We start from the raw sequence: 57,671 nt of genomic DNA on the forward strand, positions 1-57,671 counted from the left end.
CGACCGTATTTTCTAAGGCCTCTGGCAGATCACTAAAAAGCTCCCACATCTCCTCAGGAGACTTGAGGTACTGTTGATCGCTATAGGTACGAGGACGCAACGGATCATCGAGTACCCGCCCCTCGCCAATGCAGACCCTCGTTTCATGGGCCTCGAAATCGTCCTGCTTGATAAAACGAACATCGTTGGTTGCTACAAGCGGTACGTTGCAACGATCCGCCAAGGCAACCGCGGCGTGAAGATGCTCTTCATCATTAACGCGCTGGGTACGCTGCACCTCCAGGTAAAAACGATCACCAAAGACGTCCAGCCATTCACCTAACAACCGCTCGGCGCGTAGATTGTCACCCGCTAGCAAGGCCAGCCCCACCTCACCCTCTTTAGAGCCGGAAAGCGCAATCAAGCCGTCGGCAGCCGCCTTGACCCACTCACGCTGGACAATGATCTGGCCTTCGTGCTGTCCTTCCTGATAACCGCGCGAAACCAGCTCAGTCAGATTTCTATAGCCTTGCTTGTTCATAACCAGCAAGGTGAGGCGGGTAAGCGGCCCCTCCTCGTCAGGATTGGCCAGCCACAGGTCGGCGCCACAGATGGGCTTGATACCCGCACCCATAGCAGCCTTGTAAAACTTTACCAGCGAGCACAAATTATTCTGGTCTGTCACAGCTACAGCAGGCATGCCTGCTCCCGCTACCGACTTGACCAAGGGCTTTACCCTGACCAGACCATCAACCAGCGAATATTCAGTATGCAAACGCAAGTGAACAAAGGATACGGTCATGGAAACCCCGACAATCATGCAAAAACGAACCGGAATTGTACTAACCGGGAGGACAAGCTAGAAGCTTGATAGGAATGAGCAGATATGCATGCTCAGGCAAATGAACGCGCCAACACTGTTCAGCCTAGAAAACACAGGCGTCGCCGTCCGTCGGCTCGCTTTTTATTAATCTTCGATTAGAGCGCCATAGCCCCTGTAACCTGCTTCACGCTGACTTCCAACGCAGCAAAAGCATCCCGCACGGGCGCGAATGAGCGTCGATGTATAGGCGTGGGGCCAAGCCGTTTAAGTGCATCCAGATGCTCAGCTGTGGGATACCCCTTGTGACCTGCCAAGCCATATCCTGGATAAAGCAGATCCATTTCTGCCATTTCCCGATCTCGAGTGACCTTAGCCAATATAGACGCTGCTGCGATAGCAGGCACCTGACTGTCACCCTTGATCACCGCAGCACTTGGAACCGACAGTACCGGGCAGCGATTACCATCGATCAAGGCCAGCTTGGGTAAAACAGCCAGTCCTTCAACCGCCCGCTTCATTGCCAGCATGGTTGCATGAAGGATATTGACCTCATCAATTTCATGAACATCGGCGCGAGCGATACAGCATGCCAATGCCTTTTCATGAATTTCTTCAAACAACGCCTCGCGGCGCGCCTTGGTAAGCTTTTTAGAGTCGTTGAGCCCATGGATAGGACGTGCTGGGTCCAGGATCACAGCAGCGGTAACGACAGGCCCACATAAGGGACCTCGTCCTACTTCATCGACACCTGCGACCAATTCCTGCACCAATGTGAAATCCAAACCCAATTGCATCAATCAGCCCCAATAAGCGTCAGTACTGCATCTGCGGCTTGTCGTGACGCGTCCTGACGTAATGCGTGATGAATAGCTTCAAATCCTTCTGTTTGCATAGAGGGATCATCCAAAAGAGGCAATATCGCGTTTACCAATCTTTCTGCCGTGGCATCGTCCTGAATCAACTCAGGAACAAGAGGCTTGCCTGCCAGCAAGTTCGGTAAAGAGATATAAGGACTCCTTACCATCCGTTTCAAGATGCAGTACGTCAATGGGGCGACCTTATAGGCAACCACCATTGGACGTTTAAATAGCATTGCTTCCAACGTGGCCGTTCCTGAAGCAATAAGCACAGCATTACAGCTGGCCAGCACTTCATGTGACTGCCCCTGAGTCAACATCACACGAACAGAGCGGCCTTCTAGTAAAGACTCTATCTGCTTACGCCGATGCTCATTGGCACAAGGCAATACAAATTGAATATCAGGCCTTAACGCACTCAACCGTTCTGCGGCATCGAAAAAAAGAGCACCCAGCCGTGAAACTTCACCACCACGACTTCCTGGGAGCAAAGCAACGACAGGCCCATCTGGCGGTAAGCCCAAAACTTTGCGGGCAAGCGTGCGATCAGGATCAAGCGGAATGGTATCGGCCAGCGGGTGGCCAACGAAACGTACGGGAACCTGCTTTTCCTCATAGAAGCGGGCTTCGAAAGGAAACAACGTCAACATGAGATCGCAGGCCTCACGAATCTTAAGAACACGCTTTTGCCGCCATGCCCAGACAGAGGGACTGACATAATGAACAGTCGGTATCCCTGCGGCACGAAGCTGCTGCTCCATTTCAAGTACGAAATCTGGCGCATCAATGCCAATAAAGACATCGGGGCGGGCCTGTATGAGTGTCTGGATAAGCTCTTTTCGACGTCGCAAAAGCTCTCGAAGCCGGCCTAGCACCTCTACCAGCCCCATGACGGAGAGTCGCTCCATGGGAAAGGCCGAGCTCATGCCCTCTGCCTCCATGCGCGGACCGCCAACACCAATGAACTCGACAGCCGAATGCCGTGCTTTAAGCGCTCTCATAAGGCCTGAGCCCAAAATATCCCCAGAAGCCTCACCGGCAACGAGAGCGATTCGCAAGGGTCGATTCAAGGCAGACATACCCAGCTCTTTAATAGCGCCAATATAAACTGAAGGCCGCATCTGCGGCCTTGAAAGGATTAACGTGTTATGCCGCGTGTGGAGCTGACTATAGAGTCCCTGAAGACTGCAACTTCGGGAAACTCAAGAGCAACCTGCTCCAATTCCTTCAATGCTTCGTCAACCGTCAAACCTTGGCGGTAGACAACCTTGTAAGCACGACGGAGGGCATGAATCGCTTCACTGGAAAAACCACGGCGGCGCAAGCCTTCAAAATTCATGCTGCGCGCTTCGGCCGGGTTGCCAAAGACCGTTACGTAGGCAGGCACATCCTTACCGATGGCAGTGCCCATACCTGAAAAGCTGTGTGCACCGATACGGCAGAACTGATGTACCAGTGTGTAACCGGACAAAATTGCCCAATCATCCACATGGACATGCCCTGCCAACGCCGTGTTATTGACCAGAATGCAGTTATTGCCTATCACACTGTCATGCCCGATGTGGACATATGCCATCAGCAGGTTATGGTCACCTATAGTGGTTTCGCTACGGTCCTGAACGGTCCCCCGATGGATCGTGACACCCTCGCGAATGACATTATGGTCACCAATAACAAGGCGCGTAGGTTCACCCTTGTACTTGAGGTCTGGGGTGTCCTCTCCAATCGTAGAAAACTGGTAGATGCGGTTGTGCTTACCGATGACCGTTGGTCCATGCAGTATAACGTGCGGGCCTATGACCGTGCCCTCACCCACTTCAACATCGGCGCCTACGATGGACCAAGGCCCAACCTTGACGTCGTCAGCCAGTTTGGCGCCTGGCTCAATGATCGCCCTAGGGTCGATCAAACTCATAGTTTGCGTTCCGCACAGATAATTTCAGCAGAGCATACCGCTTTCTCGTCAACTGTTGCCTGGCATTCGAACTTCCAAATGCCGCGCTTGCAACTAATGAAACGAGCTTCCAGCTGCAACTGATCGCCCGGCAAAACAGGCTGACGAAAGCGCATGTTATCCGAGCCGACAAAGTAATACAGGGTTCCCTCTGCCGGAGAAGAATTCATCATCTTGAAACCAAGAATCCCTGCCGCTTGCGCCATTGCTTCGATAATCAAAACACCCGGCATAATGGGATGCTGAGGGAAATGACCATTAAAAAAGGGTTCGTTGATGCTGACATTTTTGTAGGCACGAATACGCTTGCCTTCAATGTCCAGCTCCACTACCCGGTCCACCAACAGGAACGGGTAGCGGTGAGGCAAGTATTCGCGAATCTCGTTAATGTCCATCATATCTGGAGAGGCCTGTTCAAAAAAAAGGAAACGCCCGATGCGTTACTCTGCATCAGAAGCAGCGTCATCCTGTAAGGTCACGGCAGCTACTGTTTTTTCGAGAAGCTGCAGACGCCGAGCCATATCATCCAGGTGACGGATACGAGCCGCACTTTTTCTCCATTCGGCAGCAGGCTGCATTGCCGTGCCGGAAGAATAAGCGCCTGGCTCGGTAATCGAGCGGGTAACCATGGTCATGCCAGTAACGAAAACGTTATCGCAGACCTCAATATGTCCAACCATGCCGACACCGCCGGCAATCGTGCAATGGCGTCCGATCTTGGTACTGCCCGAGATCCCTACGCAAGCCGCCATCGCTGTGTGCTCACCAATTTGTACGTTGTGAGCAATCATTATCTGGTTGTCGAGCTTAACGCCATTACTGATGATCGTGTCGGCCAGCGCGCCTCGATCGATAGTAGTATTGGCGCCAATCTCGACATCATCGCCAATACTGACACCACCCAGCTGAGCAATTTTTTTCCATTGCCCCTGATGGTTCGCAAAACCAAATCCCTCGCCGCCGATAACGGCGCCAGACTGGATAACCACTCGCTTCCCAACTCGAACGTCGTGATACAGCGTAACTCGCGGTGCAAGCCATCCGTTTTCGCCGATCTGACTACGAGCACCGACGAAGCAATGCGCTCCAATGACAACACCTGCACCTATCGATACACCTGACTCGATAACTGCATACGCACCGACACTTGCCGTAGGGTCTACAAAAGCATCCTCAGCGACCAGAGCGGAAGGATGAATACCAGCTTTCGGCAGAGGTTTTCGATCAAACAGATGGGAAAGCTGCGCATAGGCAAGGTAGGGATTGGCGATTACCAGGCAATTGCCTGAAAAACCTTCCACCTCAGTCGGATGCAGGATCACAGCACCCGCTTTGGTGTCAGCCAAGTATTTCTTGTACTGGGCATTGGCAAGGAAACTCAATTGCTCGGGCTGGGCATCCTGCAATGTCGCAAGACCAGAAATGAGAAGCTCCGGGTTTCCCCGGAGCTCAGCTCCAAGGCGCTCTGCCAGCTGCCTTAGAGTGTAAGTGGTAGAGGTCATCATTAGCGGTTCTGGTTCATCCGCTCGATAACATCACGTGTAATATCATATTGAGGCTTGGCATCAACCACAGCGCCACGCTCGATGACGATGTCGTAATTGCCCTTCTTCAATACCTCTTCCACCGCTTTATCCAGCTTCGGCTTGAGCTGCTTCAACATATCGCGATCAGCTGCGGCCTTGGCTTCGTTCAGCTCTTTTGACTGAAACTGGAAGTCACGCGCTTTCTGCTTGAAGTCCGACTCAAGACGGTCACGCTCAGAATCTTTCATTTTATCGCCCCCGGCAGCAAGGCGACTTTGAATATTCTTTGCGTCACCTTCCAGTGCCTTCAGCTTGTTAAGCTGTGGGCCGAACTTTTTCTCAGCGTCTACAGCGTATTTTTTTGCCGCATCCGACTCCAGGAGTGCCATTTGATAATTGAGCACCGCAATCTTCATCTCGGCAAAAGCCGGGGTGGCAACAACAGCGGCGGCGATCAAGGCGAAACGGAAGAACTTACGCACAATGCACTCCTGCGTTTAAACGCGATATAGAGTTGGATCAATTAGAACGTCTGGCCCAGCGAGAACTGGAATACCTGCGTATCGGCATTATCAGGCTTCTTGACGGGCATACCCAGACTGAAGCTTAACGGACCCAACGCAGTTACCCAAGTCAAGCCAACACCCACAGAGCTTGCCATATTGGAAAAGCTGACCTTGTTACAGCTAGCACTATTTTTGTCGACTAGACGGCACTTGGTGTCGAAAACACTACCTACATCCCAGAACAGCACTGTTCGCAACTGACGCTGATCTTTCACAAAAGGCAAGGGGAACAGATATTCGGCCCCGCCTGTGATCAACACATTACCACCGAACGGTTCAGCGTCTTGGTCAGGATCTTTTTCCTGACCAAGAGCGGAATATCGCGCAGGGTCGTTCGCTGCCACTCCCGCTCCAGCAGGTGTACTACGAGGACCTAGACTACTGTCTTCAAAACCACGAACCGAGTTGAAGCCACCAGCATAATAGTTTTCGTAAAATGGCAACCCACTAGTAGAACCATAGCCATCGCCGTAACCGAGCTCTGTGTGGAAGCGAAGTGCAGTATTCTGCGTCAATCCCGCAAAGATTTGGCCACGGTAATCAAGCTTGTAATAGTTCAGGTCACTACCGGGAATGGTGGCCTCCAAAGACAGGCTTTGCGAGTGACCACGGGTAGCCAAGACGCCTTTATTGAGCGTGGACTCAGACCAGCCGATAGACGCCTTGAAGTTAGTAAAGCTATCGCCCTCTTGCTGAATGAACTTATACACCTCATCTACAGTGTATCTGTTCGGATCAAGCTCATCGCGCTGAACACCAAGCCCAAAGTTCAGTCGAGACGTTTCACTGATTGGATAGCCGAAATTCACTCCAAAGCCAAGGCTATTAATGGAGTAACTGGAAACATCAACATCCAGATCATCATAGTTGGTTGAACGATAGAACGCGTTATAGCCCAAGCTTACGCCATCATCAGTCCAATACGGATCGGTAAAGCTAAAGTTGTAACGAGTCTGGTACTGACTCCGCGTCAGTCCGATGCTCACCCGGTTACCAGTACCTAGGAAGTTGCTCTGGCTGATGGATCCACCCAGGATCAAACCCGCACTTTGAGCAAAGCCAACACTTGCGGTAATAGAGCCAGACGGTTGCTCTTCCACAGAGTAATTAACGTCGACCTGATCGTCAGTGCCAGGAACCTGCGGCGTCTCGACATTGACTTCCTTGAAATAGCCCAGACGTTCCAAACGGGTTTTGGACTGATCAATCAGGTAAGTGGAGGCCCAGCCACCTTCCATCTGGCGCATTTCGCGCCGAAGGACTTCATCTTCCGTCTTGGTATTGCCACGGAAATTGATACGATTTACATAGGCACGCTTGCCGGGATCGACTACAAAGGTCAACGAAACCGTATGGTCATCATCATGTGGTTCCGGTACACCGTTCACATTAGCGAACGTATAACCTTCATTCCCGAGGCGGCGGGTGATCAGATCTGAGGTGCCAGTCATCACCTTTCGAGAGAACACCTGTCCGGGCTGTACCAACATCAGCCTGCGAATTTCTTCTTCCGGCACTTTCAGGTCACCTGAAAGTTTTACATCCCGAACGGTGTATTTTTCACCTTCGTTGACGTTGACTGTAATATAGACGTGTTTCTTATCAGGCGTAATCGATACCTGAGTCGAGGTGATATCCATATTGATATAACCACGATCAAGGTAATAGGAGCGCAAGCGCTCAAGATCGCCAGAAAGTTTTTCACGGGAATATTTATCGTCGTTTTTGAAGAAAGAAAGCAGATGGCTTTTCTTCAATTCGAACAGATCAATTAGATCCTGCTCTGGAAACACATGATTTCCGACAATATTGACCTGAGAGATCGTTGCCACTTCACCTTCGTTGATTTTGATTTTCAACTGAACGCGGTTACGTGGCTGCGGAATAACCTCGGTTTCGATATTGGCAGAATAGCGACCTTGAGCAACATACTGACGAAGCAGCTCATTGCGCACACCTTCCAGCGTTGCCTGCTGGAAAATTTCACCTTCAGCCAAACCCGATTGTTGAAGACCTTTTTTAAGGTCGTCTTCTGAGATCGCCTTGTTGCCCTCAATAGTGATGCTTGAAATCGAGGGGCGCTCAACTACGCTCACAACCAGGACGTTACCGTCACGCCCTAATTGAATATCTTGGAAAAAACCCGTACGGAACAGGGAGCGAGTCGCATCGGAAAGGCGACGATCATCTACAGCATCGCCTACGTTAAGAGGTAATGCACCGAAAACGCTTCCGGCAGAAACCCTCTGCAAACCGTTTACACGAATATCGGAGATGGTGAAGGACTCGGCGTGAACCTCGCCGATCATCAGCGCGGCTATTACCGCAGGTAGCAGCAAGCGTTTCATGAGTCCCTTTTTTATTCCAACTGACAAATAAATAGCCTACCGCTTATACGGCAGACTAAGCGTTCAGCGGCGAGTTACAGACGCCCAAGGTCATTGACCAGAGCCAGTAACATGACACCAACAATTAGGCTTATACCAATCTGCATACCCCACGCCTGAATGCGCTCGGATACAGGTTTCCCTCTTGCCCACTCGACGAAGTAGAACAACAAATGTCCACCGTCCAGTACCGGCACAGGAAGCAGGTTTAAAACCCCAAGGCTTATGCTCAGGTAGGCCAGGAAGTTTAAGAAGTCACTGACACCTGACTGGGCAGAAGCGCCCGCCACTTTAGCAATGGTTATCGGCCCACTCAAGTTTTTTACCGAGAGTTCCCCAAGCAACATTTTCTTAAGCGAGTCGAGCGTCAGCAAACTCATGGTCCAAGTGCGCAAAAGTCCCTGACCTACGGCCTCCAGCGGGCCATAGCTGACTTCCCGAAGCATTTCAGAGGGCCATTCCACGCCCTTGACACCAGCGCCCAAGTAGCCAGAGGCACTTTTTGCATCACCTTTACTAGAAAGCATAACTGGGACAGAGCGCTCAATTCCGGAACGATTAAGCACTAGGTTTACTGTTTGATTCGGGTGGGCACGAACATAATCGACCACCTCTTGCCAGTCGTTAACCGATGAACCCTCAACCGAAACAATACGATCACCAGACTGAATACCTGCTCTGGAGGCAGGCCCTTCAGGATCTAGTTCAGCCACAACAGGTAGCAGTGCCGGACGCCATGGGTGTATGCCGAGAGATCCAATAGGGTCCGGGCTATCAGAGTCCTTGAGCCAACCATCAAGCCGAATGGAATGTACTTCTTGCTGACTGTTACCAGACTCGCGAGTTTCCACGACCAACGTACCCGTTTCACCGAGACGGCGAACCAGCTTGAGATTGACCTCACCCCATCCGGAAACGGCCTTCCCATCAACCGAGACAATTTCATCGTTTGCCTGCAAGCCTGCTTGTGCAGCAAGACTACCTTCATCGACTTTTCCGACGACAGGCTTGACCTGCTGAGTTCCAAGCATGGCCAGAGCCCAAAAGAACACGATAGCCAATAAGAAATTGGCCACCGGACCCGCCGCTACGATAGCGATACGCTGATATACAGACTTACGATTGAACGTCTGGTCGAGCTGGTCAGCAGAAACCTCCCCTTCTCGCTCGTCCAGCATTTTTACATAACCGCCAAGCGGTATTGCTGCTACTACGAACTCAGTTCCCTGCCTGTCATGCCAACGAAATAGCGCCTTACCAAATCCAACAGAGAAACGCAGGACCTTGACACCACATCGACGAGCAACCCAAAAGTGCCCAAACTCATGGAAAGTAACCAACACCCCTAATGCAATCAGGGTTCCAAGAATCATATATAGTGCACTCATGGCGTTCCTCCGCGCTTAGCGCCTGTGGCGCTCAAGCCAGACATTGGCTAAATCTCTGGCATGGCGATCCGCTTGCATGACACATTCAAGATCGGTTACGGCAGAGATTGTTTCCTGCTGGAGCACAGCCTCGATGATCTGCGGTATCTCATCAAAGCGTGCCCTGCCGTTTAGAAAGGCATCTACTGCCACTTCGTTCGCAGCGTTCAATATGGCAGGCGCGGTGCCACCTGCGCTAATAGCTTCTCTCGCCAACCTGAGGCAAGGAAAGCGTTGCTCATCAGGCTTTTGAAAATCAAGCCGTGCTACTGTAAACAGGTCAAGAGGGCTAACCCCGGACTCTATTCGCTCAGGCCATGCCAATGCATGAGCAATTGGCGTACGCATATCGGGATTGCCCAACTGCGCAAGAACCGAACCGTCAATGTAGTCCACTAACGAATGGATAACACTTTGAGGATGAACAACAACTTCAACCTGATCAGGCCTTGCATTGAACAACCAACAGGCCTCAATGAACTCCAACCCCTTGTTCATCATGGTGGCAGAGTCTACTGAAATTTTACGTCCCATCGACCAGTTAGGATGCGCGCACGCCTGATCAGGCGTAACGTCACGCAATACGTCCAATGAGGTTTCACGGAAAGGCCCGCCTGACGCCGTCAGCAAAATTCGCCGCACCCCTTTTGCCACCAGTCCCTCTTCATAGCCTATTGGCAGGCATTGAAAAATGGCATTGTGCTCACTATCAATTGGTAACAGCTTTGCGTTGTACGTTTTGACAGCCTGCATAAACAGGGAGCCGCTCATGACAAGCGCCTCTTTATTGGCAAGGAGAACCTTTTTTCCTTCCTTGACGGCTGCAAGGGTAGGCTTAAGACCTGCCGCGCCAACGATAGCAGCCATAACAGCATCAACATCAGGATGAGCTGATACTTCACTTAGCCCTGCCTCACCGACCAGCACTTGCGTCGAGAGTCCGGCCGCCTTGATTCTGCGCTCCAGCTCTTCGGCCTGAGCGCCGCCCGGCACTACAGCGAACCTCGGCTCATGAGTAATACAAAGCGCTCCGAGCTCATCGAGCCTGGTATAGCCAGTTAACGCAAATGCCCTGTAACGATCAGGATGACGTGCAATGACATCTAAAGTACTGAGACCGATCGATCCGGTAGCACCCAGTACGGTGATGTTTTGAGGACTAGTCACATAACACCCCAGCCCGACCACCAGAGAAGCGCTGCGTAAAGAGGCACTGCAGCAGTCAGACTATCAATACGATCCATGATGCCGCCATGCCCAGGTAGAAGCTGGCTACTGTCCTTAAGCCCCACCTGTCGCTTGAACATGCTTTCCGTAAGATCACCTACAACCGAAACAACGACAACCAGCGAAGCACCGATCAGAGCCTTAATCAGAGTATTGGCATCCCATCCGCGATAGAGACCTACACCCAATGTCAGCACAAGACTGGCTATCAGGCCGCCAATCATGCCCTCCCAGCTTTTACCTGGACTTACCTTGGGAGCAAGCTTGCGCTTGCCAAATGCCTTGCCGGAAAAATAAGCACCAATGTCAGCCACCCATACCAGCAGCATGACACCAAGAATAAGCCAATTATTGAGAGGCCACTGCTTCAGCAGGATCAACCCCTGCCAGGCAGGAACCAGGATAGCCACACCAATCAAAAGGCGTCGCCAAGTTGACTTCCAGTAATGAGCGCTTTCTGGATAGGTCATAACGAGCACGGCAGCAAAAATCCACCAAGCCGCTGCCATCGGCAGGATAGCCAACGCCAGCTGAGGCATCTGCCAGCAGAGCAGAAGAAGGAAAGCAATTACAGCTGCATAACCTACACGAGCCGCCTGAGAGACGAGCCCGGAAAGCCGAGCCCACTCCCAAGCACCCAGGGAAACCACTGCTCCGATAAAGGCAGCGAATATCCCACCTTCTAGCAAAAAGAAGCCCCCAATCGCTATGGGCAGCAACACCAGAGCGGTAAGGACCCTTTGCTTTAGCATGATGCTCTCACTTCTGCTTCAATCTGTTCACTGGTCTTTCCAAAGCGTCTTTGCCGCGTCGCATAATCCGCCAACGCCTTACGCATAGCCTCATGTTTGAAGTCAGGCCAGAACAAGTCGGAAAAATATAGCTCCGCATAAGCCAATTGCCAGAGCAGGAAATTGCTGATGCGATGCTCTCCACCCGTACGGATACATAGATCAGGTAAAGGCATGCCTGCGGTGGTCAAGCAGTTCTGAAGTAACTCAGGCGTTATCCGCTCAGGCTCAAGCGTACCCTCCTTGACTGCCTGCGCCAGCCGCTGGGCCGCCTGGGCGATGTCCCACTGACCACCATAATTGGCAGCCACCTGGAGTACCAGTCTTGTATGACCAGCAGTCAAGGCTTCTGCCTGCTCCATCTCACGCTGCAGTTCAGGATGAAACCTGGAACGATCTCCAATGATGCGAAGACGTATGCCGTTCTGATCGAGCTTTTTGGCTTCCCGTCGAAGCGCTGATAGAAACAGCTCCATCAATGCACTGACTTCATCAGTCGGGCGCCGCCAGTTTTCACTGGAAAACGCAAACAACGTGAGCACTTCGACACCGGCGTCCGCACAGACTTCTATAGCCGCACGAACAGCGTCGACACCAGCTCTATGTCCTGCCACTCCAGGCAGTAACCGCCGGCGAGCCCAGCGGTTATTACCATCCATGATAATGGCGACATGACGCGGTACTACAGAACTAGGGTCGCTATTGCCCATCTTGCATCCCTGCCGTCAAACGGCCATCAAATCAGTTTCCTTAGCCTCCAAGGCCTTATCGACCTCAGCGACATATTTATCAGTCAATTTCTGGATCTCATCCTGCGCACGACGCTCTTCGTCTTCGCTGATTTCCTTTTCCTTGAGGAGATCCTTCAACTGAGCCAGCGCATCACGGCGAATATTCCGCACGGAAACACGAGCCTGTTCAGCCTCCTGGCGCGCCTGCTTAGTGAAACCCTTTCGAGTTTCCTCAGTTAGAGCCGGCATCGGGACGCGAATGGTAGTCCCGGCTGTCGCTGGGTTCAGTCCCAGATCCGAAGTCATGATGGCTTTTTCAACAGCCTGAATCATGCTTTTATCAAAAACAGTCAGCGCCAACGTACGGGAATCTTCCACAGTCACATTGGCCACCTGGCGCAGCGGCGTGTCACTACCGTAATAGGACACCATAACGCTATCAAGAATGCTTGGATGAGCGCGTCCAGTACGGATCTTGGCGAAAGCGTGACCAAGCGCTTCAATGGTCTTGGTCATTCGGCTTTGAGCTTCTTGCTTTATTTCATTGATCATACTGTGCCCTCTTCGATCAAAGTACCTTCTCCGCCGCCTACAACAATATTCAGCAAGGCGCCGGATTTATTCATATTGAACACCCGAAGCGGCATCTTATGATCACGACACAGACAGATTGCTGTCAGGTCCATCACGCCCAGCTTACGGTCGAGCACTTCGTCATATGTCAAGCGATCGAACCTTTCCGCATTCGGGTCCTTGAAAGGATCTGCAGTGTACACGCCATCGACCTTGGTTGCTTTAAGCACCAGATCAGCCTCAACTTCGATAGCACGCAAGCAGGCAGCCGAATCAGTGGTAAAGAATGGGTTACCCGTGCCAGCCGAGAAAATAACCACCTCGCCGTTCTGCAACTGACGCATAGCCTTACGGCGATCATACTGATCAGTCACACCCACCATGGAGATGGCTGACATAACAGTTGCCGGGATATTAGAGCGCTCCAGGGAATCACGCATGGCCAGCGCATTCATAACGGTAGCCAGCATACCCATATGGTCACCCGTAACACGGTCCATACCTGCGGCTGACAACGCAGCCCCACGGAACAGGTTACCACCACCAATCACCAGCCCGACCTGAACACCGATACCAACAAGCTGACCGATCTCCAAGGACATACGATCAAGCACTTTTGGGTCAATGCCGAAATCTTCGGATCCCATTAGGGCTTCGCCGCTGAGTTTAAGCAGAATACGTTTGTAACGGGGTTGGCGACCACTCATCTGCTGAGCCATTCAGTCTCTCCTGCGACGATTTGAAATAATAAAAAACAAATCATTTTCCCATTACCGAACCGGAACGTCAGCGGTGACGCATCGATAGTGGGATCGTTACCAAATAAAAAAGAAAACCCATACCTTCGCTACTTGAAAAAAGAGGCCGCACGCGGTGGCGGGCAGCCTCTTTTTCAGCATCGATAGCGTCTTACTGCTTGCTGGCTGCGACCTGAGCGGCCACCTCAGCTGCGAAGTCCACTTCGGCTTTCTCGATACCTTCACCTACTTCGTAACGGACGTAGGAAACGATTTCAGCGCCAGCCTTCTTGGCCAGATCGCCAACTTTAACTTCCGGATCCTTTACAAAAGGCTGCTCAACCAGGCTTGCCTCAGCCAAGAACTTGTTGATACGGCCTTTGACCATGTTTTCAACAATATTTTCCGGCTTGCCAGCAATCTTGTCTGCGTTCAGTGCCAGAAAGATTTCTTTTTCCTTGGCAATCGCTTCTTCAGAAACCTGGGAAGGATTCAGGAACTGAGGGTTGCTTGCAGCAATGTGCATCGCGATATCACGAGCCAGCTCAGGCGTACCACCGTTCAGAGCAACAACAACACCGATGCGGTGGCCGTGCAGGTAGGCACCTATCACATCACCCTCTACACGAGTCAGGCGACGAATAGTGACGTTTTCGCCTGTCTTGGAAACCAGCGCCAGACGCGCCTCTTCCTGGGACTCTACCAGCGGAGCAGCATCAGTCAGCTTCTGATCGAACGCCTTATTCAAGCTATCTGCAACGAAAGCCTTGAAGTCATCCTGCAGAGCCAGGAAGTCAGTCTGGGAGTTGACTTCGATGATCAGAGCAGCCTTGTTGTCGTCGGAAACCTTGACAGCAATCGCACCTTCAGCAGCGATGTTACCAGCCTTCTTAGCCGCCTTGATGGCGCCAGCTGCACGCATATCATCGATGGCTTTCTCGATGTCGCCGCCGGCAGCAGTCAACGCCTTCTTGCAATCCATCATGCCAAGGCCGGTACGCTCACGCAGTTCTTTGACCAGGGCCGCAGTAATCTCTGCCATGCTCGAATCCTCTTGAATCAGTGTCTAAACCAATGCCCTAGGGCAGTAATTCTCTGAGTGGCAAAAAGGGGGCCTAGCCCCCTTCCTGCTCACTGAATGTCCAAGTCTTTACGACAGGGTCAATCAGCCTTCAGCAGCTTCGCTCGCTGCTTCTTGAACGAACTCTTCAGGTGTTGCACCTGCGTTCTGCTTACCACGCAGTACGGCATCAGCCGTGGCGCTCAGGTACAGCTGGACAGCGCGGAAGGCGTCATCGTTACCCGGGATGATGTAATCAACGCCTTCAGGGCTGCTGTTGGTATCAACAACACCGATAACCGGGATACCAAGCTTGTTCGCTTCGGTGATCGCGATGCGCTCGTGATCAACGTCGATAACGAACAGAGCGTCCGGCAGACCGCCCATCTCCTTGATACCACCCAAGCTGCGCTCGAGCTTCTCGAGATCGCGAGTGCGCATCAGCGCTTCTTTCTTGGTTAGCTTGCCGAAGGTGCCGTCTTCAGCCTGAACTTCAAGCTCACGCAGACGCTTGATGGACTGACGAATAGTCTTATAGTTCGTCAGCATACCGCCCAACCAGCGGTGATCCACGAAAGGCATGCCACAACGAGCAGCTTCTTCGCGAACGATCTTGCCAGCGGAACGCTTGGTACCAACGAACAGGATTTTGTTCTTGCCAGAAGCCAGGCGCTCAACAAAGCTCAGCGCTTCGTTGAACATTGGCAAAGTCTTTTCGAGGTTGATGATGTGAATCTTGTTACGCGCGCCGAAAATGTACTTACCCATTTTCGGGTTCCAGTAACGGGTCTGGTGGCCGAAGTGCACACCGGCCTTCAGCATGTCGCGCATGTTGACTTGGGACATTGATATTTCCTCAATAAGTCGGGTTGGGCCTCCACGCATCCCAATGGCCAACTCCTTGCAGAGCACCCAGGCCATCGTGCCGATACGTGTGTGGGGTTTAGGGCGTTTTAGGGCTATTGCCCGAAAAGCGCCGCGCTTTATACCACAGAAGTCAGCCGAATTAAACCATGGCAGACTACTGCGATTGGGATGGTGACGAAGGACAGGCTTGTTAGAATCCTGTCCAACCCTCTTATTTTAGTTCATATGCAGGCTGCCTGCGCAGCGCTTAGAGATTCTAATGACCGTTATTATCAAGACCCCTGAAGACATCGAGAAAATGCGTATCGCCGGCCAACTGGCGGCTGATGTACTGGAAATGCTGGATGAGCATGTTAAGCCGGGCGTTACGACCGAGGAGCTGAATAAGCTTTGCCACGACTATATCGTCAATGTGCAACAGGCTATTCCGGCGCCACTCAATTACAAGGGCTACCCCAAGTCCATTTGTACTTCGCTTAATCATGTCGTCTGTCATGGCATCCCCAACGACAAGCCACTCAAGAAAGGCGACATCCTTAACGTGGATATCACGGTTATCAAAGACGGCTACCACGGCGATACCAGCAAGATGTATTGCGTCGGCGAAGTGGCCGAGTGGGCAAAGCGACTCTGCGAGGTAACTCAGGAGTGCCTATATAAAGGTATTTCGGTTGTTCGCCCCGGCGCCCGGCTGGGTGATATTGGCGAAATCATTCAGAAGCACGCTGAAAAACAGGGTTTTTCCGTGGTGCGCGAGTATTGTGGTCATGGTATCGGCAAGGGCTTTCATGAGGAGCCGCAGGTTGTTCATTATGGGCGTGCTGGAACAGGCCTTGAACTCAAGGAAGGCATGATCTTCACCATTGAGCCGATGATCAACCAGGGCCGCGCTGAAACCAAGCTGCTTGGTGACGGTTGGACGGCCATCACCAAGGACCGCAAGCTGTCTGCTCAGTGGGAACACACCGTACTGGTTACCGCCGATGGCTATGAAATTCTGACACTGCGCAAAGACGAAACCATTTCCCGCACCCCCGCATGAGGTAATACGGGTATGCCCCAGGTAGATCCCGAACTGTTCGACCGCGGACAGTTCCAGGCTGAACTCGCATTAAAGACCAGCCCCATCGCCGCGTTCAAAAAGGCGATCCGCAAGGCAAATGAGGTATTGGACGAGCGATTTTCAGCCGGGCGCAGTACGCGTCGCCTGGTTGAGGATCGAGCCTGGTTCGTTGACCAGATACTGTGCGAAGCCTGGCAACGACTGAACTGGGGTAATGCACAGATTGCCTTGCTCGCCGTAGGGGGGTATGGCCGCGGCGAGCTGCATCCGCAATCGGACATCGATTTGCTCATTTTATTGGGCTCAGAAGATCAGGAAGCGCATCGGGAAGCCATTGAGGGCTTCCTGACGTTGCTGTGGGATATCGGCCTTGCTGTCGGACAGAGTGTGCGCTCAGTCCAAGAGTGCGCGGATGAGGCCAGGGCCGACCTGACCGTCATCACCAATCTGATGGAGTGCCGTACCATTGCCGGCCCGGAAGCCCTTCGTCTGAGGATGCTGGATGTAACCAGCCCCAAGCGAATGTGGCCCAGCCGTGATTTCTTTCTGGCAAAGCGGGATGAGCAGAAGGCCCGGCATGCCAAGTACAACGACACGGAATACAACCTTGAGCCCAACGTCAAAGGCTCACCGGGTGGATTACGTGATATCCAGGCACTCTTGTGGGTTGCACGCCGCCATTTCGGGACGCTGAACCTGCATGCGCTGGTTGGTCAGGGTTTTCTGACTGAAAGCGAATGTTCGCTGCTGGCTTCCAGTCAGGAGTTCCTGTGGAAGGTGCGTTACGCCCTGCATATGCTGGCAGGCCGACCTGAGGATCGCCTCCTGTTTGATCATCAGCGCCGCATCGCCGGCCTCCTGGGTTATGAAGACAGCGATGCGAAGCTGGCCGTTGAGCGCTTCATGCAGAAGTATTATCGCGTGGTCATGGACATTGCCCAGCTCAACGATGTTGTCATGCAGCACTTTGAGGAAGCCATCCTGCGGGATGACGAAAGCGAGCCAACGCAGCCTCTTAACAGCCGCTTCCAGTTACGGGACGGCTATATTGAGGTTACGCATCCGGAGGTATTCAAGCGCACCCCCTTTGCACTGCTGGAAATTTTCGTGCTGATGGCTCAGCACCCGGAAATCAAGGGTGTTTCTGCGGGTACGATCCGGTTGCTTCGCGACCACCGTCATCTAATCAATGACGAATTCCGACATGACATCCGCAACACCAGCTTATTTATCGAGCTGTTCAAGAGCCGCGAAGGCATTCATCGCAACCTTCGCCGTATGAACCGCTACGGTATTCTTGGCCTGTATTTGCCGGAGTTCGGCCAAATCATCGGTCAGATGCAGCATGACCTGTTCCATATCTATACGGTCGATGCGCATACACTCAATCTGATCAAGCATCTGCGCAAACTGAACCGACCGGAGATGACGGAAAAGTATCCCCTGGCCACGCGGGTGATGAACAAGCTGCCTAAACCGGAGTTGATCTATATTGCCGGTCTTTACCATGACATTGGCAAGGGCCGAGGCGGTGATCATTCGGAGCTGGGCGCCGTAGATGCCGAAGCGTTCTGCCGCCGCCATCAGCTACCCGAATGGGACAGCAACCTAATCTATTGGCTGGTACGCAATCACCTGGCGATGTCGACCACAGCGCAGCGCAAGGATTTGTCTGACCCCCTAGTGATTCATGACTTTGCACAGACGGTAGGCGACCAGGTCCATCTGGATTATCTCTATGCGCTCACTGTGGCAGATATCAACGCGACCAACCCCAACCTCTGGAACTCCTGGCGCGCCAGTCTGCTGCGACAGCTGTATACCGAGACCAAGCGTGCCTTGCGCCGCGGACTTGAGAACCCGGTAGAACGTGAAGAGCAAATTCGCCAGACACAGAGTTCAGCCATCGATATCCTGGTGCGTAATGGCATCGATCAGGATGATGCCGAACACCTGTGGGGACAGCTCGGTGACGACTATTTCCTGCGTCACACTGCCAGCGATGTAGCGTGGCACACCGAAGCTATTTTGAGTCATCCCAATGATGGTAATCCGCTGATCCTGATCAAGGAGACTACTCAACGCGAGTTTGAAGGCGGCACCCAGATCTTCATTTATGCGCAGGACCAGCACGACTTCTTTGCTGTGACTGTGGCAGCAATGGACCAGCTGAACCTGAGCATCCAGGACGCGCGCATTATTACGTCCACCAGCCAGTTTACCCTGGATACCTATGTTGTACTCGACGCGGACGGAGGCTCTATCGGCAATAACCCGGCCCGTATCCAGCAGATCAGAAGCGGCTTGATCCAGGCCCTAAAAACACCTGAAGAGTACCCCAACATCATCAACCGACGTGTTCCTCGTCAGCTCAAACATTTTGCGTTCGCGCCACACGTGAATATCTATACGGATGCTCAGCGCGCCGTGAGCCTGATTGAGCTGACCGCCCCTGATCGCCCGGGCCTATTGGCTCGCGTGGGCGGTATATTCCTGGATTTCGACCTATCGGTTCAGAATGCCAAAATCGCCACGTTGGGCGAGCGTGTTGAAGACGTCTTTTATGTTACGGATGCTCAAGGGCAGCCCCTGTCGGATCCGAAGCTGTGCGAGCAACTTCAACAAGCGCTGATCAAAAACCTAAGCGGGGCCAATGGCTCAGAAACGCCGTTGCTACGCATCAGTATCTAATGGACAACTCAGCCTAAGGCCAGGCTGCACTCGCGAGACCTGTATATGAACGATGCCTTGAACCTGCTCCAGCCCTACCCTTTCGAAAAACTGCGCACGCTGCTGGCAGGTGTCCAGCCACCGGCAGATAAAAAGGCCATCGCGTTATCAATCGGCGAACCTAAACACCCCTCCCCAGCGTTTGTCGCAAAAGCGCTGACCGAGCACCTTGATCAACTGGCGGTCTATCCAACAACAGCCGGACTGCCTGCTTTGCGCGAAGCGATTGTGACGTGGTGCGAGCAGCGTTTTCGTGTACCGACCGGCTGGATGGACGCAGCTCAGCATGCCTTACCGGTAACCGGCACGCGCGAAGCGCTTTTCTCCTTTACACAGGCGGTGGTGAATCGCCAGGAAGGCGCGCTGGTAGTAAGCCCCAACCCTTTCTATCAGATCTATGAAGGCGCCACGCTGCTGGCTGGTGCGCTGCTGCACTACCTGCCCTGCCTGCCTGAGAAAGGTTTTAATCCTGACTTCGATGCTGTTCCAGCCGAAATATGGGATCGCTGCCAGTTGCTGTTCCTGTGCTCTCCCGGCAATCCAACCGGAGCATTGTTGCCTGTCGAGACCTTGAAGCGTTTGATCGAGCTGGCCGACCACCATGACTTCGTGATTGCAGCGGATGAGTGCTATAGCGAGTTGTATTTCGATGAAAACAATCCACCCGCAGGCCTTTTAACAGCCTGCGCGGAGCTAGGCCGTAAGGATTTCAGCCGTTGTGTGGTCTTTCACAGCCTGTCCAAGCGTTCGAATTTACCTGGTTTGCGCTCAGGCTTCGTTGCAGGGGACGCCGAGATTCTCAAACGCTTCCTGCTGTATCGGACCTACCACGGCTGCGCCATGCCGATCCAGGTACAGCGCGCCAGCATTGCCGCATGGCGCGATGAAACCCACGTACGCGAGAACCGCGTGCTTTACCGGGAAAAATTCAACGCTGTGCTGGCAATACTAAAAGATGTGTTGGACGTCGAGCGTCCGGACGGCGGTTTTTACCTCTGGGCTAAAACACCGGTAGATGACGAGTCCTTCGCCCGTGAGCTGTATGCAAACGAACATGTTACCGTTGTGCCAGGCTCCTACCTTTCCCGGACGGTGAACGGTGTGAATCCTGGTGCCAATCGGGTTCGCATGGCCTTGGTAGCACCTCTGAACGAGTGTATCGAAGCCGCCGAGCGTATCCGCGCATTCTGCAGCCGCTGACGCCTGCTCAGCCTGCCGTTGAAACTGGCAGGCTGCGCATCAGTGTCGCCTCGCTGAAGTCCAGATCACTCAGGACTTCAGCGACGATTTCATCGTCGATTACGCCAGACAAGCGCATACGATAGAGCTCCCGACGCTGAGCCCGGATAGCCAGCAACCGCAGCTGCGTTTCAATAAACAGACTGGTTCGGGCACGCGCCTGAACCTCCTCCGTGTCCTGGTAGATATCAAGCTGTTCGCGAAACTCGGCCATGAGCTGCGTCTTGATTTCCGCCTTCAATCCCGCACGCGCAGGATCTTCGTCATCAATGCTTTCCGCCTCAAGGGCGCGAAGAGCCGCTTCTGCCGTATTGCGCCGAATTTCTCGGCGCTCACGGTCGGCAGCCTCATTGGTACCCACACTTAGTCCACGCAGCAGCAGGGGTAATCCAATGCTGGCCGCCAGCAGGGACAGCAGGATTACGCCCGCAGCAATAAAGATCAGGACATCGCGCTGGGGGAATGGCTGTCCATTCGCGAGAACAATGGGTAGAGACAGTACACCTGCCAGCGTCACGGCCCCGCGTACACCTGCAATTGACGCAATAATTGCGGTACGTTGGAAATCATTGCCCGGCATAGCCTCATGATGTCGGGAGATGCGCCAATACAGGTTCATGACCAGGTAACGCAGCAGGATCAGCGCCAGGAAGATCAGAGTTACCTCCCCCATCAGCCACCCTAGCGTCTTGTAGACATGCTCGGACGGCTTGAGCACGGCAGCAATGATGTCGGGCAGCTGCAGGCCCAAGAGCAGGAACACCAGTCCATTGAAGGTGAACTCCAGCATCGACCAGATACTGTGGTTGAGCAATCGAGTACGCGACTGCCTGGGCAGCATGTCGATACGGCTCTGCACAAGCCCGGCGGCAACCGCAGAAAGAATGCCTGAGAAGCCCAGGTGTTCGGCAATGACATAGGCGGCAAATGGCAATAGAAGCAAGAAGACGACATAGGGTGCAGGATCCGTCCACCCATGCTCGACCAGCCAGTTACGGGCCTGCCCTGTCAGCCAGCTGAGCGCCGCCCCTGTAAAGAGACCGCCAATGGCAACCATGAGAAACGTCAGACTCGCATCTGCCAGCGAAAACACGCCGGTCATGGCAGCCGCTACGGCAAAGCGAAAGGTGACAAGACCGGACGCATCATTGAAAAGTGCTTCACCCTGCAGGATATGCATCAGCCGCTTGGGCAGTTTCCCACGTGCAATTCCGGACACCGCAACGGCATCGGTCGGCGACAGAACCGCGGCCAGTGCAAAGGCTACCGGCCAGGACAGGCCAGGCACCAGCAAGTGAATAAAGGCGCCAGCGGCCAAAACGGTGATGAATACCAGACCAAACGCCAGCGTCAGGATAGGCGCCCGAAGCCGCCAGAGTTCGCGCTTCGGCATGCGCCACCCATCGGAGAACAGAAGTGGCGGAATGAATAAGAGCATGAACAGTTCAGGATCAAGCGCGACATGCAAGCCCAGGGCTGGCAACGCCAGTAACGCCCCGACAACGACCTGGATCAGTGGAAGCGGCACGGGAAGAAACTGAGCACTCAAGCGGGTCGCGCCCACCACAAGCAGCATGATCAAGATGGTATAAACGAGTGTCACCGCTTCTCTCCGCTGGCTACCGAGCCGATCCGCCCGATCTGTACGACACGATCCCTATCGACAAGCCCTGCAAAGACACGTTCGGCAATGCCGCGCCCAAACGGTAGGCATGAGGTGTCATGAGGTCATACACCTCACCCAAGGCTCGCCAGTACGTCGTGCTGGCGCCAACTGGACGCCCTCAACTAAGAGGGCGTCACGTTGAAAGACAGTTTCAGGCTGGGCGGGTAACGGTCAGGGTTACAGCCGCGATGCGGTCGGCCTGTGCATAAACACCGGATTCCAGTTCTTCACCGAAGACATCCGGATCCATCTCACGATAACGCCAGACCAAATCTGTTTTGGCTAACCGCTCCTGGACAGCCTCTAGGAACGGATCCTGGCCTCCCACCATGGCCACGCCGGTATACAGCAGCAAGGTTCCCGCTGGTGCCAAGCGCTCCAGCGCGGCGTCCAGAATGGAAAGAGAGAGTCCGGCTCCCAGCGGCCCGCCCCCGTGGCGATAGGCGCGTTCGGTAGGATCGACCAGGTAAGGCGGATTGGAAATAATAAGATCGAACTCGCCTTCAACATCATTCAGCAGGTTGCTATGCCGAGCCACCACATTGGTCGCTTCAGCCATGTCCGCATTGATTTCAGTAAAGCGGAGCGCGCGATCGTTGATATCAACAGCCAAGACCTCGGCGCCTGGCCTCGCCAGCGCGACAAGTATCGCACCCGGACCTGCACCACTGCCGATATCGACTGCCCGCCGGATCTGCCCAGTTTCGAAGCGCAGCTGGGCTTCGATAGCGTTGGCGTAGCGATACGTATCTGGACCAAAGAACACTGCATCCGCCTCGTCCGTAGGATAAGCGGAGTGGACGAATAACTGATCGCCCAAAGTTGACACACGAACCTTGCAGCGCCAACCATCCTGATAGGATTCCAGGATGTCGGCGGCCTGCATGGCTTCGAAAAGCTCGGGTGAAATGAGCCCCTGCTTGAAAGGCCGACTCCAGCCAAAAATACCTTGCAAGTCCTTTGCCCACTCGTTGCCGGGGCGACTATTGACGCGGGCATGTGAGGCCGGCGTTATTGTGATGAATTGGTAATGAGCGTCGCGTAATGCTTCGATCAGGAGGCGAAAAGGTTGGACCGAGTGTTTGGAGATTGCAGGCTGTTCGCGCATCTGTGTATCCGTCACGCAGTTTGATCCTTTAGAAACAGGACAGGGCCCTCGTTGGGCCCTGTCCTTGGATGGTCAGTTGAAAAGCTTGTTGAAGAGGCGTGTGGCCAACAATCCAGAGGCGGTATGGTGATTGGCTGGCGACATCATCTCGATCAGAAGCGCCATACCCGCTTCGCGAGTCGGCTGGCACGCCAAGCGTTGCTCCAGGGCCGCGGCTTCGCTGTCAAAGTCATTTACCTCTGCAATAGAGGCATTTGAGGATGTATGGTCGCCTGAGCTTTGACAAAGCGCTTCCTGCTGACGCTGCTTGGCGCGAAAGCTCAGCTCCCGCTTAGGCAAGATAGCGACTCGGTCCTGCCCTGCCTGGTCCTTGGCTATTACCTTGGCACCGGTGTGCACCAGATCACCCGCAATCCAGTCATGAATAAGCTGCTGCTCATAGGCAGTAAACACACCAAACATTTCGGCACGCTCACCTTGTATGAGCTTCCAGAAACGGCTGTTTTGTGGGTCTTCATGGCGCTTGATCCAGCCTTGAGCCTCCATGGCTTCAAGAAAGGCCGGTATCTGAGCTGGATCGGCCAGCCACTCACTTACATTGCGCCCACCGATTCGGCAGTAATCAGAATGCACGTATTTGCCGACGGTGCTTTTCTCTGCCAGTAGCGAAATAACTTCCTGTTCAAGATCGAACGAGCCAATGACAGACGTTGTGCCTGCGCCCAGGTTGTTGAGCAGATAGCCCTGAGCTACACGTCGATAGAATGCTTCGCGACCTTCTACCGGCATGGCGTCATGAACGGCCTGCAGGGCCTTCTTTGCATGACCGGTACCGGCGTTATCGACCGTCACGTGCAACGTAAAGTAATAAGGATCGATCCCAAGCTCATTCAACTCGTAAGAGGTAATGAGCAGATGAAGCGGCAACTGTTCATAGCCGAGGTTGAAGCCAATGATCTCGGGCAGGAAATGCTCGGCGTTATAGGCCAGCGCCAGCTGGATCGCACCCTGAACATAATGATCATCGCTCAGGCCATCCCAGTCTTCACAACCGTTACTGGCCAGCAATTTCTTATACAGGACGACATGATTCTTGTCTGGCAAACCCTCGCCCAACTCTTCCAGATAGATCTGGATAGGTGCAGTGAAGCGGGTGTCATTCCAGCGCTGCAAAATACCGTACAGCCAGGCGCCGTCTACCAGTTTGGTCGGGGCAACCCCTCTCAAAAAGTAGAGCGCATGGGATTTACTCGTGAAATAACAACGAGGGGCGCCTGCCTTTCGGGACTTGAGATAGGCTCGGTACTCCTGACCTACCTGCTCGGTACTTTGTAGCATCCAGCGCTCTAGCCCTTGCGGATCCTCCGGCAAATCGGATGGCATAGGTCCAGTCGCACTCAGCTGCTCGTCAAGATAGTGCCGAGCCCTTTCGAGCGCGTCAGCCGCGGGCTTCTGTTCAAGCAGAGAGAAATAAAGATGACGGGATGGCTCAAGGGCGTACGGCGTTAACACAGCCTGTCGGCTCGTCGTGGCTCGTGTAGTGGTCTGCATACGTCAGCACATCTGGCAGTTAATAATTGTACAGGTTGTACAATTTGGCCCCTGCCTGGCGGGTGAGTTCCTTACCTTGTGTCCGCTTGGCAGAAAACGATTGCAACTCAAGAGGCCAACGTCTTGAGCTGCAAGGCGTTAAGCCATCAAACCCGTATGTCGGCCAATGTGTGAAGCTCAGCCTCGATCCGTGTCCCTGTCATGGCCTCCTCGTTGGAAAAACCGTCGTAACGGGAGAGTGGGCCAAAATTGATACCTGTCAGCTGTTCGATACGACGAACACTGCGCTGATAGGTTCGGAAGCGTCCGAACGCGGCATCCAGCTGTCCCAGCTCGCTAGATTGATCGATCATGTAGGCGGTTGCAGATGGTTTTCCGTCATCGGATAAAAAGGCGACTACCTTCCAAAAAGCAGACGGGATCAGCACACCTCGATAGCGCCGGTCATCGTCCCGGAAAACCGGCCCGGTAAATACCGTTGCCCGTTCCTTCCAGCGCCGGGTGTTTTCCAGCAGGTAGTTTTCCAGATCCAGCCAGTTCTTCTGATTGAAGCCGGCCATCTGCGGAGAGCAGTTGGTGAAATGAAAGGTGTCACGGTTGGCAACTTCCGCCTCATTCCCCCAGTTAGGGTCCTCACGACGAACAAGGTGTCCGCGATCCAGCAGGTTATTGGCGTACAGGTCTTCGCCAATCTGGGCTTCCAGCGGGATACGTCCGTCATAGGACCAGCGATCCTTGCCCCGCTCGACCGAAACGGACTGAGCACCATCGATATTGACGCCAACGTAGAACGCCAGCCGGCGTGACGCCGACATGGTGATGGAGAAATGCATATAGTCGAGCCGATTTTCGGCGGAACCTGAAACAGGCAGCACGTCCCCGGCACGCTCATCGCTCATGGTAGGCCAGGGTACGCTGAATTCACCAAGAAAGTCGGCGGCATATCCTGGGCGCCCGGACAGCGACTCGGCATCAGTGATACGAGGGCCCTGCTGCCTGGCCTCAAGATCAACCGCAGGCGCTGCCTCCTGCGGTGCGAGTCGGCGCATATCGCTCAGTCTGGGTCTGTGGTTCAGGTCGATCGCCATTTCTTCATATTCCTATCGTATAGAGTGCGTAGAGAGCTTAGGCAATGCCTTGTCGCCTTGTTATAGATTGCGTCGATAGGCGCACAGCCCACCTCTACATGGCATACTCTGACATTCCTATTTGGCGATTACTTTACAAGGGTGGGAGGCCAGGAATGCCCGACACGAACGGCACATTGAGTTTGTATGGCATAAAGGCCTGCGACACCATGAAAAAGGCGCGCACATGGCTCGACGAACATGGCGTGACCTATCATTTTCACGACTACAAGGTCAGCGGCATCAACCGGGAAACCCTTTCAACCTGGTGCCGTGAGCTTGGTTGGGAAAAGGTGCTGAACCGCGCCGGCACTACGTTCAGAAAACTGCCTGACGAACAAAAGGCAGATCTTGACGAGACCCGTGCCATCGAGCTCATGTTGGCGCAGCCCTCCATGATCAAGCGTCCTGTACTGGACCTGGGAGAGCGTCGCGTACTAGGCTTCAAGCCGGAACTCTATTCGGCTGAACTGGACCGCTGACATGTCGATTGCCTGGGCACTATTCATACCTTCCTGTTTCGCATTGAACATGGCGCCTGGGCCGAACAATCTGCTGTCCGTCAATAATGCTGCCCGCTTCGGCTTTGCAGCGGCCTGTATCGGCACCTTGGGCCGACTGATTGCCTTTGCCGGCATGATCGCGCTGGCGGGCTCAGGCCTGGCGCTCGTATTGTTAACGTCGGCCTGGCTCTTTACTGCGATCAAGCTTGTAGGTGCGATGTACCTCATCTGGACTGCCATCCGCTTATGGACTGCCAACACCTCGACGGACGCTCCATCTCCTGACGAAGTCATCAAGGCAGACCTCTGGAAGTTGATGCGTCAGGAGTTTCTGATCGCTGCAGGCAACCCCAAAGCTATTTTGCTGTTTACCGCGTTTCTTCCGCAGTTTGTAGTGGTGGGTGAGCCGCTTGGGCAGCAGTTTACTCAATTGGGCGCAGCGTTTCTGATCATGGAATGCTTCGCCATCGCAATTTACGCCTTCGCCGGAGCACGTCTCGGCCGCCTGTTGGCTGGTGAGCGTGCCAAGCGTCTGTTCAACCGTGGTTGTGCCGCCCTTCTGGGTAGTGCCGGTGTGGGATTACTTCTCAGCCGGCGTCCGGCCTGACCTTATTTGTTTAGAAGGAAAGTTTCATGTCTCAGAATGTGTTCAGCCTGGCCTTTGGTGTCGGCACGCAAAATCGCGACGGCGCCTGGCTCGAAGTCTTCTATGCCCAGCCCCTGCTGAACCCCTCGGCAGAACTGATTGCGGCCATCACGCCGGTTCTCAATTATGCAGGCGGGAACCAAACCATCGCCTTTACGCCGTCTCAGGCGCGCTCTCTGGCCGATGCCTTGCGTGGCGTAGAGAACGCTCAGACTCAGATGGCCCTGCTAACCCGTCTGGCTGAAAGCGCCAAGCCGCTGGTTGCCACGATTCTGGCGGAAGACGCTGCGCCCTCCTCAACGCCTGAGGCGTACCTGAAGCTGCATTTGCTGTCGCATCGCCTGGTCAAGCCGCACGGCGTCAACCTGAGCGGCATCTTTGCCCTGCTGCCGAATGTTGCCTGGACCAATCAGGGTGCCATCGACCTGGCAGAACTGCCTTCCGAGCAACTGGAAGCCCGTCTGCGCGGCAAATTGCTGGAAGTGTTCTCCGTCGATAAATTCCCCAAGATGACCGACTATGTCGTTCCCAGTGGCGTGCGCATCGCCGATACCGCCCGTGTTCGTCTGGGCGCTTATATCGGTGAAGGCACAACCGTCATGCATGAGGGCTTCGTAAACTTCAATGCCGGTACGGCGGGCCCGAATATGGTCGAAGGCCGCGTCTCGGCGGGTGTATTCGTCGGCAAGGGTTCGGATCTGGGCGGCGGCTGCTCCACCATGGGTACTTTGTCTGGCGGTGGCAATATTGTGATCAGCGTTGGCGAGGGCTGCCTGATCGGTGCCAACGCGGGCATCGGCATTCCGCTGGGTGATCGCTGCACAGTGGAGTCCGGCCTGTATGTAACAGCGGGCACCAAGGTGATTGTGCTGGATGATCAGAACCAGCAGGTACAGGTGGTCAAGGCGCGCGATCTGGCAGGCCAGAATGATCTTCTGTTCCGCCGCAACTCCCAGACCGGCGCGGTCGAGTGCAAAACCAACAAGAGTGCAATCGAGCTGAACGAAGCCCTGCACGCGCATAACTGAGTCATGGAACCCGGTACCTTGGTACCGGGTCCAGACCTGTAAGTAGGCCGCCCGCCGGCTCACGGCCGGGCGGCTTTTTTTCATCCGTTTCCAAAAGTTGAAGCCATGACATTGCCCTCCCCCTGGCGCACCGACTTTCCGGCCCTTGCTGCCTTTGAAGAAGACGGCATCACCTATCTGGACACTGCGGCCACAGCGCAAAAGCCCAAGGCTGTACTGGATGCGCTCACAGCGTACTATGCCCGCGGCGCCGCCAATGTTCATCGCGCTCAGCACCGCCCTGGCGAGCGCGCCACCCAGGCCTATGAGTCCGTACGCGACAAGGTGGCCCGCTGGCTAGGCGCTTCCAGTTCTAGGGAAGTCGTGTTTACGCGCGGCACGACGGAAGGGCTCAATCTGATAGCCTACGGGCTTGAGCATCATTTCAAGCCCGGCGATGAAATTGTGGTCAGTGCCCTGGAGCATCATGCCAACCTTCTGCCCTGGCAGCAGTTGGCTCGGCGCCAGGGGGTAGAGTTGATCGTATTGCCGCTTACAGACTCGGGCCATATCGACCTCAATCGAGCCAGTGAACTGATCGGCCCACGCACGCGTCTGGTTGCCATCAGCCAGCTGTCGAACGTATTGGGAACCTGGCAGCCGCTGGCCGAGCTCTCCCGTCTGGCCCACGATCAAGGCGCCTGGTTCGTTGTGGATGGCGCTCAAGGCGTGGTTCATGGCCGCCACAGTCCCAAGGACCTGGGCGCGGATTTCTATGTATTTTCCGGCCATAAGCTCTACGCACCAGAGGCCATAGGGGTACTCTGGGGACATGCCGAGGCCCTGGCAGCTCTTGCGCCTTGGCAGTTTGGTGGCGAGATGGTGCGTAACGCCGATTATCAACACGCTGAGTTTCATTCTGCTCCCATGGGGCTGGAGGCCGGGACACCGCCTGTTGGTGCAGCCATTGGCTTGGGAGCAGCATTGGATTGGCTCAGCGCACAAGACGAGTCATCCATTTTTGGTCATGAGCAGGCGTTGTGCGTGAAACTACAGGCCGGACTGGCGGCTCGCGAGGGCGTTCGTGTATTGGGCGAGCCGCAGATTGCCCTGGCCAGCGTAGTGGTTGATGGCATACATGTGGCTGATCTTTCCCATATGTTGGGCGAGCAAGGCATTGCCGTGCGGGCGGGCAATCATTGCGCCATGCCGCTGTTCAAGCGCCTGGGCGAGGCAGGCTCGCTGCGTATTTCGCTTGGTCTGTATAGTGACTCAACGGATCTGGAGCGCTTCTTCATGGCGCTGGATAATGCCTTGGAGCTACTACGATGACAGGTTTGACGACTGAGGCGCAGGCTGCGCTGGATGCCTTCTCTTCCGCCAACGGGTGGGAAGCTCGTTCACGCCTCTTGCTGCAGTGGGCGACACGCTTGCCCGATGTTGAGACCCGACGAGACGAAGATCGGGTCTATGGCTGTGAAAGTCAGGTCTGGGTCACTCACAAGCAGGATGGAGAGCAGCACTTCTTTCGAGCGGGCAGCGATTCTCGCATTCTCCGTGGCCTGCTGGCTGTACTCTTGGTCCGAGCCAATGGACTGACCCAGGAAGAACTGGCCGTGCTGGATATTCATGACTGGCTGGGCCAACTAGGGCTGGAGCGGCAACTCTCCGCCTCTCGTGGCAATGGCCTACGTGCGGTAGTCGAACGCATGCGAACGCTGGCTGAAGCCTAGCCGAACCCCACTCCCCTCCGCGCAGTCCGAAGAAGAGACGAGTTGAGGAGTTTTCTATGGCTGCGCAGATCCGTATTGGTATTTCCGGCTGGCGCTACGTGCCTTGGCGGGGTGTTTTCTATCCTGAAGGGCTGACTCAAAACAAGGAGCTGCGCTTTGCCTCACGGGCGCTGTCTACAATCGAGATCAATGGCTCCTTCTATTCGCTTCAGCGCCCTCAGAGCTACGCCAGCTGGTATGCAGAAACCGGTGAAAACTTTCTTTTCAGCGTCAAAGGTCCGCGCTACATCACGCATATCCTGCGCCTAAAAGATATCGAAAAAGCGATGGCCAATTTTCTGGCCTCCGGCATCTTTGAGCTCAAGGAGAAACTGGGACCTATCCTCTGGCAGTTTCCAGCTAATTTGAAGTTCGAGCCTGAGCGGTTTGAGGCATTTCTAAAGCTCCTGCCTCAGGACACCCAGACCGCCCAGGCGCTCGCCCTGCATTGTGAGGCGCGCATGGAGGGCCGCTGCAGCCTGAGTATCGATGCCAATCGCCCCTTGCGCCATGCCGTCGAGATCCGGCATGAGAGCTTTATCGACCCCGCTTTTGTCGAGCTACTGCGGCGCTATAACGTGGCGCTGGTAATTGCCGACACAGCGGGCAAGTGGCTGTACCGGGAGGATGTCACGGCAGACTTTCTTTATATACGCCTGCACGGTCACGAGCAGCTCTATTCAAGCCGCTACTCGGATGAAGCGCTGCACTATTGGACGTCTCGCATTCAGGCTTGGGCGCAAGGTGGAGAGCCGGACGATGCCCAGCTGATTGACCAGGCACATCGGTTGCCCACACAGGAGAGCCGAGACATCTATTGCTATTTTGATAATGATGCCAATGTCCACGCGCCGTTCGATGCCGACCGGCTCACAGTGGCGCTAGGCCTGAAGGAAAGCCTGGGCAAATGGGATCTAAGCCTGATTGGCGAGGAGGCCAAGCCGAAGCGAAAGAAAAAGGCCAATGCGCCTTAGGATCTACTCCGACGCGCCCGGAAGAAATCGGTCAGCAAGGCGCCACACTCTTCAGCCAGAAGACCGCCCTCAACGATAACGCGATGGTTCAGGAAATCCTGCTTGAAAAACTGCCCACGGCTTTCTACCGCACCGGCACGCGGTTCACGTGCACCATACACCAGACGCTGGATCCGGGCGTGCACCAGAAGCCCTGAACACATGCTGCACGGCTCAAGGGTTACATACAAGGTAGTGTCCGGCAGACGATAGTTTTCCAGCGCCAAGGCCGCTGCACGAATGGCCTGCATTTCTGCATGGGCGCTGGGGTCATGGCCAGTAATGGGCTGATTGAAGCCGCGTCCGATGATCCGTCCGTCATGAACCAGTACCGCACCGACAGGCACCTCACCCAGGGATGCGCCTTCAGCTGCCAGCGCCAGCGCCTCTCGCATGAAAAGCTCATCCTGACTACGGTCGATAATGGGAGGGAAACGGCGCATACGATTCATGACAAGCTCAAACGTCAGCTGACCTCAATGGTCCCCATGAGGCCGGTTTCCATGTGGTCGATCACATGGCAGTGAAGCATCCATTGTCCCGGATTATCGGCCACCAGCGCTACCCGAGCTGTCTCGTTCTTGCCGAGCAGGTAGGTGTCGGTGTAGTACGGCGTCACGGGATGCCGGTCCGAGCTCAAGACCTTGAAGGTCAGCCCATGCAGATGCACAGGATGGAAATACTGGGCCATGTTACGAAACTCAAGGATATAACTCTGCCCAAGCTTGAGCTTCGCCAACGCTGGATGCGGGTCCCCTTCCTTGTGCTCGCCACCGGCCTGGCCGTTGATCTGCCAGTACATCGCCTTGCCGCAGTACGCCGGGTCGCTGGCCAGAGTCGCTACCCATTCGAAGCGAAAGCTTACAGTTTCCGCGCGTTCAAGGTCCGGCTCGCTGACAGGGTTTGGCGGCAAGGGCCGCGGCCATTCTCCAGGCTGGGCGCCCTGATCGGTAGACCCCAGGGTGGCCAATCGCAGCGGGCCGTTACGCAGGGACACCTCTGTCCCGGCTGCCGGTACCCTATATGCCAGATCGATACGCATACCAGGGCCTAGCAGGTACTCATCGCCAAACGCCCGAGGCTCGATAGGATGGCCGTCCAGCGCGTAAATACGCGCCTCGACATCCGTCAGGTTCAATCGGTAGGTTGCCGTGTTATCCACATTCAGAATGCGCAAACGCACCACTGCGCCCGCGGGCAGATCAATAGTGGGAACGTGCTTTCCATTTACCGTGGTCAGCCGACCCAGCGTGCCTACGCGAGCCGCCTCTCGAGGAATGCTGAACGCTGTAAAGGCTCCTTGATCATCCACATGCCAGTTCTTCAGGCACAACGTCATGTCGTGCGCAAAGCCGGTCGGCTCACGTTCTTCGACAATGAGCGGTCCTTCCAAGCCTCGCCCTAGTTGCTCACTACTGGCGACATGCGGGTGATACCAATAGGTTCCGGCGTCCGGCGTCTTGAACTGATAGACGAAACTCTCGCCCGGCAGCACTGGTGCCTGCGAGATATACGGTACGCCATCCATCTCGATGGGCAGACGAATGCCATGCCAGTGAATCGTGGTGGGCTGATCGAGATGATTAGTGAAGCGGACACGCAACCATTCGCCTTGCCGCGCCCGAATTTCCTTGCCTGGAAATTGGCCGCCATAGGCCAGCGCAGGCGTAATATGCCCTGGCACCAACTCGACATCCAGCGGCGCCGCGATCAGCTCGTAGTCATATGCTTTGGCCACCTGTGGCCGCCCCAGCCACCAGCGAGCGCCGCCAGCGCCTACCCCTACCACAACCAGACCGGTCAAACCGCCGAGCACCTGGCGCCGCGTGAAAGACATGAAATACAGTCCCTCGGGAAATTGGAGGAGCGCACAATACACCCGATTTCACTCAAAGATAAGAAGCACTCTCAATTAAGTAAGCGGAGACGCACGCTTTCAGACTGATGGGAGATGAGCGACCTAGGCCCTGGGATCAAGCCGTGTCGTTTCGCGGTGAACGATTTCAAATCCCAGGTCTACATGACGCCCCGGCCTGTCCTGCCCCGCCAGATGAGCGACAAGCAGCTCTGCGGCCTCACAACCGATGCGATAGCGTGGTGTTGCCACAGTCGTGAGCGGCGGAGACGTCCAGGCCGACCCGTTTAGGTCATGGAAGCCCATGATGGCCATGCGGTCGGGAACGGCAATACCCAGGCGGCCGCATTTGAAAACAGCGCCCTGCGCCAAGTCATCATTGCAAAAGAACAGCGCCTCACAATCGGGATGTGCACGGTGCATCCGCTCAAACAGCTCTGCCCCCAGCGCCAGGGAAGAGTTGCTGGTCACAAACAGCTCCCGCTGTGGATCATATAAGCCGGCTTCCTCAAGCGCCTGGCGGCACCCATCCCGACGCCGCAGCGTGCGTGGATCGCCCTGCGCGCCAATGATGCCGATACGTCGATAGCCGCACTCGATCAGATGACGGGCCGCGGCATACCCAGCGGCAAACTGGGAAAACCCTACGCTCCAACAATCGTCCCGCGTCAGAGTTTCGATGGTATGCACCGTTGGAATCTGCTGTTGTTCCAGCAATGCCCATAGCCCGGGCGTATGGTCGATACCCGTCAGGATCACCCCATCCGGGGAATGCTGCAGATAGGTACGCAGCAGGTGTTCCTCCTGTTCGAGCGAGTAGCCGGTTATGCCGATGAGCAGGTTATAACCATGCCAGTCGAGCCGCTCCTTGATGCCGACCAGGATGTCGACGAACACGCTATTGGTAAGCGAGGGGATCAACACGACAATATTCTGGGAACGTGCCGACGCCAAGGCCATAGCGGCTTGGTTGGGGACGTAGCCCAGCTGGCTGCATGCTTCGAGGATCTTGTCACGCACCGGCACGGCGACCTTTTCCGGCGTCTTGAGCGCTCGGGAAACCGTAATCGAACTCACGCCGACGTGTTCCGCTATGTCCTGCATCGTGACTCTTCTACGAGCCGGTTTCCGGTTTCTCATCATCCATACCGTTATAAGCACAGCTGATTTTAGCGTCAAAAGAGGTCTTTACAAACAAAATGTAGGCGCTAACATCGAAATGTAGGCGCTAACATTCGCTTGATAAAAACAATAGTGGTGAACGCATCATGTCCTTGCCCCTCACACGTTCTTTTCCAGCACAGCGTCTGATACCTGTCATCGCTCCGGAGCGCTCGCTGCGCCCCTTCACCTCTGATCTGAAGAACAACAAAGCATGAGCGAACCCACACAACGCCGACTACGCAGCCAGCAATGGTTTGATGATCCTGCCCATGCCGACATGACCGCACTTTATGTCGAGCGCTATATGAACTACGGACTGACCCGTGATGAATTGCAATCGGGTCGACCTATTATCGGGATCGCCCAGACAGGTAGCGACCTGGCCCCCTGCAACCGCCACCATTTGGAACTTGCCCAACGCGTCAAGGCCGGCATTCGCGACGCAGGCGGAATTCCCATGGAGTTTCCGGTGCACCCGCTCGCTGAGCAGAGCCGGCGGCCTACCGCTGCGCTGGATCGAAACCTGGCTTATCTCGGGCTTGTGGAGATTCTGCACGGCTATCCGCTCGATGGCGTGGTGTTGACTACAGGCTGCGACAAAACCACCCCGGCCTGTCTGATGGCAGCCGCCACGACAGATCTTCCTGCCATCGTGCTTTCCGGCGGTCCCATGCTGGACGGCTGGCATAACGGCAAGCGTATCGGCTCCGGAACCGTGCTTTGGCATGCACGCAACCTGTTGTCTGCCGGGACGATCGACTACGAAGGCTTCATGGAAATGACCACGGCGGCCTCCCCGTCCATCGGCCACTGCAACACCATGGGCACAGCCCTCTCCATGAACTCACTGGCCGAGGCGCTCGGCATGTCGCTGCCTGGGTGCGCCAGTATTCCGGCTGCCTACCGCGAGCGTGGCCAGATGGCCTACGTCACAGGCAAGCGCATTGTCGACCTGGTGAAAGAAGAAATTCGTCCCTCGCAGATCATGACGCGAGAGGCATTCGAAAATGCCATCGTGCTGGCTTCGGCCCTAGGGGCTTCCAGCAACTGCCCTCCACATCTGATCGCGATTGCCCGCCATATGGGTATTGATCTGAGCCTGGAAGATTGGCAGCGCCTGGGCGAGGACGTCCCGCTGCTGGTCAATTGCATGCCGGCGGGTGAATACCTGGGTGAAAGCTTTCACCGCGCGGGCGGTGTACCGGCCGTGCTTCACGAACTCGATAAGGCCGGTTTGATCCATCGGCACTGCAACACCGTCTCCGGCAAAACCATTGGCGAGATCATCACGCAGCATCAGACGCTGGATAACGATGTGATTCGCCCCTGTGAATCGCCCCTCAAGCATCGCGCCGGGTTTATCGTCCTGAGCGGCAATTTTTTCGATAGCGCCATCATGAAGGTCTCGGTTATTGGTGAAGCGTTCCGTCAGACCTATCTGGCCGAGCCAGGCAAGGAGAACACCTTCGAGACGCGTGCGATTGTCTTCGAGGGGCCTGAGGATTATCACGCCCGTATCAACGATCCCAGCCTGGAAATCGATGAGCACTGCATCCTGGTCATTCGCGGTTGCGGCACAGTGGGATACCCCGGCAGCGCCGAGGTGGTCAACATGGCGCCACCTTCAGAACTGATCCGTCGAGGCATCGATTCACTGCCCTGCATGGGTGACGGACGCCAGAGCGGCACCTCAGCCAGCCCGTCTATTCTCAACATGTCACCCGAAGCAGCTATAGGCGGCGGACTTGCCCTGCTCAGGACAGGGGACCGCCTGAGGGTCGACCTTAATGCACGACGGGTCGAACTGCTGATCGACGAGGATGAACTGGAGCGTCGGCGCGGCGAAGCCTTGCCCAGCATTCCGACCTCTCAGACCCCCTGGCAGGAGCTCTACCGCAAACTGGTCGGGCAGTTATCGACTGGCGGCTGCCTGGAGCCAGCCACCCTGTATATGCGAGTGATCACCGAAAACGGTGCCCCTCGCCACTCCCATTGAGCAAGGAGAACCGCATGTCTTCCTACACGCCTTCACATCCCCTGACGGCGGCCTATCAAGCGCCTGACGACATGGCCGCTGGTACCTGGGTCGGCCGTGTCTGGCTACCCGGCTCCACCGCCGGCCCTGCCGTGGTGCTCGTCAAAGAGCAGGCAGTGTATGACATCAGCACCTCGGTTTCGACCGTATCCGCGCTGATGGAACTGGACAACCCTGCTGCCTATCTTCGTGAGCTGCCATTGCCAGCTCCCCTGATAGACCTGCCAGGTCTGCTCGCCAATAGCGACAGCCGCGAGCGTGATGAGAGCAAGCCCTGGCTTCTCGCACCAATCGATCTACAGGCTATCAAGGCAGCCGGTGTCACCTTCGCGGCCAGCCTGCTGGAGCGCGTCGTCGAAGAACAGGCCAAGGGCGATCCGGGCAAGGCGGCTGACATCCGCGCCTCATTGACTGAGCGCATCGGCGTTGATCTATCCGACATCGTGCCAGGATCAGATCAGGCAGAAGCGCTACGAAAGGTACTCATCGAGCAGGGCCTATGGTCTCAATATCTGGAAGTAGGTATAGGGCCGGACGCCGAAGTGTTTACCAAGGCCCAGCCTCTTTCAGCGGTAGGTTACGGCTCAGACATTGGTATTCACCCCAAATCCACCTGGAACAACCCAGAGCCTGAGATTGTGCTGGTGGTCTCCAGTACGGGCAAAGTTCAGGGCGCGACCTTGGGTAACGATGTAAACCTCAGGGATTTTGAAGGTCGTAGCGCTCTGCTGCTGTCCAAAGCCAAGGACAATAATGCTTCAACAGCCATCGGCCCTTTCATTCGTCTTTTCGATGAAAGTTACGGCATCGACGATGTGCGCTCGGCAGAGGTTGACTTGCGCATTCACGGCGAAGACGGCTATCTGCTGGAAGGCCACAGCTCCATGCGCCAGATCAGCCGAGACCCACTCGATCTGGTCGCGCAGACGCTTAATGCCAACCACCAGTACCCGGATGGGTTTGTCCTGTTTCTCGGTACCCTATTCGCTCCACGCCAGGATCGCGATCAACCCGGCGGTGGCTTCACTCACAAGCTGGGCGATGTGGTCATGATCAGCACATCGCGTTTGGGCACGCTGAGCAACCGGGTCACCACCAGCGACCAAGCTGCCCCGTGGTCCTTTGGCATTCGCTCACTAATGGACAATCTTCAGCGCCGCGGCCTGCCTTTGAGCGTTGTTCCTCTGCAGTGATCCATCAGCCGCCCTGTATTTACCTGAACTGTTCAGCCTGACTGCTCCAGGCTGAACCTGCCTCATTACTCAGCACAGTTTTCTGATTCGCAAGGAGGCGGATCGTTGTACTCCAGGGAATCGCTAACAAATACAAAAACCGGCTGCCTCCACAGCCTAGGAGACAACATGAACCGTGCCAAATCCTCTGGATTCTTGGTATTCGTCACTATTGCCGCAGCATTCGGCGGCTTGCTGTTCGGCTACGACACTGCCGTGATTTCCGGTGCTGTAGAACCGATACGGATGCACTTTATTGACCCGTTGTTTCAAGACCCGATGCAGGCCAGTCGGGTCGTCATTGAGTTCAAGAACACGCTTTTGCTCAGTACCCTGCTTGTGCTTGCCTTAAGTATCTATTACTTCATGCGGCTTTACGGACGCATGCGTGGCTTAGTATTTGCTGCGATTGTTTCCGCTATTACGGGCTGGCTGTTCTACAGGCAAGTTTTCATTCTTCCTGATGAAATCACGCCTAATCTCGCCAACTCTATTACTGGATTTACCATTGCATCAGCCCTGCTAGGCTGCGTAATCGGGGGCTTTTTTGCGGGCTATATCAGCCAGCGTCTAGGCCGTCGCAACGGGCTGATCCTAGCCGCCTTGCTTTTTATCGTATCGGCTATCGGCTCCGCCTTGCCTGAAGTCGTCAACGTATTTGGTATTGAGCACATCAGCGCCTTTAACCTATATAGGATCATAGGCGGAATAGGGGTTGGTATTGCCTCCATGCTTTCGCCTATGTACATCGCTGAAATTGCGCCCAGCCACATGCGTGGTCGCCTGGTGTCGTGCAACCAGTTCTGCATCATTTTTGGCATGTTATTGGTGTATTTCGTCAATTACTTCATTGCCCGCGGCCAAACTACGGAATGGCTGAGCCAATACGGCTGGCGATGGATGCTGGGCTCAGAGATCGTACCGGCTTTCGCCTTTATGGCGCTTCTTCTCAAGACGCCTGAAACACCCCGTTATCTCGTCATGAAAGGCCAAACGGGCCGTGCCATGGAGGTACTTGAACAAATCAACGGCTCTGCCGCAGCACAAACCATTCTTAATGAGATTCGTCTGTCCTTCCAGCAGAGCCACCGTGAAGCGCCCTGGCTCTCTTATGGCGGCACCCTCATCCTGATTGCCATGCTGCTGTCCATCTTCCAACAGTTTGTGGGCATCAATGTGGTGCTGTACTACGCGCCGGAAATCTTCAAGAACATGGGTAGCCAAGCAGACGTCTCGTTGATCCAGACCATCATTGTTGGTGCAGTCAATCTGATCTTCACGGTTGTTGCCATCGTTTTAGTAGATCGTGTTGGGCGTAAACCCCTGATGATCATCGGCGCGCTTGGAATGGCCGTTAGCATGCTGGGGCTAGGTACAGCGTTCTACCTCCAAAGCCTAGGCATTACTGCCCTGTTGATGATGCTGGTGTACGTAGCCGCCTTTGCAGTTTCCTGGGGGCCTGTGGTGTGGGTTCTGCTTTCAGAGATCTTTCCTAACAGCATTCGAGGCGCCCTTTCCATTGCTGTCGCTACTCAATGGTTAGCCAATCTACTGGTGTCCTGGACGTTCCCCATGATGAACAGCAATGCCTGGTTGAACGACCTTTTCAACCACGGCTTCGCCTATTGGGTATATGGCGCTATGGGCCTGCTGGCCGCTGTATTTGTCTGGCGTTGGGTCCCAGAGACAAAAAACAAAACCCTGGAAGAAATGAATGCTGCCTGGTCACCTCGGACGCCTTCAGCATCCGACTTGGTCGCCGAGCGCGCCTAATTCTTGTCCATACAGAGAAATCTAAATGACTCAAGCAACTGCACAGTACCCTAGCCTCAAGGACCGCACCGTTTTCATTACGGGTGGCGGCAGCGGCATCGGTGGTGCCCTGACTCGCGCCTTTCACACACAAGGCGCACACGTCGCCTTTATCGATATCGACGAGCAGGCCAGTCAGCGCCTGATAACTGAGCTGGAGACCGAAACCGGCCAAGCCCCCTGGTTTCGCCGCTGTGATATCCGAGACATCGATAGTCTTCAGGAAGCCATAAGGGACGCAGGACAAGCGTTGGGACCTATCCGTGTTTTGGTTAACAACGCTGCCAACGATGATCGTCACGATTGGCGCGAAGTGGATATCCAATACTGGGACAACCGCATGGCCATCAACCTGCGCCCCCTATTTTTTGCTATCCAGGCCGCTGCGCCACAGATGATCCAGGCTGGCGGCGGATCGATCATCAACTTTGGCTCTATCAGCGTCCAGCTTGCGCTTGGCGGGCTGGCAGCCTATGTCAGTGCCAAAGCAGCGGTACATGGGCTGACACGAACCTTTGCGCGGGATCTAGGTGTCGATGCTATTCGTGTCAATACGGTTGTGCCAGGCTGCATCATGACCGAGCGTCAACTGGAGAAATGGATCACGCCGGAAGACGAAGCCCGTATTCAGGAACACCAGTGCCTCAAACTGCGCCTGCTTCCTGAGCACGTTGCCCCTAGTGTGTTGTTCCTCGCGGCGGATGACAGTGCCCAACTGACAGGGCACGAGTTTCCTGTCGACGGTGGCTGGGGCTAAAACGGATCGGCTAAAAGCACAAAGGCCACCTTTCTAGGCGGCCTTTGTGCTTAATGCGTCAGATCATTCCCACTCGATCGTTGCCGGCGGCTTGCTCGACACGTCGTAGGTCACGCGGGAAATGCCGTCAATCTCGTTGATGATGCGGTTGGAAACCTTTTCCAAGAGCTCATAAGGCAAGTGAGCCCAACGCGCGGTCATGAAGTCGATCGTTTCCACAGCACGCAGGGCCACGACCCAGGCGTAACGGCGGCCATCGCCAACCACACCAACCGACTTGACCGGCTGGAATACTACGAAAGCCTGGCTGACTTTGTGATACCAATCAGCCTTGCGCAGTTCGGTGATGAAAATGTCATCCGCGCGACGCAGCAGGTCGGCGTATTCCTTTTTCACTTCACCTAGGATACGCACGCCCAGACCCGGGCCCGGGAAAGGATGGCGGTACACCATGTCATAGGGCAGACCCAGCTCCAGACCAATCTTGCGGACCTCATCCTTGAACAGCTCACGCAGCGGCTCGACAAGCTTCAGGTTCATCTCTTCCGGCAGACCACCCACGTTGTGGTGGGACTTGATCACGTGCGCCTTGCCCGTCTTGGCGCCAGCAGACTCGATCACGTCCGGATAGATAGTGCCCTGTGCCAGGAACTTGATGTTTGGCAGCTTGCTAGCTTCTGCATCGAACACGTCGATAAAGGTGCGGCCAATGATCTTGCGCTTCTTCTCTGGGTCGGCTTCGCCTTCCAGATTGGTCAGGAAGCGGTGCTCGGCATCGGCACGAATGACCTTCACGCCCATGTTCTCGGCAAACATGGCCATGACCTGATCGCCCTCATGCAGACGCAGCAGACCGTTATCGACGAAGACACAGGTCAGCTGATCACCGATGGCCTTGTGCAACAGCGCAGCGACCACGGAAGAGTCCACACCACCGGACAGCCCGAGCAGCACGTTGGCGCTACCAACCTGGGCACGAACCTGGGCAATGGCGTCTTCAACGATATTGGAGGGTGTCCACAGTGCTTTGCACTGGCAAATATCCAACAGGAAGCGCGACAGGATACGGCCGCCCTGCTTGGTATGAGTCACTTCCGGATGGAACTGCACGCCATACCAGCCGCGCTTTTCGTCACCCATGGCTGCAATGGCGCAGCTTGGAGTGCTGGCAACGATATGGAAACCTTCCGGCAGGTTGGACACCTTGTCGCCATGGCTCATCCAAACATCCAGACCGAGGACGCCATCGTCGTCGATATAGTCTTCGATACCGTCAAGCAAGCGGCTCTTGCCGACTACATCGACTTTGGCATAACCAAATTCGCGAACGTTGGAGCCTTCGACTCTGCCGCCCAGCTGCTCGGCCATGGTTTGCATGCCATAGCAGATGCCTAGCAGCGGAACGCCCAGCTCGAATACGGCCTTGGGTGCGCGAGGGCTGTTGGCTTCATGTACCGATTCCGGTCCGCCGGCAAGGATGATACCGCGAGGGGCAAAGGCACGGATGTCGGCGTCATCCATATCGAAGGGATGGAGTTCGCAGTAAACACCGAGCTCACGCACACGGCGTGCGATCAACTGGGTGTACTGGGAACCGAAGTCGAGAATCAGAATACGGTGAGCGTGGATGTCTTGGGACATGGCCATTTCTCATGAGCGGTAAGAACAGACGATTCGGGGCCGTCCATGACAGCCCCGAATCTCAACATAAAACACCCAGCGAACCTATCGTCGCGGCAATCAGCCTACGCGGTAGTTGGGCGCTTCTTTCGTAATTTGCACATCGTGTACATGGGATTCCGCCATGCCGGCGCCGGTGATGCGAACGAATTGAGGTTTGGTACGCATCTCCTCGATTGTGGCGCAGCCGGTGTAACCCATGGAGGCACGCAGGCCACCCATCAATTGGTGAATGATAGCGGCTAACGGGCCTTTGTACGGTACGCGACCTTCAATGCCTTCCGGTACCAGCTTTTCAGCACCGGACGCGGAGTCCTGGAAATAACGGTCGCTGGAGCCCTGGCTCTGCGACATCGCACCCAGCGAGCCCATGCCACGGTAGGATTTATAGGAGCGACCCTGGAACAGCTCGACCTCGCCCGGTGCTTCTTCGGTACCGGCAAACATGGAACCCATCATCACACAGTAACCGCCCGCCACGATGGCCTTGGACAGGTCACCGGAGAAACGGATGCCACCGTCAGCGATCAATGGAACACCTGTACCTTCCAGCGCAGCGGCAACGTTGGCAATGGCGGAGATCTGCGGAACACCTACACCGGCTACGATACGCGTGGTGCAGATGGAGCCCGGGCCGATACCGACCTTGACGGCATCGGCGCCTGCATCAGCCAATGCCTTGGCCGCTTCGCCGGTCGCGATGTTGCCACCAATGACCTGTACCTGCGGATAGGTTTCCTTGACCCAGCGCACACGCTCGATCACACCCTTGGAGTGACCGTGAGCGGTATCGACCACGATGACGTCAACACCGGCAGCAACCAGCGCAGCCACACGCTCAGGCGTCTCGGCGCCGGTACCGACGGCAGCACCGACACGCAGGCTGCCCGCTTCGTCCTTACTGGCGTTCGGGTAGGCCTTGGCTTTTTCGATGTCCTTGACGGTCATCATGCCTTTCAGGTTGAAGGCCTCATCGACGATCAGGACCTTTTCCAGACGGTGCTTGTGCAAGAGCTCGCGCACTTCCTGCTTGTTGGCACCCTCGCGAACGGTAACGAGACGCTCCTTGGGAGTCATCACATCGCGCACCGGAATATCGAGGCGGTTTTCAAAGCGCACATCACGGGAGGTGACGATACCGACCAGATCACCGTTGGCCAGGACCGGTACACCCGAGATGTTGTGCTGACGCGTCAGGTCGAACAGGTCGCGGACGGTTGCGCTGGCATCGATCGTGATCGGGTCCTTTACAACGCCGGCCTCGAAGCGCTTGACCTTGCGGACTTCAGCAGCTTGCTGCTCGATTGTCATGTTCTTGTGGATGATTCCGATACCGCCTTCCTGGGCCATGGCAATGGCGAGACGGGACTCGGTTACGGTATCCATCGCAGCGGATACCAAGGGAATGTTCAACTCGATACCGCGCGTGAGGCGGGTCTTCAGGCTAACGTCTTTTGGCAAGACATCGGAATAACCGGGAATCAGGAGAACGTCGTCGAAAGTCAGGGCTTCTTGGCTGATGCGCAGCATGGCAGGGGCTCCCGGGCGGGAAAAATAAGAAGCGCGACATTATACCTGTCCTAGAGGAAAGCCTCAACGTAGGCATGAAAGTTGCCGCTCCGTTTACATGGGAAACAATATCAAATTAGAATAATTATCATTACCAAATAATGAGTGCCTATCTTGAAAGCCTCGCCACGCCCCTTCGGCCATGTCCGGCAAATACCTTTTCTTCTTTCCCTGCTTGCCGGTTGCATCGCTGCGTACACCCTACCCGCCCAGGCGGAAGACCGCGTCGACCTGTCTACCATGGAAATTCAGGCAGATATGCCTCAGGTAGAAGACGGGTATACAGCCGTACAGGCAGGTACAGCCAGCAAGAGTGATGTGCCAGTCAAGGAGGAAGCACAGTCTATTGAGGTCGTAACGCCTGAAATCATTCAGGACTACGACGTTCAGTCGCTGGATGATGCAATGAAGTTTGTCAGCGGCGTCAGCCAGGGCAATACCTTGGGGAACACCAAGGATTCATTGGTCAAGCGGGGATTTGGTACGAATGCCGACGGTTCGATCTTTCGCGATGGCGTACGCTCGAACCTGTCCCGCAACTTTGGTCCTACCAGTGAGCGGGTCGAAGTTCTCAAGGGCCCGGCTTCTCTTCTTTACGGAGCACTTGAGCCAGGCGGTCTGATTAACGTAGTCAGCAAACAGCCTCAGTATGTGCAGAGTACCACCCTTGGCGGCTCGGCCTTCAGCGAAGGGGGCGGTAGCCTGAGTGTCGATACTACCGGGCCTGTAAAAGATACCGGTTTTGCGTATCGCCTGATCGCCGAGCGGCAAAGCGAGGACTATTGGCGCAACTATGGTGTCAATCAGCACACCCTCATCGCTCCTTCGCTGAGTTGGACTGGCGAACGCGCCAGCGTGACGCTGGCCTATGAATACAACGACTATACGAGCCCGTTTGACCGCGGCACGGTGTTTGTCGATGGCCATCCGGCCAGTATCAGCTACGATAAGCGTCTGGATGAGAAATGGGCCAACACAACCGGCATCAGCGAGACTGCAACGGCTCGATTCGAGTATCAGCTTAGCGACGAGTGGAAGACGCGTCTGACCTACGGTTGGAATAACGACCGCTATAGCCTCGCCATCGCTCAGCCGGTCTCGGTTACGTCCAGTGGCGAACTTCTGCGAACAGCCAATGGCGGTCATTATGATTACGAGACCACCTACACCAGCTGGGACTTTATTGGGAAACAGGACTTCCTGGGCCAGCGCCATGATTTATTGATCGGTATCGATCATGAAATGAATGATCAGTACCGTGGCAAGACCTACCGCAATAGCACTGGCTCTCGCCGTAACATCAATATCTATTCGCCTGCCTACGGCACGCTTGCCGAGCCCAGTCAGGTCAGTCCTACACAAAGCAATGCCCGCAATGAGCTTGAGTCCACCTCACTTTATTTTAAAGATAACTGGCATCTAGATGATCGTTGGATTTTGGTCTTGGGAGGTCGCTATCAGCAATTCGAGCAATATGCCGCCCAAGGTTTGGGAGCAAACCGAAAAACCATTCTGGATAGGGACGATCAGGTAGTTATCCCGTTTGTTGGTCTGGTTTTTCAAGCAACCGACGCCCTGTCGCTCTACGGAAACTACAGCCGCTCCTTTGTTCCCAACACCACCGTGGACGATCTCAATCAGACATTTGATCCGGAAAAAGGACGCAGCTATGAACTGGGTGCCAAATACACTCTGGCGCCGGGCCTGAATCTGAACGCGGCCGTGTTCGATATCGAAAAAGACAATGTAGTGAGCACTCGCATGGTCAACGGAAAGTCGATAGGCAGTGCAGGCAAAGTGAGTGCTCGCGGGCTGGAACTGGACGTAACCGGGCGGCTGTCCGAGCGTTGGAACATCATCGGCACCTATGCCTATACCCGCACGCGCATTCTGGAAAATAACAGCAATCCCACCTGGGAAGGCAACCGCCTCAATCAGGCACCTAAACATACGGCCAGCCTGTACCTCACCCATCATTTGCAGGTGCCGTCCAACCTGGGTGACTGGCATACCGGTGCAGGTGCGCGCTATGTAGGGGAACGTGCAGGTGACGACGAGAATAGCTTTTATATGAGCAGCTATACCGTCGCTGACGCCTTCCTGCGCTGGGACTTGCCTGTGCATGGCTATAAAGCCAAGCTGCAACTCAACGTCGACAATCTGTTTGACAAGCATTACTACCCCTCCAGCACCGGTAGCGCATTGCAGGTCAATGTGGGCGAGCCTCGTACGGCGCGCCTGAGTGCCAGCGTGACCTTCTGAGGGCATCAGATTATCCGTCTGGGCACCCTGCCCAGACGGCCCATCCCACCTAGGCGGCTCTCTGTTCTTATGCTCAACTGTCGGCACAAGAACACAACGGAGCGCCGCCATGCACATCGTCATCCCGGATGACTATCAACACGTTGTCGAAACCCTGGACTGCTTTACCCTGCTCGAACGTGCCGGGCATACCGTCACGGTCTATCATGATGCCGAGCGTGACCCAGCCGTTCTGATCGAGCGCTTTCGAGAAGCCGATGCGCTGGTGCTGACCCGTGAGCGAACACATGTCGACGAGGCGCTGCTGTCCCATCTACCCCGCCTCAAGCTGATCAGCCAGACCGGCAAGGCGACCGGTCATCTGGATGTCGCAGCCTGTACTCATCGCGGAATTGCGGTGGTGGAAGGCACCGGCTCGCCCATCGCCGCTGCCGAACTGACCTGGGCGCTGATTCTCATGGCGCGGCGCAAGCTCAAACCAGCCATTGATGCCTTTTATGCCGGTGGCTGGCAGGTCAATCTGGGCGAACGCGTGAACGGCCAAATTTTGGGTATCTGGGGCTACGGCAAGATTGGCAAGCTGCTCGCCCGATATGGTCAGGCCTTTGGCATGCCTGTTCTGGTGTGGGGCAGCGAGACCTCGAGGCAGGCTGCACTGGCGGACGGTCATCGCGCCGCCGACAGCCAGGAAACCTTCTTTGCCGAGTCGGATGTACTGAGCCTGAACCTGCGATTTTCAGACAAGACCCGTCATATCGTCCGTCGTGAGGACTTAGCGTTGATGAAGAAGTCAGCCCTTTTGGTGAATGCTGCCCGTGCAGGTCTGATCGAGCCGGGCGCACTGCTTGAAGCTGTCGAGGCAGGTCGCCCAGGTTATGCCGCGGTAGACGTGTATGAAGAGGAGCCCGTACCGGCCGGCCATCCCCTCCTTTCCCACCCCAACATCCTGTGCACCCCTCACCTGGGCTACGTGGAAAAGCACAGCTACGAACTCTACTTTGGCGAAGCGTTTGCCAATCTGATCGCCTTTTTTGCGGGCGAGCCGGAGAATGTCGCGAACCTGGACGTGCTGGGTCGCTAGCATCCAGCCGATGGCGGGCTTATGATGCCCGCCATGCTTAACGATCCTTTTCAACGTCTCGGCCTCGACCGTGAGGTCCTAACCGTCAGCCAGCTCAACGGCCGCGCCCGTGTTCTGCTGGAAGACGTCTTTTCTCAGGTCTGGGTAGAAGGCGAGATCTCCAACCTTGCCCGCCCCGCCTCCGGCCATATCTACTTTACCTTGAAGGATAAGGAGGCCCAGGTACGGTGCGCCCTCTTCCGGCAGAACGCCGTGCGTGTCAGGAACCTGCTCAAGGATGGCATGGCGGTGAAGGTTCGCGGCAAGGTCTCCCTGTTCGAAGGCCGTGGTGATTATCAGCTGATTCTGGAAACCCTGGAGCCAGCAGGTGACGGGCTCTTGCGACAGGCATTCGAAGCCCTGAAGCAGAAACTGCTGGACGAAGGCTTGTTCGCGCAAGAGCGAAAGAAACCGCTGCCGGGCCATCCGTGCCGTATCGGAATCGTGACCTCACCGACTGGAGCGGTCATCCGCGATATCGTCAGCGTTTTCAAGCGCCGTGCGCCACAGGTCGAGCTGGTCCTGATACCTACGGCAGTACAAGGGCGTGAGGCCACCGGACAGATCGTTCGTGCGTTGCAAACGGCAGACGTGCAGGGTTTCGACGCGATCATTCTGGCCCGGGGCGGCGGCTCCCTTGAGGATCTATGGTGCTTTAACGAAGAGCAGGTTGCCCGCGCTGTTGCAGCCGTTCAAACGCCTATCGTGAGTGCGGTCGGGCATGAGACGGATGTGTCGATTGCCGACTTCGTGGCCGACGTACGCGCCCCTACCCCCTCAGCTGCAGCCGAACTATTGGCCCCTCACAGCGGGGACCTTAAAAACCGCCTGGACGCGCTGTATCGGCGCCTGGTTGTCCGCATGGGTGAGCGGCTTAGCCGTGAGCAGTTGCGCTTGGAAAACATGACGCGTCGGCTCAAGCATCCGGGCGAGCGGCTGCGCCAGCAAGCACAGCGTATCGATGATCTGGACATGCGCCTGCGCCGCGCCTTTGTCATCGACATGAACCGACGGCGGGACCGCCTTGCCCATGTCGAGACGCGACTGGCCGGCCAGCATCCGGGCCGTCAACTTGCTTTGCTACGTCAGCGTCTGGATCAACTGGCCCAGCAGCTTCCGCGCTGCATGGAACGTCAGCTCAAGGAGCGTCGTCAGCGCTTGGCCGCCCAGGTTCAAACGCTACATATCGTCAGCCCGCTTGCCACTCTGGGTCGTGGTTACAGCATTCTGCTCGACGAACGCGGCCACGCCATCCGATCCGCCGATCAAACGCGTAATGGCCAGCGCCTCAAAGCCCGCCTGGCTGAAGGCGAGCTGGATGTTCGGGTGGAAGACAATCATCGGGAACCAACGACGCTCTCCCTACTGGACTGACCATTAGCAGGCGCGACTGAAAAACGTTTCTACCTGAACACGTGCGCTCAGCTCGTCGACATAGCGGCGCACCGAGTCAGGCCACTCTAGCCCAGCCGTGACGCTCAGGCCTCGCAGAATTGGAAACAGGTTGAAGTCATCCAGCAGGAGCTGCGGACGTACCGGGTCAAGGCCGTACATCTCAACTAATAGCGTCAAGCGGTGGTTGATGTCTTCAATGGCCTGCTGGCTGTTTGACAGGGCCGCATTGAAATCTCCGATGATCTGGCTTTTCTTCTCGACAAACAGTGCGTGCGCCTCACGCGAGCCCATCTCCTTGAGGCCGATCTGTGCCCAGCGCGGATAGCCCAGCTGCTGAAACGACGGCAGGGCAGATTCAATCCAGGCGGTTACAGCTTGTGAATGGGCCTGTTCGATCATTGGTCTGTCATCGAGATGATCAAGATAGTGAACAATCGCCAGACTTTCCGTCATGGCGGTCCCGTCGTCCTTTACTAGGATCGGGACAGTCTTCTTGCCTACCAAACGCTCAGGGGTAGCTGCATCGTCATACAACAGCACCTGAAGCGTTGCATCGAGTTGCTTGAGGCCTAGCGCCATACGCGCCTTGGTACTGAAGGGACAGTGTTCGTAGTAGTAGAGCTTCATAAGGCTTCTCCTTGAGGTCCTCATGCAGTGACCGGTGTGAACTCGCCCGGGTTCAGCCACGAGCGATTTGCCAGAAGCCAAGACATGAACGAGGATGACTGGATCACATCGCCTTGATTGTTTTCCTATGCCTCGCTTTCTTCTGCTACTGATTACCCTGTGTTTTACCTTTTGCGCCCATGCTGAAGGCTTCATCACCCGCCTGCTGGATAAACCTGTTCCAGGGGGTGTAGCGGTTGTTCCATTGGGCAACGGCCCGACGGCTCCCAAAGCGACCTATCAAGGGAAGCCGGTCATGGTGGTCCATGAAGAGGGCCAGCGCTGGATCGCTATCGTCGGTATTCCACTCACGATCAAACCCGGTCAGCAGACGTTGACGGTCAATGGTAGCCGCACGGAAACCTTTGCCGTGCGCAGTCGCCACTATAAGGAGCAGCACATCACGCTGAAAAATGATCGGCAGGTAAACCCCAATCCGTCGGATCTCAAGCGAATCGAGCGTGAGCTGGCTGAGCAGACTAAGGCCTATCAGATCTTTTCCCCCGGTACTCCCAGTAACCTGCTGCTGGACCGCCCCGTCGATGGACGCCTTTCCAGCCCGTTCGGCTTGCGGCGCTTTTTCAATGGCCAGGAGCGCAACCCACATTCAGGCCTCGATTTTGCCGTTCCAGCCGGTACACCGATCAAGGCGCCAGCCGCAGGCAAGGTCATTCTGATTGGCGATTATTTCTTTAATGGCCGTACGGTATTCGTCGACCACGGACAGGGCTTTATCAGCATGTTCTGCCATATGTCCAAAGTGAACGTAAAGCTGGGGCAGGAAGTACCCAGAGGTGGCGTGGTGGGCTTCGTGGGGTCGACGGGTAGAGCCACCGGGCCGCATATGCACTGGAATGTCAGCCTGAACGATGCACGGGTCGATCCCGCCATCTTCATCAACGCCTATACACCCTGACGGGGTCAATGAAAGCCCGTAAGCCCGCAAGGCTTACGGGTATAACAATCCTACCGCTTGCAAAGCGCCTCGCAGGGCACCCCGTCGTGATTTCCATCAATCTGAGTGTTGCCACATTGCTGCAGTTGAAATTTCGCCTCGGCGCAGCTGGACATGGCATTACAGCGTTTGAGCGTCGAGCAGTTGAACTCGCCGCCTTCCTCGCTTGCCGACTTGACCGGCGGCGTGTAGGTGGCTGATCCCTGCCGCTTATCCTGACGCTTATCACGGTCGGCCTTGCGCCACTCCCACGGTGGCATGCGTTCCGACTCCGGTAGCGCCCAAAGACCGCGCTTGGCCGCCTTGGCTTCGGCCTCAAGATCCAGCAGCGACTTGTCTTTCAAATACTGCCGGTACACCCAAGCCGAGCCGGACTTGACCTGCTCGGCATTCACATCTGTCCTGTCCTGGTAAACGCGCGCCACCTTGCGGCCGTAGCGGTCGGTATCCTGTACCTCAAGCCGCACATCCTTGCCAAAAACCATGCTGGAGAGGGACTGCTGCGCACGAGTCCCATAGGGCTGCTTGGACTCAGGCGTATCGATCTCGGCCAATCGAACCTTGAGCTGCTTTTTCTGTGGCATCAGGCAGGTTAGCGTATCGCCATCGTGCACACCTACCACACGGCAGTTGATGGTCTCGCCCTGGGCCAGCAACGGAAAAAGGAAAAAAGCGGCAAACGGAATCAGACGCCTCACGCGAAAACTCCTTGGGAGAAAATGGGTAGAGTTGCTGTTTAAAGTACCACTCCTGCGGTGCAGCGATCAGCGGTCCAGGGGAATCAGCTTGTACAGTTCACCTATGGTGCACCGCTCCGCATCGCCGGCTGGCGCATTGGAAATGATCAGATCTCCAGGCCGCAAACCGGCCGCTCTTGAGCTGTAGCCGATACGGTTACCTGCCTGCAGGTTGCCGCAAGGCTGCGCAAACTCAACCAGATAGGCCCGTCCCAGGCCAGTTCCCAGCGCAATGTGGCTGCGATCCAGATAACTCCATCCAGACAAGTCGAACCCAAGGATTGTACGGATTGGCTCGCCTTGGCTATAGCCCAGTCGCCTGAGTTTGCCGTCCAGCGTGGTCGGCGGTCCGAACGGTGTCGCACAGGCAGCCAGCAGTGAAATCAGCCCCAGCAGTCCCAGCGTTCTAAACACGCGCATTCAAGAATCCTTAACCTGTTGTCTCTATCATGGCGCTTTGAGTGCATGCGCCTTTGCCATGGCAGCACCCTATCGAATGTACTGTCTCAGAGGGTTAGGAAAGCGTGGCGCCTTATAGTTTCAATCCAGGCCTAATCGCGTCCGTTCAATGTTTCACTGACTTCGATCAGGCGTGAAAGACCTGCCTTCAGAGCCGCCACCGTGTCGGCGTCCAGAGGAAGCGTTTGTTTCATCGTACCGGGAATGCCACGTGCGGCCTCCTGCAGGGCTCGCCCATCCTGGGTCAGCGTTACCGCCACACAACGCTCGTCCTCAACCAGGCGAGACCGTTGGACCAGACCGGCGACTTCGAGGCGCTTGACCAGCGGGGTAAGGGTTCCGGTATCCAGATGCAGGCGCCTGCCGATCTCAGTGACCTTGAGCCCGTCCCGCTCCCAGAGCACAAGCATGACCAGGTATTGCGGATACGTAAGGCCCAGCGGCTCAAGCAGTGGCCGATAGGCGCGAACGGTGGCATTTGCCGCTGCGTAGAGCGGAAAACATAACTGCTCGTCGAGTGAAAGCTCGCACACGGAGCGATTTGGCGTCTCTTTTATCGAATCAGACATGACGACCTCGTCGAGACCAAAGCGAACATCCTGCGACGCCGAGCCTCTTGCTTGTTTACATTTCACGCAATTATATTGAACACAATATATCGGTAAGCCTCTAACTGCCAGATGCTACCTACTCTTGGAGAACATGCCCAATGGCTGATCTGTTTAGCGAACTGAAAATCAAAGACGTCACCCTGCGTAACCGTATTGCCGTCTCCCCCATGTGCCAGTACATGGCAAAAGACGGCATGCCCAACGAGTGGCACTTCCAGAATTATGCCTCGCGTGCGGCAGGCGGTGCAGGTCTTATTGTTGTAGAGGCAAGCGCCGTCTCCCCTGAAGGCCGTATTACCCCTGCTGACCTGGGGATCTGGAACGATGAACAGGCCGAAGCCTACAAGCCTATCGTCAACTTCATCAAATCCACCGGTGCCGTAGCCGGTATCCAGATTGCTCACGCCGGCCGCAAAGCCAGCGCCAACCGTCCCTGGGAAGGCGATGATCACCTGCCGGAAGACCATCCGCTGGCCTGGGAAACCATTGGCCCCTCCGATAATGCCTTTGGTGCCCACCTGCCCCGTGCCCCCAAGCAGATGACGGTTGAGGACATCCATCGCGTTACAGCTGATTTCGTAGCTGCTGCCAAGCGCGCTCTTGCGGCGGGCTTTGAACTGCTTGAGCTACACTTCGCCCATGGTTACCTGGCGCAAAGCTTCTTCTCGCCGCTGGCCAACAAGCGTACTGATGAATACGGTGGCGACTTCGAAGGCCGTGCACGCTTCCTGCTGGAAACCTTCCATGCCGTACGCGAGGTATGGCCCCAGAACCTGCCGCTGATCGTACGCCTAGGCGTGACCGACTTCGTTGAAGGCGATCAGGGTATGGAAGAGTCCATCGAACTGGTTCGCCGCTTCAAGGAAGGCGGTATGGACCTGATCGACGTCAGCATGGGCTTCAACACGCCTGATGTGTCCAATGTTCCATGGGGCAAGCCAGGCTTCATGGGCGACAAGGCAAAGCAGATCACCGATGCGGTCGATGTGTTGACCTCCATCAGCTGGTCCATTCGCGAGCCCAAGGACGCCAATGAACTCATCGAAAGCGGCCAGACCGACCTGATCATGCTGGGCAAGGCTGTACTGGGTGATCCCTTCTGGCCTTACCATGCGGCTATCGAATTGAGTCGCGAGAATCCTCAGGACCTGCTGCCACCGCCCTATGCGGCCTGGCTGAAGCGTCGCTGAGTTTTCGCTGTCCAAAAAGGCGCCCGTTACACGGCGCCTTTTTTATTTGGTTCCGCTTATTGCTTGGCGAGACGCACAGTACGCTAGGCTATGTATCTACTCAGCCTATGGAGCGCCCATGATCACGGTTCATCACCTCAACAACTCCCGCTCGCAACGTGTCCTCTGGCTGCTTGAGGAGTTGGGGCTCGAGTATCAGATCAAACGTTATGAGCGTGATCCGCAGACATTGCTGGCGCCAAAGGAGCTGCGTGATGTTCACCCATTGGGCAAGTCGCCGGTTATTACCGATGACTCGATGACCTTGGCGGAGTCAGGCGCCATCATCGATTATCTGGCCCACCGCTACGGGCAATCACTCGTTCCCCCCGCCGACGCCCCCGAGCGTGCACGCTATACCTACTGGCTGCACTATGCCGAAGGCTCAGCCATGCCACCCCTGCTTCTCAAGCTGGTGTTCGACCGTGTCCGCACCGGTCCGATGCCTTTTTTCGCCCGCCCTATCGCGCGCGCTATCAGTGACCAGGTCACCCGAGTCTTCATTCAGCCGCAGCTGAACCTGCACTTCGATTATCTGGAAAGTGAGTTGAGCAAGTACGAGTGGTTTGCAGGTGACGCCTTTACAGCAGCCGATATACAGATGAGTTTCCCGCTGGAAGCGGCTGCCTGTCGCGCAGGCTTGACGCAGGGCCGCCCCAAGCTCAAGGCCTTTCTGGAGCGTATTCATGCGCGACCGGCGTATCAACGCGCCCTGGAGAAAGGTGGCCCCTATGACTATGCCGCCCAGGGTTAATGCTGGCGCATGGGCATCTTGTCGATGGTGGCAAAGATCGCAGCAGGATCGATCTGGCCTTGTTGTACGATTTTCTTCCCGCCGTCCTTGCCCACCAGGATGACCGTTGCCCCGCCGCTCGGCTGCTCATCAAGCGCACTGACCAACGCCTGGGTCTGATGTTCGCTCAGCGGCTCACCATTACGCTGGCCACGATCACCGACTACGGTATAAAGCACCATATCCCGCTCGATAAAAGCCTCACGGTTGCGTGGCTCTTCAAGGGAGGTGGTCAACTGTTTGAGCACCGGATCATCCGCCGAAGCCGCCAGGACAACAAGGGGACGCGTCTTCCAACGCTCCTGGGTCAAAGGATTATCCGCGTCAGCGGCCATCACGCCTCCCGCAATCGCCATGAGCCCGCTCAAGGCACCGGCTTTCAGCATGCGTAAAATAGACATCGTTATGACTCCCAGCAAGAAAAGGGTCTTTGCATAACGACCACATACGCATCGAAAATTCAGTGGCTACACACCTGTAGCATTACAAAGCGTGTAGCCCTTGGCTTATCGCTCGATAGCCAGCGCGACACCCTGGCCACCACCAATACACAAGGTCGCCAGCCCCTTGTGCGCGTCACGCCGGATCATCTCGTACAGGAGATTGATCACGACCCGTCCGCCCGACGCGCCAATCGGATGACCCAGCGCGATAGCCCCTCCATTCACATTGACCTTGTCCCAGTCCCATCCCAGCTCCTGCCCTACCGACAATGCCTGGGCAGCAAAGGCTTCGTTGGCTTCGATCAGGTCCAGCTCGCCCAGATCCCATCCTGCCTTGTCCAGACAACGGCGCGTCGCTGACACGGGTCCGATTCCCATGATGGAAGGATCAACCCCTGCATTGGCATAGGCCTTGATGCGGGCCAGCACCGGCAGGCCCAGCGCGTCGGCCTTTTCCGCACTCATGAGAATGAGCGCAGCGGCCCCATCATTGATGCTGGAAGCATTACCGGCCGTGACCGTACCGTCGGGCTTGAATGCTGGCTTGAGCTTGGCCAAGGCTTCGGCTGTCGTGCCTGCACGCGGCTGCTCATCGGTATCGAACACCACCGGATCACCCTTGCGCTGAGGGATCACGATAGGGGTAATCTGGTCCTTGAAGCGGCCCGCCTCGATAGCCGCGAGAGCCTTCTGCTGGGAGGCCGCGGCGTACTCGTCCTGCGCCTGGCGGCTGATGCCATATTTCTCGACCAGATTCTCGGCAGTAATCCCCATGTGGTAATCGTTAAACGCGTCCCACAAACCGTCCTGAATCATCGAATCGACCAGCTCGGCATTTCCCATTCGTAGACCGGTACGCGCCTTGGGCAGAACGTAAGGCGCAAGGCTCATGCTTTCCATGCCACCGGCCACGATGATGTCGGCATCACCACAGCGAATGGCCTGGGTGGCCAGATGCAGCGCCTTGAGGCCCGAGCCGCACACCTTGTTAAGCGCCATCGCTGGCACCGTAGGCGGCAATCCCGCCTTGATGGAGGCCTGACGCGCCGTGTTCTGTCCAAGACCTGCCGTCAATACGTGGCCCATGATGACTTCATCGACCTGTTCCGGTGCGATACCGGTTTTTTCGATCACGGCCCTGATGACTGCAGCCCCCAGCTCCACGGCCGACACATTGGCCAGCGCACCTTGAAAGCTGCCAATGGCCGTCCGCGTAGCGGCCACGATAGCAACGTCTCGCATTACTGTTCTCCTGAAATAAGATGGCCATGCGCCCGGCATCAGCACAAGGCGGTTCGCCTGCAGCATTCGTCTGGATCCCGTCGCGTACGTCCTGCGCTGATCAACAGGCGCACCATGCCTATGCCATTACTGAACAGCCGGTGGCTTCCTGCAACGCTTCGAAGGTGACGCCTTCAGCCAGCTCGACCAGCTTCAATCCTTCTGGGGTCACATCCAGCACCCCCAGGTCGGTAATGATCCGGTTGACCACCCCTACTCCGGTCAGTGGCAGGTCACAGACCGGCAGGATCTTGTGAGCGCCTTTGGCGGTGTGCTCCATCAGCACTACCACGCGTTTTACACCGGCAACAAGGTCCATTGCCCCGCCCATGCCCTTTACCATCTTGCCGGGAATCATCCAGTTGGCGAGGTCTCCCTTTTCCGACACCTGCATAGCGCCCAGAATGGCGAGGTTGATATGACCGCCCCGGATCATGGCAAAACTCAAGGCACTGTCGAAGTAACTGCTGCCCGGCAGGGCAGTAACAGTTTGCTTGCCGGCGTTGATCAGGTCCGGGTCAATGGTCTCTTCTGTCGGAAACGGGCCGATACCCAGGAGTCCGTTTTCAGACTGCAGCCACACATCTATTCCTTCAGGGATATAGTTGGCGACCAGAGTGGGCAGGCCAATGCCCAGGTTGACATAGAAGCCGTCCTGCAATTCCTTGGCGGCGCGCTGCGCCATTTGTTCACGAGTCCAGGCCATGTTAGTTGCCCTCCGACAGGGTGCGTTTCTCGATGCGCTTCTCGGGGTTGGCATTCACAACGATGCGCTGCACAAAGATACCCGGCAGATGGACCTCATCAGGGTCTAGCTCACCCGTTTCCACCAGCTGTTCCACCTCGGCAATACATAGCTTGCCCGCCATTGCTGCCAGAGGGTTGAAGTTACGTGCAGTCTTGTTGAAGACCAGATTGCCTGCCTTGTCAGCCTTGATCGCTTTGACCAGTGCCACATCCGCCACCAGCGACCGCTCCATCACATACTGCTCACCATCGAACTCACGGGTTTCCTTGCCTTCGGCCACCAGCGTGCCATAGCCGGTACGCGTAAAGAACGCCGGGATGCCTGAACCACCGGCACGCAATTTTTCCGCAAGCGTGCCTTGGGGGGTGAATTCCAATTCCAGCTCACCGGAAAGGTACTGCCGCTCGAACTCCTTGTTCTCGCCTACGTAGGAGGAAATCATTTTCTTGATTTGCCGGGACTCGAGCAGTACGCCCAGGCCAAACCCGTCTACTCCGGCGTTATTACTGATCACGGTCAGCTCGCGCTTGCCGGTCTCGCGCAATGCCAGGATCAGCGCTTCGGGGATCCCGCACAGACCGAAACCGCCGACCGCCAGCGTCATGCCGTCTTCCACGACCCCTTCCAAGGCATGGGCGGCATTGGGATAAAGCTTGTTCATGGTTTACCTCGTGTCGTTATTGTTGTTAACGGGCCAACCAGCCCCCATCGACATTCCACGCGGCGCCCCGTACCTGGGCGGCCGCATCGCTGCAAAGAAACAGTGTCAGCTCGCCCAGTTGGGCAGGCGTGACGAATTCAAGTGACGGCTGCTTCTCCTCCAGAAGCTCCCGCCGTGCGCGCTCTGCATCGCCATCTGTAGCGGCGCGTGCATCGATCTGCTGCTGCACCAGAGGTGTCAGCACCCAGCCCGGGCAGAGCGCATTACAGGTCACATTACAATCGGCCGTTTCCAGTGCAACCACCTTGGTCAGTCCGACCACGCCATGCTTGGCAGCCACATAAGCGGATTTCTGTGCCGACCCTACCAATCCATGCACGGACGCGATGTTCACAATCCTTCCCCAGCCGCGCTGCCTCATACCCGGCAATGCCAGACGAGTCGCGTGAAATACCGAGGACAGATTGATTGCAATGATCGCGTCCCACTTCTCGATCGGAAACGTCTCGACCGATGCCACATGCTGGATGCCAGCATTGTTGACCAGAATATCCACACCACTGAACTCATGTTCAGCATAGGCGAAAAGATCAGAAATCTGCTCAGGCCGGGACAAGTCCGCCCCGTGATAGCCCACCCGCCCACCCAAACGGCTTAGGTCGGCTTTAGCCTTCTCGCTGTCACCAAAGCCATTGAGGATCACATCGGCACCCGCTTCGGCCAGTCGCGTGGCGATACCCAGACCGATTCCACTGGTCGAACCGGTTACCAGGGCGGTTTTGCCTTTCAAGTCCATAACGTTCTCCTCTACACGATGCCAGTGGCATAGAACACGCCGATGACCACGAACACTGCCAACGTCTTGATCAGCGTGATACCAAATACGTCTTTGTAAGCTTCCCGGTGCGTCAGTCCAGTTACTGCCAGCAAGGTGATGACGGCGCCATTGTGCGGCAGGGTATCCATGCCACCGCTAGCCATGGCCGCCACCCGGTGCAGCACCTCAAGGGGGATCTGTGCGGCATTGGCTGCGGCGATAAAGCTGTCCGACATGGCCGCCAGCGCAATACTCATGCCGCCTGAAGCCGAGCCAGTGATACCGGCCAGAAGCGTTACGGTAATGGCTTCGTTGATGAGTGGGTTGGGAATGGTCTTGAGCGCGTCTGCCAAGACCAGAAAACCCGGCAGCGAAGCGATTACTGCACCAAACCCATATTCAGACGCAGTATTCATGGCGGCCAGCAAAGCCCCGCCTACTGCGGTTTTAGTGCCCTCGG

At 55.9% G+C, this 57,671-nt stretch carries 54 protein-coding genes (2 of these 54 running past the window's edge); 19 read left to right on the forward strand and 35 right to left on the reverse strand.

Annotation, left to right across the window (positions count from 1 at the left end; genetic code table 11):
- The 16 genes from dnaE to rpsB all read right to left on the reverse strand — a co-directional run.
- Positions 1–781, reverse strand: the 5' portion of a protein-coding gene (gene dnaE / locus GM154_RS00280; RefSeq protein ID WP_019364446.1) for a DNA polymerase III subunit alpha. It extends 2,738 nt beyond the left edge of the window; the window shows 781 of its 3,519 coding nt (coding positions 1–781); the start codon lies at positions 779–781; its stop codon lies off the left edge, out of view.
- A 176-nt stretch (positions 782–957) separates the two neighbouring features.
- Complete coding sequence (rnhB, locus tag GM154_RS00285; RefSeq protein ID WP_219650570.1) at positions 958–1,596, reverse strand: ribonuclease HII; 639 nt, start codon at positions 1,594–1,596, stop codon at positions 958–960.
- Positions 1,596–2,738: a lipid-A-disaccharide synthase gene (gene lpxB / locus GM154_RS00290; protein ID WP_374940290.1), complete on the reverse strand. Its 1,143-nt coding sequence runs from the start codon at positions 2,736–2,738 to the stop codon at positions 1,596–1,598. The genes rnhB and lpxB overlap by 1 nt, the downstream gene beginning before the upstream one ends.
- Positions 2,739–2,797: 59 nt before the next feature.
- A complete protein-coding gene (lpxA, locus tag GM154_RS00295; RefSeq protein ID WP_010797389.1) occupies positions 2,798–3,574 on the reverse strand; it encodes an acyl-ACP--UDP-N-acetylglucosamine O-acyltransferase in 777 nt (258 codons plus the stop codon).
- Positions 3,571–4,011, reverse strand: coding sequence for a 3-hydroxyacyl-ACP dehydratase FabZ (gene fabZ / locus GM154_RS00300; protein WP_010797388.1), 441 nt, complete (start codon positions 4,009–4,011; stop codon positions 3,571–3,573). Before fabZ ends, lpxA begins: the two co-directional genes overlap by 4 nt.
- Before the next feature lie 42 nt (positions 4,012–4,053).
- The gene (gene lpxD, locus GM154_RS00305; RefSeq protein ID WP_010797387.1) at positions 4,054–5,118 is read right to left on the reverse strand and encodes a UDP-3-O-(3-hydroxymyristoyl)glucosamine N-acyltransferase; all 1,065 of its coding nucleotides are present in this window, start codon (positions 5,116–5,118) and stop codon (positions 4,054–4,056) included.
- Positions 5,118–5,621 (reverse strand): OmpH family outer membrane protein, encoded by a 504-nt coding sequence (locus GM154_RS00310; RefSeq protein ID WP_074828089.1) that lies wholly within the window; start codon positions 5,619–5,621, stop codon positions 5,118–5,120. Before GM154_RS00310 ends, lpxD begins: the two co-directional genes overlap by 1 nt.
- Positions 5,622–5,662: 41 nt before the next feature.
- Complete coding sequence (gene bamA / locus GM154_RS00315; RefSeq protein ID WP_219650571.1) at positions 5,663–8,053, reverse strand: outer membrane protein assembly factor BamA; 2,391 nt, start codon at positions 8,051–8,053, stop codon at positions 5,663–5,665.
- Between the two features lie 74 nt (positions 8,054–8,127).
- Positions 8,128–9,480 (reverse strand): sigma E protease regulator RseP, encoded by a 1,353-nt coding sequence (gene rseP / locus GM154_RS00320; RefSeq protein WP_219650572.1) that lies wholly within the window; start codon positions 9,478–9,480, stop codon positions 8,128–8,130.
- Between the two features lie 15 nt (positions 9,481–9,495).
- On the reverse strand, positions 9,496–10,686 hold the full coding sequence (gene ispC / locus GM154_RS00325) for a 1-deoxy-D-xylulose-5-phosphate reductoisomerase (protein WP_219650573.1): 1,191 nt from the start codon (positions 10,684–10,686) through the stop codon (positions 9,496–9,498).
- Positions 10,683–11,498 (reverse strand): phosphatidate cytidylyltransferase, encoded by an 816-nt coding sequence (locus tag GM154_RS00330; RefSeq protein ID WP_219650574.1) that lies wholly within the window; start codon positions 11,496–11,498, stop codon positions 10,683–10,685. The genes ispC and GM154_RS00330 overlap by 4 nt, the downstream gene beginning before the upstream one ends.
- A complete protein-coding gene (uppS, locus tag GM154_RS00335; RefSeq protein ID WP_010797381.1) occupies positions 11,492–12,247 on the reverse strand; it encodes a polyprenyl diphosphate synthase in 756 nt (251 codons plus the stop codon). The genes GM154_RS00330 and uppS overlap by 7 nt, the downstream gene beginning before the upstream one ends.
- Positions 12,248–12,262: 15 nt before the next feature.
- Positions 12,263–12,820 (reverse strand): ribosome recycling factor, encoded by a 558-nt coding sequence (gene frr / locus GM154_RS00340; protein ID WP_019364436.1) that lies wholly within the window; start codon positions 12,818–12,820, stop codon positions 12,263–12,265.
- Positions 12,817–13,560 carry a UMP kinase gene (pyrH, locus tag GM154_RS00345; protein WP_010797379.1) on the reverse strand — a complete coding sequence of 248 codons (744 nt, stop codon included), beginning with the start codon at positions 13,558–13,560 and terminating at the stop codon, positions 12,817–12,819. Before pyrH ends, frr begins: the two co-directional genes overlap by 4 nt.
- A gap of 190 nt (positions 13,561–13,750) precedes the next feature.
- Complete coding sequence (tsf, locus tag GM154_RS00350) at positions 13,751–14,620, reverse strand: translation elongation factor Ts (RefSeq protein ID WP_219650575.1); 870 nt, start codon at positions 14,618–14,620, stop codon at positions 13,751–13,753.
- Between the two features lie 123 nt (positions 14,621–14,743).
- Positions 14,744–15,484: a 30S ribosomal protein S2 gene (gene rpsB / locus GM154_RS00355; RefSeq protein ID WP_010797377.1), complete on the reverse strand. Its 741-nt coding sequence runs from the start codon at positions 15,482–15,484 to the stop codon at positions 14,744–14,746.
- 280 nt (positions 15,485–15,764) lie between these two features.
- Here rpsB and map point away from each other — a divergent pair, with 280 nt between their 5' ends.
- From map to dapC, 3 genes are read left to right on the forward strand one after another with little or no spacing between them, the layout of a single operon-like run.
- Positions 15,765–16,547, forward strand: a complete 783-nt coding sequence (map, locus tag GM154_RS00360) for a type I methionyl aminopeptidase (protein WP_010797376.1) — start codon at positions 15,765–15,767, stop codon at positions 16,545–16,547.
- 12 nt (positions 16,548–16,559) lie between these two features.
- The gene (locus tag GM154_RS00365) at positions 16,560–19,259 is read left to right on the forward strand and encodes a [protein-PII] uridylyltransferase (protein WP_219650576.1); all 2,700 of its coding nucleotides are present in this window, start codon (positions 16,560–16,562) and stop codon (positions 19,257–19,259) included.
- A 45-nt stretch (positions 19,260–19,304) separates the two neighbouring features.
- On the forward strand, positions 19,305–20,498 hold the full coding sequence (gene dapC, locus GM154_RS00370) for a succinyldiaminopimelate transaminase (RefSeq protein WP_219650577.1): 1,194 nt from the start codon (positions 19,305–19,307) through the stop codon (positions 20,496–20,498).
- Between the two features lie 7 nt (positions 20,499–20,505).
- On the opposite strand, the gene GM154_RS00375 is transcribed toward dapC, so the two are convergent.
- The 4 genes from GM154_RS00375 to GM154_RS00390 all read right to left on the reverse strand — a co-directional run bounded on the left by GM154_RS00375 (position 20,506) and on the right by GM154_RS00390 (position 25,950).
- Complete coding sequence (locus GM154_RS00375; RefSeq protein WP_219650578.1) at positions 20,506–22,140, reverse strand: Na+/H+ antiporter; 1,635 nt, start codon at positions 22,138–22,140, stop codon at positions 20,506–20,508.
- A 214-nt stretch (positions 22,141–22,354) separates the two neighbouring features.
- The gene (locus GM154_RS00380) at positions 22,355–23,311 is read right to left on the reverse strand and encodes a class I SAM-dependent methyltransferase (protein WP_219650931.1); all 957 of its coding nucleotides are present in this window, start codon (positions 23,309–23,311) and stop codon (positions 22,355–22,357) included.
- 72 nt (positions 23,312–23,383) lie between these two features.
- The gene (locus tag GM154_RS00385) at positions 23,384–24,862 is read right to left on the reverse strand and encodes an iron-containing redox enzyme family protein (protein WP_219650579.1); all 1,479 of its coding nucleotides are present in this window, start codon (positions 24,860–24,862) and stop codon (positions 23,384–23,386) included.
- A 146-nt stretch (positions 24,863–25,008) separates the two neighbouring features.
- Positions 25,009–25,950 carry a DNA/RNA non-specific endonuclease gene (locus tag GM154_RS00390; RefSeq protein ID WP_150347888.1) on the reverse strand — a complete coding sequence of 314 codons (942 nt, stop codon included), beginning with the start codon at positions 25,948–25,950 and terminating at the stop codon, positions 25,009–25,011.
- A gap of 155 nt (positions 25,951–26,105) precedes the next feature.
- On the opposite strand from GM154_RS00390, the gene GM154_RS00395 reads away from it, so the two are divergent.
- The 6 genes from GM154_RS00395 (at position 26,106) to GM154_RS00420 (ending at position 30,891) form a co-directional block, all read left to right on the forward strand.
- On the forward strand, positions 26,106–26,471 hold the full coding sequence (locus GM154_RS00395) for an ArsC family reductase (RefSeq protein ID WP_219650581.1): 366 nt from the start codon (positions 26,106–26,108) through the stop codon (positions 26,469–26,471).
- A gap of 1 nt (position 26,472) precedes the next feature.
- Entirely contained in the window at positions 26,473–27,099 is a 627-nt protein-coding gene (locus GM154_RS00400) for a LysE family translocator (protein ID WP_074828052.1), read from the forward strand.
- A gap of 26 nt (positions 27,100–27,125) precedes the next feature.
- The gene (gene dapD / locus GM154_RS00405; RefSeq protein WP_010797367.1) at positions 27,126–28,166 is read left to right on the forward strand and encodes a 2,3,4,5-tetrahydropyridine-2,6-dicarboxylate N-succinyltransferase; all 1,041 of its coding nucleotides are present in this window, start codon (positions 27,126–27,128) and stop codon (positions 28,164–28,166) included.
- A 105-nt stretch (positions 28,167–28,271) separates the two neighbouring features.
- Complete coding sequence (locus GM154_RS00410) at positions 28,272–29,477, forward strand: aminotransferase class V-fold PLP-dependent enzyme (protein ID WP_125889491.1); 1,206 nt, start codon at positions 28,272–28,274, stop codon at positions 29,475–29,477.
- Positions 29,474–29,878, forward strand: coding sequence for a SufE family protein (locus tag GM154_RS00415; protein WP_074828047.1), 405 nt, complete (start codon positions 29,474–29,476; stop codon positions 29,876–29,878). Before GM154_RS00410 ends, GM154_RS00415 begins: the two co-directional genes overlap by 4 nt.
- A gap of 56 nt (positions 29,879–29,934) precedes the next feature.
- Positions 29,935–30,891, forward strand: coding sequence for a DUF72 domain-containing protein (locus tag GM154_RS00420; protein ID WP_010797364.1), 957 nt, complete (start codon positions 29,935–29,937; stop codon positions 30,889–30,891).
- Here the strand turns inward: GM154_RS00420 and tadA are convergent.
- From tadA to GM154_RS00435, 3 genes are all read right to left on the reverse strand, one after another.
- On the reverse strand, positions 30,888–31,382 hold the full coding sequence (tadA, locus tag GM154_RS00425) for a tRNA adenosine(34) deaminase TadA (RefSeq protein WP_374940291.1): 495 nt from the start codon (positions 31,380–31,382) through the stop codon (positions 30,888–30,890). The genes GM154_RS00420 and tadA overlap by 4 nt on opposite strands.
- 14 nt (positions 31,383–31,396) lie before the next feature.
- Entirely contained in the window at positions 31,397–32,767 is a 1,371-nt protein-coding gene (locus GM154_RS00430; protein ID WP_219650582.1) for a multicopper oxidase family protein, read from the reverse strand.
- Between the two features lie 123 nt (positions 32,768–32,890).
- Entirely contained in the window at positions 32,891–33,889 is a 999-nt protein-coding gene (locus tag GM154_RS00435) for a LacI family DNA-binding transcriptional regulator (RefSeq protein WP_219650583.1), read from the reverse strand.
- Between the two features lie 271 nt (positions 33,890–34,160).
- Between GM154_RS00435 and GM154_RS00440 the strand changes: the two genes are divergently transcribed.
- The 4 genes from GM154_RS00440 to GM154_RS00455 all read left to right on the forward strand — a co-directional run bounded on the left by GM154_RS00440 (position 34,161) and on the right by GM154_RS00455 (position 39,785).
- Entirely contained in the window at positions 34,161–35,945 is a 1,785-nt protein-coding gene (locus tag GM154_RS00440) for an IlvD/Edd family dehydratase (protein WP_219650584.1), read from the forward strand.
- Positions 35,946–36,016: 71 nt separating this feature from the next.
- The gene (locus tag GM154_RS00445) at positions 36,017–37,177 is read left to right on the forward strand and encodes a fumarylacetoacetate hydrolase family protein (RefSeq protein WP_219650933.1); all 1,161 of its coding nucleotides are present in this window, start codon (positions 36,017–36,019) and stop codon (positions 37,175–37,177) included.
- Between the two features lie 168 nt (positions 37,178–37,345).
- Positions 37,346–38,989 carry a D-xylose transporter XylE gene (gene xylE / locus GM154_RS00450; protein WP_010797358.1) on the forward strand — a complete coding sequence of 548 codons (1,644 nt, stop codon included), beginning with the start codon at positions 37,346–37,348 and terminating at the stop codon, positions 38,987–38,989.
- Positions 38,990–39,014: 25 nt separating this feature from the next.
- On the forward strand, positions 39,015–39,785 hold the full coding sequence (locus GM154_RS00455; protein ID WP_219650585.1) for an SDR family NAD(P)-dependent oxidoreductase: 771 nt from the start codon (positions 39,015–39,017) through the stop codon (positions 39,783–39,785).
- Positions 39,786–39,848: 63 nt separating this feature from the next.
- Here the strand turns inward: GM154_RS00455 and guaA are convergent, their stop codons facing one another.
- Positions 39,849–41,426 (reverse strand): glutamine-hydrolyzing GMP synthase, encoded by a 1,578-nt coding sequence (gene guaA / locus GM154_RS00460; RefSeq protein WP_219650586.1) that lies wholly within the window; start codon positions 41,424–41,426, stop codon positions 39,849–39,851.
- Between the two features lie 99 nt (positions 41,427–41,525).
- Positions 41,526–42,995, reverse strand: coding sequence for an IMP dehydrogenase (gene guaB, locus GM154_RS00465; protein ID WP_125889351.1), 1,470 nt, complete (start codon positions 42,993–42,995; stop codon positions 41,526–41,528).
- 279 nt (positions 42,996–43,274) lie between these two features.
- Here guaB and GM154_RS00470 point away from each other — a divergent pair, with 279 nt between their 5' ends.
- From GM154_RS00470 to xseA, 3 genes are all read left to right on the forward strand, one after another.
- Positions 43,275–45,296 carry a TonB-dependent siderophore receptor gene (locus GM154_RS00470; protein WP_219650934.1) on the forward strand — a complete coding sequence of 674 codons (2,022 nt, stop codon included), beginning with the start codon at positions 43,275–43,277 and terminating at the stop codon, positions 45,294–45,296.
- 109 nt (positions 45,297–45,405) lie between these two features.
- Complete coding sequence (locus GM154_RS00475; protein WP_219650587.1) at positions 45,406–46,377, forward strand: D-2-hydroxyacid dehydrogenase family protein; 972 nt, start codon at positions 45,406–45,408, stop codon at positions 46,375–46,377.
- Between the two features lie 33 nt (positions 46,378–46,410).
- On the forward strand, positions 46,411–47,790 hold the full coding sequence (gene xseA, locus GM154_RS00480) for an exodeoxyribonuclease VII large subunit (protein ID WP_219650588.1): 1,380 nt from the start codon (positions 46,411–46,413) through the stop codon (positions 47,788–47,790).
- 3 nt (positions 47,791–47,793) lie between these two features.
- Here xseA and grxB read toward each other — a convergent pair whose 3' ends face one another.
- Entirely contained in the window at positions 47,794–48,438 is a 645-nt protein-coding gene (grxB, locus tag GM154_RS00485) for a glutaredoxin 2 (RefSeq protein ID WP_010797351.1), read from the reverse strand.
- 127 nt (positions 48,439–48,565) lie between these two features.
- Between grxB and GM154_RS00490 the strand changes: the two genes are divergently transcribed.
- Positions 48,566–49,393, forward strand: coding sequence for a peptidoglycan DD-metalloendopeptidase family protein (locus GM154_RS00490; protein WP_219650590.1), 828 nt, complete (start codon positions 48,566–48,568; stop codon positions 49,391–49,393).
- A 50-nt stretch (positions 49,394–49,443) separates the two neighbouring features.
- On the opposite strand, the gene GM154_RS00495 is transcribed toward GM154_RS00490, so the two are convergent.
- From GM154_RS00495 to GM154_RS00505, 3 genes are all read right to left on the reverse strand, one after another.
- The gene (locus GM154_RS00495) at positions 49,444–50,130 is read right to left on the reverse strand and encodes a thermonuclease family protein (protein ID WP_219650591.1); all 687 of its coding nucleotides are present in this window, start codon (positions 50,128–50,130) and stop codon (positions 49,444–49,446) included.
- A 66-nt stretch (positions 50,131–50,196) separates the two neighbouring features.
- Positions 50,197–50,589, reverse strand: coding sequence for a DUF6491 family protein (locus GM154_RS00500; protein WP_219650592.1), 393 nt, complete (start codon positions 50,587–50,589; stop codon positions 50,197–50,199).
- Between the two features lie 131 nt (positions 50,590–50,720).
- On the reverse strand, positions 50,721–51,197 hold the full coding sequence (locus GM154_RS00505) for a MarR family winged helix-turn-helix transcriptional regulator (RefSeq protein WP_219650593.1): 477 nt from the start codon (positions 51,195–51,197) through the stop codon (positions 50,721–50,723).
- 140 nt (positions 51,198–51,337) lie between these two features.
- Here GM154_RS00505 and GM154_RS00510 point away from each other — a divergent pair, with 140 nt between their 5' ends.
- Complete coding sequence (locus GM154_RS00510) at positions 51,338–52,429, forward strand: NADH:flavin oxidoreductase/NADH oxidase (RefSeq protein ID WP_219650594.1); 1,092 nt, start codon at positions 51,338–51,340, stop codon at positions 52,427–52,429.
- Positions 52,430–52,547: 118 nt separating this feature from the next.
- A complete protein-coding gene (locus GM154_RS00515) occupies positions 52,548–53,222 on the forward strand; it encodes a glutathione S-transferase (protein ID WP_219650595.1) in 675 nt (224 codons plus the stop codon).
- Here the strand turns inward: GM154_RS00515 and GM154_RS00520 are convergent.
- The 6 genes from GM154_RS00520 to GM154_RS00545 all read right to left on the reverse strand — a co-directional run.
- Positions 53,219–53,662: a DUF4174 domain-containing protein gene (locus tag GM154_RS00520; RefSeq protein WP_219650596.1), complete on the reverse strand. Its 444-nt coding sequence runs from the start codon at positions 53,660–53,662 to the stop codon at positions 53,219–53,221. The genes GM154_RS00515 and GM154_RS00520 overlap by 4 nt on opposite strands.
- A gap of 105 nt (positions 53,663–53,767) precedes the next feature.
- Positions 53,768–54,946, reverse strand: coding sequence for an acetyl-CoA C-acetyltransferase (locus GM154_RS00525; protein WP_219650598.1), 1,179 nt, complete (start codon positions 54,944–54,946; stop codon positions 53,768–53,770).
- 118 nt (positions 54,947–55,064) lie between these two features.
- Positions 55,065–55,691: a CoA transferase subunit B gene (locus GM154_RS00530; RefSeq protein ID WP_219650599.1), complete on the reverse strand. Its 627-nt coding sequence runs from the start codon at positions 55,689–55,691 to the stop codon at positions 55,065–55,067.
- A gap of 1 nt (position 55,692) precedes the next feature.
- A complete protein-coding gene (locus GM154_RS00535) occupies positions 55,693–56,394 on the reverse strand; it encodes a CoA transferase subunit A (RefSeq protein WP_219650600.1) in 702 nt (233 codons plus the stop codon).
- A gap of 25 nt (positions 56,395–56,419) precedes the next feature.
- On the reverse strand, positions 56,420–57,190 hold the full coding sequence (locus GM154_RS00540) for a 3-hydroxybutyrate dehydrogenase (RefSeq protein ID WP_219650601.1): 771 nt from the start codon (positions 57,188–57,190) through the stop codon (positions 56,420–56,422).
- Between the two features lie 11 nt (positions 57,191–57,201).
- Positions 57,202–57,671, reverse strand: the 3' portion of a protein-coding gene (locus GM154_RS00545; protein WP_219650602.1) for a GntP family permease. 922 nt of this gene lie beyond the right edge of the window; only the last 470 of its 1,392 coding nucleotides appear in the window; its start codon lies beyond the right edge, outside the window; it ends in the stop codon at positions 57,202–57,204.

The sequence above is a fragment of the Pseudomonas sp. MAG002Y genome, from assembly GCF_019400845.1.
GTDB classification, from domain to species: domain Bacteria; phylum Pseudomonadota; class Gammaproteobacteria; order Pseudomonadales; family Pseudomonadaceae; genus Chryseomonas; species Chryseomonas luteola.

Coding starts and splice junctions, on each gene's coding strand:
- GM154_RS00535 (WP_219650600.1), bottom strand. CDS start 56,394: ATGAACAAGCTTTATCCCAATGCCGCCCATGCCTTGGAAGGGGTCGTG.
- rnhB (WP_219650570.1), bottom strand. CDS start 1,596: ATGCAATTGGGTTTGGATTTCACATTGGTGCAGGAATTGGTCGCAGGT.
- GM154_RS00435 (WP_219650583.1), bottom strand. CDS start 33,889: ATGCAGGACATAGCGGAACACGTCGGCGTGAGTTCGATTACGGTTTCC.
- lpxA (WP_010797389.1), bottom strand. CDS start 3,574: ATGAGTTTGATCGACCCTAGGGCGATCATTGAGCCAGGCGCCAAACTG.
- GM154_RS00490 (WP_219650590.1), top strand. CDS start 48,566: ATGCCTCGCTTTCTTCTGCTACTGATTACCCTGTGTTTTACCTTTTGC.
- GM154_RS00445 (WP_219650933.1), top strand. CDS start 36,017: ATGGCCGCTGGTACCTGGGTCGGCCGTGTCTGGCTACCCGGCTCCACC.
- GM154_RS00385 (WP_219650579.1), bottom strand. CDS start 24,862: ATGCAGACCACTACACGAGCCACGACGAGCCGACAGGCTGTGTTAACG.
- fabZ (WP_010797388.1), bottom strand. CDS start 4,011: ATGATGGACATTAACGAGATTCGCGAATACTTGCCTCACCGCTACCCG.
- GM154_RS00540 (WP_219650601.1), bottom strand. CDS start 57,190: ATGGACTTGAAAGGCAAAACCGCCCTGGTAACCGGTTCGACCAGTGGA.
- tadA (WP_374940291.1), bottom strand. CDS start 31,382: ATGAATCGTATGCGCCGTTTCCCTCCCATTATCGACCGTAGTCAGGAT.
- GM154_RS00455 (WP_219650585.1), top strand. CDS start 39,015: ATGACTCAAGCAACTGCACAGTACCCTAGCCTCAAGGACCGCACCGTT.
- pyrH (WP_010797379.1), bottom strand. CDS start 13,560: ATGGCTCAGCAGATGAGTGGTCGCCAACCCCGTTACAAACGTATTCTG.
- GM154_RS00520 (WP_219650596.1), bottom strand. CDS start 53,662: ATGTCTATTTTACGCATGCTGAAAGCCGGTGCCTTGAGCGGGCTCATG.
- dapD (WP_010797367.1), top strand. CDS start 27,126: ATGTCTCAGAATGTGTTCAGCCTGGCCTTTGGTGTCGGCACGCAAAAT.
- GM154_RS00515 (WP_219650595.1), top strand. CDS start 52,548: ATGATCACGGTTCATCACCTCAACAACTCCCGCTCGCAACGTGTCCTC.
- GM154_RS00475 (WP_219650587.1), top strand. CDS start 45,406: ATGCACATCGTCATCCCGGATGACTATCAACACGTTGTCGAAACCCTG.
- frr (WP_019364436.1), bottom strand. CDS start 12,820: ATGATCAATGAAATAAAGCAAGAAGCTCAAAGCCGAATGACCAAGACC.
- lpxD (WP_010797387.1), bottom strand. CDS start 5,118: ATGATGACCTCTACCACTTACACTCTAAGGCAGCTGGCAGAGCGCCTT.
- xylE (WP_010797358.1), top strand. CDS start 37,346: ATGAACCGTGCCAAATCCTCTGGATTCTTGGTATTCGTCACTATTGCC.
- map (WP_010797376.1), top strand. CDS start 15,765: ATGACCGTTATTATCAAGACCCCTGAAGACATCGAGAAAATGCGTATC.
- GM154_RS00510 (WP_219650594.1), top strand. CDS start 51,338: ATGGCTGATCTGTTTAGCGAACTGAAAATCAAAGACGTCACCCTGCGT.
- guaA (WP_219650586.1), bottom strand. CDS start 41,426: ATGTCCCAAGACATCCACGCTCACCGTATTCTGATTCTCGACTTCGGT.
- GM154_RS00500 (WP_219650592.1), bottom strand. CDS start 50,589: ATGCGCGTGTTTAGAACGCTGGGACTGCTGGGGCTGATTTCACTGCTG.
- GM154_RS00470 (WP_219650934.1), top strand. CDS start 43,275: ATGGAAATTCAGGCAGATATGCCTCAGGTAGAAGACGGGTATACAGCC.
- GM154_RS00400 (WP_074828052.1), top strand. CDS start 26,473: ATGTCGATTGCCTGGGCACTATTCATACCTTCCTGTTTCGCATTGAAC.
- rpsB (WP_010797377.1), bottom strand. CDS start 15,484: ATGTCCCAAGTCAACATGCGCGACATGCTGAAGGCCGGTGTGCACTTC.
- guaB (WP_125889351.1), bottom strand. CDS start 42,995: ATGCTGCGCATCAGCCAAGAAGCCCTGACTTTCGACGACGTTCTCCTG.
- GM154_RS00420 (WP_010797364.1), top strand. CDS start 29,935: ATGGCTGCGCAGATCCGTATTGGTATTTCCGGCTGGCGCTACGTGCCT.
- GM154_RS00525 (WP_219650598.1), bottom strand. CDS start 54,946: ATGCGAGACGTTGCTATCGTGGCCGCTACGCGGACGGCCATTGGCAGC.
- GM154_RS00365 (WP_219650576.1), top strand. CDS start 16,560: ATGCCCCAGGTAGATCCCGAACTGTTCGACCGCGGACAGTTCCAGGCT.
- GM154_RS00410 (WP_125889491.1), top strand. CDS start 28,272: ATGACATTGCCCTCCCCCTGGCGCACCGACTTTCCGGCCCTTGCTGCC.
- bamA (WP_219650571.1), bottom strand. CDS start 8,053: ATGAAACGCTTGCTGCTACCTGCGGTAATAGCCGCGCTGATGATCGGC.
- GM154_RS00330 (WP_219650574.1), bottom strand. CDS start 11,498: ATGCTAAAGCAAAGGGTCCTTACCGCTCTGGTGTTGCTGCCCATAGCG.
- GM154_RS00505 (WP_219650593.1), bottom strand. CDS start 51,197: ATGTCTGATTCGATAAAAGAGACGCCAAATCGCTCCGTGTGCGAGCTT.
- GM154_RS00380 (WP_219650931.1), bottom strand. CDS start 23,311: ATGCGCGAACAGCCTGCAATCTCCAAACACTCGGTCCAACCTTTTCGC.
- uppS (WP_010797381.1), bottom strand. CDS start 12,247: ATGGGCAATAGCGACCCTAGTTCTGTAGTACCGCGTCATGTCGCCATT.
- GM154_RS00395 (WP_219650581.1), top strand. CDS start 26,106: ATGCCCGACACGAACGGCACATTGAGTTTGTATGGCATAAAGGCCTGC.
- GM154_RS00440 (WP_219650584.1), top strand. CDS start 34,161: ATGAGCGAACCCACACAACGCCGACTACGCAGCCAGCAATGGTTTGAT.
- GM154_RS00390 (WP_150347888.1), bottom strand. CDS start 25,950: ATGGCGATCGACCTGAACCACAGACCCAGACTGAGCGATATGCGCCGA.
- GM154_RS00530 (WP_219650599.1), bottom strand. CDS start 55,691: ATGGCCTGGACTCGTGAACAAATGGCGCAGCGCGCCGCCAAGGAATTG.
- rseP (WP_219650572.1), bottom strand. CDS start 9,480: ATGAGTGCACTATATATGATTCTTGGAACCCTGATTGCATTAGGGGTG.
- grxB (WP_010797351.1), bottom strand. CDS start 48,438: ATGAAGCTCTACTACTACGAACACTGTCCCTTCAGTACCAAGGCGCGT.
- GM154_RS00430 (WP_219650582.1), bottom strand. CDS start 32,767: ATGTCTTTCACGCGGCGCCAGGTGCTCGGCGGTTTGACCGGTCTGGTT.
- lpxB (WP_374940290.1), bottom strand. CDS start 2,738: ATGTCTGCCTTGAATCGACCCTTGCGAATCGCTCTCGTTGCCGGTGAG.
- GM154_RS00415 (WP_074828047.1), top strand. CDS start 29,474: ATGACAGGTTTGACGACTGAGGCGCAGGCTGCGCTGGATGCCTTCTCT.
- dapC (WP_219650577.1), top strand. CDS start 19,305: ATGAACGATGCCTTGAACCTGCTCCAGCCCTACCCTTTCGAAAAACTG.
- xseA (WP_219650588.1), top strand. CDS start 46,411: ATGCTTAACGATCCTTTTCAACGTCTCGGCCTCGACCGTGAGGTCCTA.
- tsf (WP_219650575.1), bottom strand. CDS start 14,620: ATGGCAGAGATTACTGCGGCCCTGGTCAAAGAACTGCGTGAGCGTACC.